Below are 47,869 nucleotides of genomic sequence, written 5' to 3'. Positions count from 1 at the left end.
GGCATAGGGCTTGCCTTCGGGGCGCGAGCTGAGCAGGTAGTTGCCGTCTGAATCAAGCAGGATGCCGGCAACGACGCGGANAAGGGGGCGGGTGTCTTGGATCATGGCATGTTGTCAATGTTTGCGACCCTGCCAAACATAAGACAACCGTCAGCAACGAAGTATTGGCGGTTGATCCTGACACCTTGACAGCTAAAACCGCCAAGCCTGCCCTGCAAAGCGGCTACGCGGTTTCAGACGGCAACAGCCCCCTGACCGAAAACACGCACTACACCATCAACACGCTGACGGGCGAAATTGTGTTCAAAACCAAACCGTCCGCCCCGGAAATCAGCTACACCTATACCGACCCGACGAAAGTGACCGAAGCCGACATTATCGGCGCGTATGTGGCGGCAACGGGAAAACGCACCGGTTTGGAACTCTTGACCGAAGGTTTCAACCGACAAGGCGCGGACGCGAAAATTATCATCGCCCCCGAGTATGACGGCAACGCCGGAGTTCGCGCGGCAATGGAAATCATTGCGGGCAAATTGAAAGCCATCGCCTATGCTGCCGCGCCGAAAGGCACAGGCTTGGGCAAGGCTTTGGAAGGACGCGGTCCGTTGGGCAGCATCAATTTCCAAACTTCGTCCGACCGCTGTCAGCTCTTTTACCCTTACGTCGTCGGGCTCTTGGGTTTGGAGAGCCTCGCTGTCCACGCCGCCGGCCTGCGTATGAAAACCGATGTGGAACAGGGCTACTGGTACAGCATCTCCAACCGCGAACTCTTGGGCGTAACCGGCGTGGAAATCGGACTGACCGCCCGCGCGGACGATCCTCAGTCCGAAACCAACCGGCTGAACGAAAAAGGCATTACCACCGTATTCAACAGCTACGGCACAGGCTATCGGATGTGGGGCAACCGCCTTGCCTGTTTCCCGACGGTTTCGCATATTAAAAACTTTGAAGTGGCGCAACGCACCGGCGACATCATCGACGAGTCCATCCGCCGCGCCGAACTGCAATACGTCGACCGCCCGATTGACGATGCCTTAATCGACAGCCTGATTGAAACGGTACGCACCTATTTGGGCACGCTGCGCTCCATCACGGGCTTCTCGGTCGGTTTGGACTATGACTACGACCTGCCGGATGCGTTCAGTAAAGGTCAAGTGCCGATTGTGTACGACTACACGCCCAAGCTGCCTGGCGAACGTCTGACCAATACCAGCGTGATGACCCGTAAATACCTGGCCAATCTGGTTTCTGCGTCCTAATGCCGTCTGAAACGGACGACATCGTCCGTTTTGAAAGGGCGCGGCAAGCTAAAATGGACGACATCGTCCATTTTGAAACGATGGAAAAAGAAAAGGAAAAAACATGAGCGCAATCAATGCAATCTACAATGCCAACGTCTATATCGACGGTAACAGCCTGTTGGGTAATGCTTCGGAATTCAAACTGCCCGAGTTTGAGTTTGGGCAGGACGACTTTACCGGTTTGGGTATGATCGGTACCATCAAACTGCCCAACGGCGTAGAAGCCCTGGAAGGCGAAGTTACTTGGAACAGCTTTTATCCCGAGGTGGCCAAGAAGGCATCCAACCCCTTTAAAGCTGTGCAACTGATGGTGCGCGGCAACCTGCAGACCTTCAATGCGTCAGGTTTGGCAGAAGAAGTCCCCATCGTAACCACGGTAACGGCAGTGTTTTCCAAAAACGCCCTGGGCGGCTACAAGCCGAAGGAAAAGGCGGAATTTAGCTCAACCTACCAGGCAACAGAAGTCCGCCAAGTCGTCGGCGGGCGCGAAGTGCTGTACTACAACGCGTTCAAAAATATCTACCGCGTGGACGGTCAGGACGTTTTAAACCAAATGCGTAAAAACATTGGTGCTTAATCTTTAAATCGGATTAAAAGCCGTTTCAGACGACCTTTGACACAATCACCGTATGGGGACTGATGACAATTTGGCAATGGTGGTTTTTGCCCCATAAAGCAGCATCTTCCGCGTTAAAAATACTCGCAAGGTGTTCAACCTTGCTGCGTTTTTCGCCTTGAATCCGCTGCTTTCTGAAGCAAAACCCTGCCCATGCCAAACTGCCGTCAGTCCCCATACGGTGATTTTTTTATTTTTGGAGATGGAAAATGAATGAAGCCAAAAAATTGCAAGAAGATTTGGGTGTAAATACCGTTGTGAAACTGAAATATCCGGTACGGCTGGCGACGGGTCAGATGTTGGAACAGGTAACGCTCCGTCGTTTGCGCGTGGGCGATTTGCGCGCCGTGTCGCACCTGACGAATGAGGCGGAGCAAGAACTGGCCCTGTTTGCCCGTATGGCAGGCATGATTCCCGAAGACTTGGATTGTTTGGATTTGGCGGATTGGAAACAGATGCAGGAAACGTTTCGCCGCCTCACAGAAACCGACCAAGACAAATAGTCCTCCTCTTTCAAAGGCTGAAACGCAGCGGCAGCTGCTGTCTGCCGCCGCCGATTTGGCTTGGTGGTTCGGTTGGAGCGTGGATGAGGTTTACGCGCTGCCGCTGGACGAATTTGAAGACTGGCAGAAAGAAGCAACCCGCCAAATGAAGGCGGGTTATCGGAGGGGGATGTGATTCAGATTTGGTGTCGGCGTTCTTCTTCGATTTCGCGCTGCAAATCGCGACACCAACCATTGTCAGGCTCAGCTTTTTCAAAAAACGCCTGCCATAACTCGACTGCTACCAGCCAAACAGCGGAAGCAGCAAGGACGACGCAATAAAAAATACCAGCTAAAACTGCGAGCATACCGACAACAAACATACAAACAACCCATCCTTTAATAGGTGCATATTAGCATATGGCAAGCGATTTAGGTATATCAATCAGCGTTTCCGCCGTTGTCGGCGGAGCTTTGTCTGGGTTGACCCATATCGGCAAGGCGATGAATACGCTGAAAACGACGACCAATACCCTGTCCGAACGTCAGAAGGAACTGGGCAGGGTATTGGAGCGGAACAAAGACCGTTTGGGCGTATCGTCTGCCAAACAGCTATGGCAGGAATACGACAAAATCGGCAATTCCGTCGCCAAACTGACCCGCCAATATGAAAAGCTCAATGCCGTCCGCGCCCAAAGGGCAGCCGTCAGCAGCCAATGGACAGACATCAAAGGGCAATGGCAGGGTGCGCTTGCCGCCGCAGGTACATTAATTTTGCCTGTCAAAGCCTCGATTGAATTTGAATCGGCAATGGCTGATGTCAAAAAGGTGGTTAATTTCGATACGCCGCAGCAATTTAAGGAAATGGAACGGGACATTTTGAAAATGACCCGCAAGATTCCGATGGCGGGCAAGGACATTGCCGCCATCGTTGCCGCAGGCGGACAGTCAGGAGTCGCCCGCGAAAACCTGACGGGTTTTGCCGAAAATGCCGCCAAGATGGGCGTGGCATTCGATATGGCGGCAGGACAGGCGGGCGAATCTATGGCGACGCTGTCCAACGTCTTGCAGATACCCATTCCCAAAATCGGCATATTGGGCGATGCCGTCAACCATCTTTCGGACAATGCGAACTCGAAGGCGGCGGATATTGTCAACGTCCTGACCCGCGTCGGCAGCGACATCAAGCAGTTGGGCATGACGGAAAACCAAGGTGCTGCATGGGGCAGCACCTTTTTGAGTATGGGCAAAGCCCCCGAACTGGCGGCGCAGGCAATGAAGGGCATGATTACTTCGATGTCGGTCATGAAGGCTGGCGGTGCGAAAAAAGAGCTGGCAGAGCTAGGATTGACAACCAAGGAATTTGCCGCCGCTATGGATAAAGATGCCAACGGTGCGATGCTCAACCTGTTGGCTCGGGTCAAGCAGTTGCCGAAGGCGGAGCAGTTCCCCATGCTGCTGGAGATGTTCGGCAGGAACTATGCCGACGATGCCATGATGCTCGCCAACAATGTCGGTGAGTACAACCGCCAACTGGCATTGCTGGAAGAACGCGATGCTTCAGGCAATTTGAAATATCTCGGGTCGATGCAGCGTGAGTTTGCCAACCGTTCGGCAACAACGGCGAACCAAATCCAAATTTTCAAAAACGGGATTTCGGAACTCGGCATACGCATGGGCTCGATAGTCCTGCCTGCCTTGAATGATTTTTTGGCTAAGGGCAGCAAACTTGCCAACATCGTCTCGGACTGGTCGGAAAAACATCCCATATTGACGAAAGGCATTATCGGTACGACCGCTTCTTTGCTGGCTTTTAAAGTCGGTATGTTTGGTGTGATGGTCATTGCTAACCGGTCGCGTGCGGCTTATTTGGCTTTAAAAAGCGGCCTGCTCTCTTTGAAGGCGACGGCAGTTTTGACCCGGACGGTAATGCAAAGCGGCTTGGGGTTGGGCGTATTGCCTGGTCGGTTGGGAGTCGTCATGCGTGCATTGGGGGCGGCAAGAACCGCCATGCTAGGTTTTAACCTGTCTTCGCTGGTAGCAATGTGGCCGCTGGTTTTGGCCGTCGGTGCACTTGCCCTGGTTGGATGGACAATTTACAAGGCTTGGAACCCGATTAAGGCTTTTTTTGCCGGACTGTGGGACGGGCTGTTGAAAGGCTTGGAACCGTTAAAACCTGCTTTTGATGCTCTGGTTTCTGCACTGTCAGATGCTTGGGACGGCATTTATAACGCTATTTCTCCGGTTGTAGATACCGTTTTTTCTGTCTTAGGTGGCTTGTGGGATACGGTTCGACCTTTTGTCCGGCCGCTATTGGATTTCTTTAGGGATTTCTTCAGCACGACACAAGTTGCTGCAGGCGGGGCGCGCAGCTTCGGCGAATCGGCAGGCTTGTGGATAGGTGAAAAAATCACAGCGGTCGCCAGTTGGGTCGGCGGCAAAATCGCCGAAATGAAAACTGCCTTTGACGGCGGACTGCTCGGCATCCTCGGCCTGATTCTCAACTGGTCGCCCATTGGCGCGTTCTATTCGGCCTTTGCCGCCGTACTGTCTTGGTTCGGCGTGCAGTTGCCGTCCAGTTTCACGCAGTTTGGCGCAAACATCATCCAAGGGCTGTGGAACGGGTTGCAGTCCAAATTCGAGTCGGTCAAGGCATGGTTTGCCGAAAAGGCGGCATCGCTCAAACAAACATTTGCCGGTGTGATGGGCATTCACTCGCCCAGCCGCGTGTTCCGCCGCTTTGGCGGATGGATGATGGATGGCCTGCAAATCGGTTTGGACGGGAGTGCGGCTCGTCCGATTGCCTCTATAGCCAATACGGCAGGCCGTCTGAAAAGCGGTTTTACCGACCATATGGGCGCGCTGGCGGCACGGTTGTCTGCGGGCGGCGAGGCATTTGCGTCTGCACGCAATACTCAGGCGGCTGGCGGAATGACCATCAATTACAACCCGACCATCAACGCGCCGGGCGGTAATCCTCAGCAGATTGAGACTGCGCTGCAGATGGGCTTGCGTGAATTCGAAGCAATGTTCCGCCGCATGATGGACGACAAAGCACGGAGGGCTTATTGATGTATGCGATGTTGGGTGATGTGCGATTTGAGCTTTTAAACAGCTTCACATCGCTTGAGGCGGAACATTCGGCGAACTTTGCCAAGCATGAGGTCTTAAAAGGCCGTCCGCGACTGCAGGCCTTGCAAAACGAACTGACGACGTTGCGTTTCTCTCTCAAGTTGCATTGGCGGCTGGGTAATCCCGACACGGCTTATAAGGGTCTGCTGTCGGCTTTGGAGGCGCAGCAGGCAGTGTCTTTGGTTTACGGCAGCGGCCGTTTTGTCGGATGGTTTGTGCTTGAGCGGCTGACGGAGCGCACGTTGATTCAGGACGCGCAAGGTCGGACGGCGGCGCGGGAATTGGATGTGGAGCTGACCCAGTTTGTCGGCGACCCGAATAATCCCCTGCCTACGCCCGCAGTCAAGTCGGGCAGGCAAAATCCACTCCTGTCCTTATTACCGGAGAGCGTTCGGGCTCAGGCATCGGATGTAGTGAGGGCGGTCGAAAAAGGTATCAAGGTCTACCGCGCTGCGGAATCGGGCATAGCCGATATGCAGAACCTGATACGCGCGGCTAAAGATTTGAAAAACGACCCGTCAGGGACATTAAACCTGTTGGGGGACGCACTCAATGTCGGTGGCAGCACTTTAGGAAGGCTCAATACCTTGCCGGAAGTAACGGCGGTTTTCGGCGACCTGAAAGGCGCGGCAGAATTTGCGGCACAGGCCGGACAAGCGGCCAACCGGCTGGGCGGAGCCGTCGGCGCATTACGGGCAGGTTATGAGGGCGGTTCGGTAGGAAGTTGGTTGGATGCGGTGGAAAACGGCGTAGCCGAAGCATCGGATGCGCTGGCAAACGGCTCTGCCGCCGCCCAGGCTTTGACCGGCTATCTTGCGGCAAGAAAGGATAAATGATGAGTGCGGTCATACGCTACACCACCCAAGACGGCGACCGATGGGATTTGATTGCGCACAAGCATTACGGCAATGCGCTGTTGATTGACAGTCTGATTGCCGCCAATCCGCATCTGCCATTGGCGGAAGAGTTCGTGAGCGGGCTGACGGTATTTGTCCCCGTTTTGGAAAGCAAACCGAAAAATAACCAAGAGGAGCTGCCGCCGTGGATGCGTTAAGTGCGTTTTTGAAGCTGAAGGGCTTGGATGGCGGCAATACCCATCCGGTTACCATGCCCGATTTTATCCTGTCTTACGAAGACAAAGATATAACGGCAGATGTTGCGCCTTATCTGATTTCGTTCAGCTATACCGATTATCTTGAGGGGCAGTCGGACGAATTGCAGGTCAATTTTGAGGATACGGACGGCCGCTGGCTGAGTAATTGGTATCCCGAACAGGGCGATGCTTTGTCTTTGAGCCTGGGTGACCAATTTACCGGGCTGGTTTCTCTCGGCAAATTTGAGATTGCCGAAATCGAATACAACCGCCCGCCGTCGACGGTCAGCCTGAAGGCTTTATCGACGGGCATTACCAAGTCGAACCGCACCCTGCGCGGCAAGGCGTACGAAAATACGACTTTGGCCGCCATCGTCCGTCAGGTGGCAGGCCGTCTGAAGCTGGAGGTAACGGGTACGGTCAAAAACATCCCCATCAAACGGGTGACGCAGTACCAAGAGCGTGATATTGAGTTTTTGGCACGTTTGGCGAAGGAGTACGGCCACAGTTTTAAAATCGTCGGCAAGAAACTGGTATTTACCGACAACGACGCACTCAAACAGCGTCCTGCCGTTGCCGTCCTGAAACCCGAGGACATCATCCGTGTCCGCCTGCGCGATTTGATTAAGGGCGTGCCGTCCAAAGTAGATGTCAAAGGCTACGACCCGAAAAACAAGAAAACGGTCTCGGCAAGCCGAAAAAGCAAGCCCAAGCGAGGCAAAGCCAAACACGGCAGCACGGGCGATACATTGCGTATCGTGCCGAATAAGGGTGAAAGTACCGCCCAATTAAATGCCAGGGCAGATGCCAAATTGGCAGATGCGCAGGACGACCAATGCGCGGGCACGGTTACACTGGTCGGCAATGCGCTGTTGGCGGCAGGCCAAATGGTACGGCTGAAAGGATTCGGCAAGTTTTCGGGCAAATATCTGGTCAAGCAGTCGCGGCATGACTTTTCGCGCAGCGGCGGCTATACGACGGAAATCGAAATCAAGATGACGGAATATGTTTCTGAAGAGGAGCAAGGCAGTGCAAACCCATGATTTTACGGCAACGATGCAATTTGGTACGGTATCGGCAGTCGATGCGGCGGCACACAGTTTGCGGGTAAAAATCCCCGTACTCGACGACATGGAAACCGATTGGCTGCCGATGGCGACGCCGGCGGCGGGCGGCAACTGTTTTTACAGCCTGCCCGATGTGGGCGAACTGGTGGTCTGCCTGCTGGACGCGCGCGGCGAAAACGGCTGCGTCATCGGCGCGATTTACAATGCCGCCGACAAGCCGCCGGTATCCGACCAAAACAAATGGGTCAAACGGTTTGCCAACGGCACGGTCATCTCGCACGACCGGCGCAGCGGCGAAGTCGTTGTGGAAACGCCGGGCAAGGTCGAAATCAAAGCGGCGCAGAAAGTGGACATCCAATCGCCTCAGACAGAAATTACGGGCAATGCGACGGTAAACGGGCTGTTGACCTATACCGCAGGTTTGGCGGCAGGCAATGCCGGCGGCGGCGAGGCGGCGAAGATTACGGGTAACGTCATCATTGACGGCGAACTTATCGTCAACGGTATCAATGTCGGCAGGCACATCCATGACGGCGATTCCGGAGGGCAAACCGGAGAGCCGAAAAATCATTAAGCCGCATTAAAAGCCGTTTCAGACGGCATTTCCTACAATCCCTGTATCTATCAGCGATACAGGGATTTTTATGTTTTACGCCGCACCGATTTCCAAGCACTGGCAGCTCGCGCCCGAAGGCTCGGGCGTGGTTCAGGGCGCGGACGACATCGACCAATGTATCCGCACTATTTTATCGACCCGCAAGGGTTCGGACGTTACCCGCCCTGATTTCGGCTCCGACCATTACAAATGGCTGGATACGCCCGAAGACGTGTTTGTCCCCAATATCGTTCGCGAAACCGTGCTGGCCATACAGACGTGGGAGAAGCGGGCAGTGGTTGAGGACATTATTTTCGACGGTGTCGCACCGCATCTGACGATGACGGTTTACTGGCGCATAGCGGATGAAGTGGCAGGCGAGGTTTATACGACAGACATCAGATTGGAGCGGGCGGCATGGATTTGAGCAAACTCAAGCGTGAAGAAGTCAAGGCGGTTTCAGACGACCTTGCCGAGATTTTGGCGCAGACCATTGCCGACTATGAGGCAAAAAGCGGCAAAACCCTGCAACCCGCCCACATCGAGCGTCTGATTATCAACACCTATGCCTACCGCGAAATGCTGGTCCGCAAAGCCTTGAACGAAGCCTACCGCCAGCAGCACCCGCGTTTTGCAACGGGGTTGATGTTGGATTTGTGCGGCGACGATGTGAACACGCCGCGCCTTGAGGCATCGGCCGCCCGCTGCACTGTCCGCTTTACCCTTGCAGCTTCCCACAGCGAACCCGTCGTCATCCCGCAAAGTACGCAGATTGCCGCAGGTGCGACCGTGTTTCAGACGGCATCGGAAGGCACGCTCTTACCGGCCGGCCGAACTTTGGATTTGGAGGCTGTCTGCACGCAGACAGGTGTGTCCGGCAATGGTTTTGCCGCAGGACAAATCAATACCTTGGTCAGTCCTATTGACGGCGTATCTGCCGCCAATATCGAAGTATCGGCAGGCGGTGCGGACGAAGAGTCGGACGATGCTTATCGGCAACGCATCCTGCTCGCCCCGGAAAGTTTCAGCGTGGCGGGGCCTGTCGGCGCATACGAATACTTCGCACGACGTGTCAATCCTGTCATTTGCGACGTTCATGTCGGCAACCTGAAAACGGCAGGCGGCGAGCCGGTCGGCGGCCGGGTACGGGTAACGGTGCTAACTAAAAACGGACTGCCGTCTCCCGAACTCATCGGCGAAGTGCAGAGGGCTTTGTCTGACGAGCGTGTCCGCCCGCTTTGCGACACGGTAAGCGTTGCCGCCCCTTCTGTTATCGATTACACGCTGGATGCGGAACTCACGCTGTTTACAGGCGCGGATGCCGCCGAAGTTTTGGCGGCGGCAAAACAGGCTTGGGCGGATTACGAAGCATCACGCCGCGAAAAACTGGGCGCGGACATCGTGCCGCTGGACATTCAGACGGCATTGAAGACGGCCGGCGTATACAACGTCGTTTTAAAGTCGCCCGCGCTGACCGTCGTCCAACCCGACCAATGGGCAAGATGCACTTCCGTCAATATCCGCATCTCGCCTGAAACGGCGGAGGGTTAGCAATGGCAAAACTCTCCTACGCATCCGTTATCGAACACGACCGACGTTACAAAATGTTGGCGGATTTAGGCTTGAGGATGGATGAGGCCGATGCTGTCAGACTACTGCCGAGGCTGGTAGATTTGGTTGCTCCAGAACACTTGGCACTGCTGGCGGAGGGCCGCAGCATTTTAGGTGCGGACGGCTACTGGTTAGCTGAAAGCGACCAGACGCGCCGCAAACTGATTAAGGGCGCGTATCGGCTGCACCGTATGAAAGGCACACCGTGGGCGATACGCGAAATCGTGCGGCGGCTCGGCTTCGGAGAAGTCGAAATCACCGAAGGCTTGGGCAATAAGGAACACAACGGCGAAATCAGGCGGGACGGAACCTACGCGCACGGACGGTCCGACCACTGGGCGCATTACCGTATCACCATGAACGGCGCGCTAACCAACGATCAGGCGGCTTTGCTGCGGCATACCCTGCAAGCCTTCGCGCCTGCCCGATGCGTATTGGCGGCATTGGATTACCGGCACGCCGCCGTCCGGCATAACGGACGGGTATCGAGAGACGGAACATTTAACCGAGGAACTGCATAATGGCAAATTTGAACGAAACAGCACAATGGGAACCAGGCATTTACCAATTAGAAACCTCCGACCCCGTGATGGGCGGGCCGGACGGCATCGACAACCGTCAGGCAAAACAATTGGCCAACCGCACCCTTTGGCTCAAAAACCAAACCGAAGCCGCCGCCCGCACCATTGAAGAGCTAGGCAACAACGCCGTCGCCCTCACCAGCGACCAGACCATCCCTGGCGCGAAAACCTTCCAAGCCGACATCAAAGCCAGTGCAAGCACCGCCCACGCCGCCGCCGACCGCTACATCAGGCTGGGCGCGGACGCCACCGGCGCATATGTCGTGAATACAAAGAGCGGAAGGATTTTATATTTGAAACACGACGGCAACCTCACCTATGACCACAACCGCGTCCTCACTGAAGCCGATGCCCCAAGCCTCATCACCAGCGGCGCGGTGATGTACTTCGCCGGGCAAACCGCCCCCGCAGGCTGGCTCAAAGCCAACGGCGCGGCCGTATCGCGCACCCTCTACGCCGCCCTTTTCCAATCCATCGGTACCACCTACGGCACAGGTGACGGCCGCACCACCTTCAATCTGCCCGACCTTCGCGGCGAATTCGTGCGCGGCTGGGACGACGGCCGCGGCATCGACAGCGGGCGTGCACTGGGCAGTGCGCAAGGCGATGCCATTCGTAATATCACGGGCAAATTAGACAGCGGCCAAAATCAAGCGGAGCAACTCTTCGACAACGTCATCACGTCGGGCGCGTTCGAAAAAGAGCAAGCAACCAAACAATGGACCTTTGACTCAAACGCAAGAGGGGCCGCCGTTACGGCTGTTACTTTCGACGCATCTCGCGTCGTCCCCACGGCCAACGAAAACCGCCCGCGCAACATCGCATTGTTGGCCTGCATCAAAATTTGATGCGCGTTGAAACAAAATGCCGTCTGAAAGGACAAACCTCATGACCCAGAAAACCGTTTACCAACTCGACACCCAAAACCTCTATATCGGCAGCACCGGCGCCGACCCCGATCCCTTAAATCCTGAAAACTGGCTCATCCCGGCAGGCTGCATTGAGACCGCGCCGCCAGAAATCCCCGAACACCACACCGCGCGTTGGACGGGCGAAGAGTGGGAAATCTTAGAAGACCACCGCGGCCAAACCGCCTACCGGACGAGCGACGGCGGCAAAACCGACATCGAAGAAGCCGGCGCGTTACCTAAAGGCCTGACCCTGATTCCGCGCCCGTCGGAATACCACAAATGGGACGGAAGCGACTGGGTGCTGACACCTGCCGCCAAAAAGAAAATGCTGCAACAGGCGAAGTCTGAAAAACTGGCTGAAGTCAACCGCGCCGCGCAATCCTATATTGACCGTGCGGCGGGCTTGGATAAAGTGCCCGAATTTGAGGTGGCAACTTGGACAACGCAGGCATTTGAGGCGAAGGCATGGCATGCCGACCCTAATGCTGCAACGCCGACGCTTGACGCCATTGCCACTTCTCGAGGCGTGCCGCCCGCTGCTTTAAGGCAAAAAGCTTATGAAAAAACACTCAAATTCGAACTTTTGACCGCGCATGTTGCAGGCTTGAGGCAGGCGGCGGAAGACAAAATCAACGCCGCGGCAAATCTTGATGAATTGGCTGATATATCGCTCGTCATCGACCTGAAAGCCGAGGCTGAATGATGGCGGAGGTTTATCTGGCACTTTACAAAGGAAAGGCGGACGGAATACGTGCGAGGTTTGAGGATTGGCTGATACGTACTGTAACTCGCAGTCAGTACAGTCACTGCGAAATCGCCGTGCGGCTCCCTACATACTGCGCCTCTTCTTATGCCTGTTATTCCGCCAGTGGGCGCGACGGCGGTGTACGTATGAAAGTGATGCCGCTGCCGTCTGACAAGTGGGATTTGATTCCGCTGCCGCCATCCGCGCACAGTTCGGTCGTCTGCCTATATGCTCAGACACGCGGTTGCCGTTACGACTGGATGGGAGCAGTTGGGACGGTATTCCGTCTGACTCAGAGTAAAAACCGTTGGTTCTGTAGCGAGTTTTGTGCGACGGTAATGGGAATAACCGAAGGTTGGCGGTTCTCGCCCGGGGATTTGGCAGCAATATTCCGGAGGGAGGCTGTATGACACCCTTTCAATTTTGTCAGACCCAAATCGACGAATGGATGAGGGTCAGCAGATACGCATCGGAAACCGGCGATATTGCCCTGTTCGAGCGAGCGGAAAAAGAAATTGCCAATTATCAAATGATACAGAGCAACTGATGGAAATAACATCAATAAAGGAGGATAAAAAATATTAAAGTGGGACGGCGACGTACCGGTGCGGGAACACCGGTACGCCAGCCAAGCAGAGTGAGCTGCATTGACTTCAAGGCCGCCTTAGTCTCTAGAGACTTGGGCATTCTATCCAAAATTGGAGTGGGTGCAAATGCAAAACTACCGCGAACTGCGCTGTAAATATTGCAGCAGGCTGCTTGCAAAAGGCAGCGGCCGCGTGCAAATAAAATGTATGCGCTGCAAAAATATCAATACCTTCAACTAATTAAAAATCATCAGAATGCCACCGAGCATCATATCTACAACCCTAATGAGAGCGTTCGGAATGCCAAAGAACAGGCTGTATGCATGCTCAAAATACAACATGGCGGCCACATCGATAGCCGTCAAACAAACATTATGATTCATTATATGGATAAGAGTACCGCGAGTACCCGTTATATAGGAGTAACTCATGGACTATACCAAACCACAACCTATCGTCCCTTGGATGGGCGGTAAACGCCGACTGGCAAAACACCTGTTCCCCATGTTCCCCGAACATTCCTGTTATGTCGAACTGTTTGCAGGTGGAGCGGCACTCTTTTTCCTTCGTCCGAAACCTGCCAAAGTAGAGGTACTTAACGATATCGACGGACAGCTTATCAACCTCTACCGCATCGTTCAGCATCATTTTGATGAGTTTGTCAGACAGTTCGAGTGGACGTTGACCAGTCGCGAGGTATTTGCCCGTCTGCAAAGCACCCCACCGGATTGCATGACCGACATCCAACGTGCCGCACGGTTCTTCTATCTCCAGCACAATGCCTTCGGCGGCAAAACCGTCCAACAGCATTTCGGTACCGCAACCACATCTAAAGCATGGGACGCCTCTCAAATCAAAGCAAAACTGACCGCTGCCAAAACCAGACTGAACGGTGTATTCGTTGAAAACGAACCGTGGGAACGGTGCTTTAAACGCTACGACCGCGAACATACCTTCTTCTATGCCGATCCACCGTATTGGCAAACAGCAGGCTATGACCGTTCTTTTGATTGGATGCAGTACGAACTATTGGCAAAATCGATGGCTGAGAGCAAAGGCAAAGTAATGATGTCTATTAACGACCATCCCGATATTAGAGAGTTGTTCAAAGATTTCCGAACTACCCGCCTTGAGCTTACCTATTCCGTTGGTCGGGACAAAACGCAAAAAACCAGCGGCGAACTGGTTATCTGCAACTGGTAAAACAAAAGCGACGGTTATCGTCGCTTTTATAAAAGTGCAAGGGAGTTGCAAATAATGCAATAAACTGCCAAAGTTTTTTCTCAGAAAATGCCGAGATTTTTCTCGGTGCGCTTCACATTCCGGTTTGGAATAGCCATATAAAAAAGTATTCTTTGTATTTGCCGCAATTTCACTTAGAATGCCGCACTTGCACACTTTTTACAGGAGAGGATGATGTTGAAAAAATTCATACTCGGCGGTATGACCGCATTGGTTTTGGCGGCCTGCGGCGGTTCGGAAGGCGGCAGCGGAGCATCTTCCGCGCCTGCACAATCGGCAGTTTCCGGTTCTTTAATCGAGCGCATCAACAATAAAGGCACGGTTACCGTCGGTACAGAAGGCACTTACGCACCGTTTACCTACCACGACAAAGACGGCAAATTGACCGGCTATGATGTGGAAGTTACCCGCGCCGTGGCGGAAAAACTGGGCGTGAAAGTCGAATTTAAAGAAACGCAATGGGATTCGATGATGGCGGGTTTGAAGGCGGGGCGTTTCGACGTGGTGGCAAACCAAGTCGGCCTGACCAGCCCCGAACGCCAAGCGACATTCGACAAATCCGAGCCTTACAGCTGGAGCGGTGCGGTTTTGGTCGCGCGTAAAGACAGTAACATCAAATCCCTAGCCGACATCAAAGGCGTGAAAACCGCGCAATCCCTGACCAGCAACTACGGCGAAAAAGCCAAAGCTGCAGGCGCAGATTTGGTGGCTGTTGATGGTTTGGCGCAATCGCTGACCCTGATTGAACAAAAACGTGCCGATGCAACCCTGAACGACGAATTGGCGGTATTGGATTACCTGAAGAAAAACCCAAATGCCGGCGTGAAAATCGTTTGGTCCGCGCCTGCTGATGAAAAAGTCGGTTCCGGCCTGATTGTCAACAAGGGCAATGACGAAGCCGTGGCGAAATTCAGTACGGCAATCAACGAGCTGAAAGCCGACGGCACGTTGAAAAAACTGGGCGAACAATTCTTCGGAAAAGACATCAGTGTTCAATAATTTCCTTGCTTCGCTGCCGTTTATGACGGAAACACGCGCCGATATGATTGTCAGCGCGTTTTTGCCTATGGTCAAAGCCGGCTTCGCAGTATCTTTGCCTTTAGCGATCGCTTCTTTCGTTATCGGCATGATTATTGCCGTAGCCGTGGCTTTGGTGCGGATTATGCCCGCCGGCGGCATTGCGCGGAAAATCCTGCTGAAATTGGTGGAATTTTATATTTCCGTCATTCGAGGTACGCCGCTGTTGGTGCAGCTTGTGATTGTGTTTTACGGGCTGCCGTCCGTCGGCATCTATATTGACCCGATTCCTGCAGCCATCATCGGCTTTTCGCTCAATGTCGGCGCATACGCTTCCGAAACCATACGCGCGGCAATTTTGTCCGTGCCGAAAGGGCAGTGGGAAGCAGGTTTCTCCATCGGTATGACCTATATGCAGACGTTCCGCCGCATCGTCGCACCGCAGGCATTTCGCGTTGCCGTGCCGCCTTTGAGCAACGAGTTTATCGGCTTGTTCAAAAACACCTCGCTTGCCGCAGTGGGAACGGTAACGGAGCTTTTCCGTGTCGCTCAGGAAACGGCAAACCGTACCTACGACTTCCTGCCCGTCTATATCGAAGCCGCGTTGGTTTATTGGTGCTTCTGCAAAGTGCTGTTCCTGATTCAGGCACGCTTGGAAAAACGCTTCGACCGCTATGTCGCCAAATAAGGGAAAGCCATGATTAAAATCCGCAATATCCGCAAAACCTTCGGAGAAAACACTATTTTGCGCGGCATCGATTTGGATGTGGGCAAAGGGCAGGTGGTCGTCATCCTTGGGCCTTCCGGCTCGGGTAAGACGACGTTTCTGCGCTGTTTAAACGCGCTGGAAATGCCCGAAGACGGACAAATTGAGTTCGACAACGTGCGACCGCTGAAAATCGATTTTTCCAAAAAACCAAGCAAACACGATATTTTGGCACTGCGCCGCAAGTCCGGCATGGTGTTCCAACAATACAACCTTTTCCCGCACAAAACCGCATTGGAAAACGTGATGGAAGGGCCGGTTGCCGTACAAGGCAAGCCTGTCGCTAAAGCGCGTGAAGAGGCTGTCAAATTGCTTGAAAAAGTCGGTTTGGGCGATAAGGTTGACCTCTACCCCTACCAGCTTTCCGGCGGTCAACAGCAGCGTGTCGGCATTGCCCGCGCATTGGCGATTCAGCCTGAGCTGATGTTGTTTGACGAACCCACTTCCGCGCTGGATCCGGAATTGGTGCAAGACGTGCTGAACGCCATGAAGGAATTGGCGCAAGAAGGCTGGACGATGGTCGTCGTTACGCATGAAATCAAATTCGCCTTAGAAGTGGCAACTACCGTCGTCGTCATGGACGGCGGTGTTATTGTAGAGCAGGGCAGCCCGAAAGAATTGTTCGACCACCCCAAACACGAACGGACGCGGAGATTTCTAAGCCAAATCCAATCTGCCAAGATTTGATTAACCATGTGTGAAAAATGCCGTCTGAAACTTTCAGACGGCATTTTTTCTATTTTTACAGAGGCCAGATTAAATTTGGATTGCTTTCAATGACGGCTTTGAATTGGTTCTGAATACGCTCAATCGCTTCTTGCGTGTCCGCTTCAAAACGCAACACCAGAATCGGCGTGGTATTGGAAGCACGCATCAGACCGAAGCCGTCGGGGAATTCAACGCGCAAGCCGTCGATGGTGATGATTTCGGTCGCACCTTCAAACTTGGCATTGGCAGCCAGCTCTTCAATCACTTTGTGGCCGTTGCTGCCTTCAGGCAGGTCGATGTTAAGTTCCGGAGTGGAAATGCTTTGCGGCAGGTTGTGCAATACTTCGGACGGATTGTCGAAGGCAGACAGGATTTCCAAGAGGCGTGCACCGGCATACATACCGTCGTCGAAGCCGAACCAGCGTTCTTTAAAGAAAACGTGACCGCTCATTTCGCCGGCAACCAGCGCGCCGGTTTTTTTCATGGCGGATTTGATAAAGCTGTGGCCGGTTTTTTCCATCACAGGTTCGCCGCCGTGTTCTTTAATCCAAGGTGCAAGCAGACGGGTGGATTTGACATCGAAAATGACTTTCGCGCGGGGATTGCGGCTCAACGCATCTTGCGCGAAAAGCATTAATTGGCGGTCTGGATAGATGATGTTGCCGTCTTTGGTAACCACGCCCAAGCGGTCGGCATCGCCGTCAAACGCCAGGCCGATTTCGGCATCGCCGTTTTTCAGCGCGGCAATCAAATCTTGCAGGTTTTTGGGTTTGGATGGGTCGGGATGGTGGTTGGGGAAATTGCCGTCCACTTCGCAGAAAAGTTCGGTTACTTCGTTGCCCAAGCCTTTATAGAGTTTGCCGGCAAACGCGCCGCCCACGCCGTTGCCCGCGTCAATGGCGATGTTCATCGGGCGTTTGAGCCTGATGTGTCCGGTAATGTATTTGAGGTATTCGCCGGAGATGTCTTTTTCGGTGACGCTGCCTTGTTTGCCGGCGGCAGCAAAACCGTCTTTTTCAATGATGGACAAAAGTTCTTGGATGGCTTCGCCGGCAAGCGTGTCGCCGCCGAGCATCATTTTAAAGCCGTTGTAATCGGGCGGATTGTGGCTGCCGGTAATCATCACGCCGCTGCCGCCGCATTCGTTAATGGCTGCGAAGTAGAGCATAGGGGTGGCAACCATGCCGACGTTGAGAACGTCGATGCCGCTGTCGGTAAAGCCGCGTTGGATGTGCTCCATCAGTTCGGGACCGCTCAAGCGTCCGTCGCGGCCGAGTGCGATGCGGGTAATGCCTTTTTCGGTGGCTCTGGTGGCGATGGCTTTGCCGATAAGGTAGGCGGCTTCGTTGGTCAGGGTTTTGCCGACAATGCCTCGGATATCGTAGGCTTTGAAGATGTCGCGGGCAATATTTGCCATGATGGTTTCCTTGTTGTGGTTTCAGGAAAGGAGGCTATTTTAACACGTTGCAATATTGTCCGAAGGTCTGCGGGAGGTGTTCAGACGGCATATGTGCTTGGATTTTATGCCGCCTGAAACAAAAAAAGCAGCCTTTTATGCAGGCTGCTTCCGAATTATCGGTTTATACGGCTTCGGCTTTGATAATGATGACAGGTTCGGTCGGCACATCATCATGGTAGCCGTGGCGTTTGGTGGATACGCCTTCGATGGCGTCGCCAGCGTCAAAACCGTCGATTACCTTGCCGAATACGGCATAACCCCAGTCTTGTACGACGGTTCTGCCGTACATTTCTTTGGAGCGTTGGTTGAGGAAGGCATTGTCGGCAGTGTTGATGAAGAATTGCGCACTGGCGGAATGGGGGTCAGAAGTGCGTGCCATGGCGATGGTGTATTTATCGTTGGGCAGGCCGTTGGACGCTTCATTTTGAATCGGATCGCGCGTTTCTTTTTCGTTCATGTTTTCATCCATGCCGCCGCCTTGAATCATGAAGCCTTTGATGACGCGGTGGAAGATTACGCCGTCGTAGAAGCCGTCTTTGACGTATTGTTCAAAGTTTTTGGCGGTAACGGGGGCTTTGTCGAAATCGAGTTCAATTTTGATGTCGCCTTTGTTGGTGTGCAGGATAATCATGGGTTTTCCTTTCGTTAAGAATTTTTTTGCAAATGGTGGCTGGAGGAAAAACTTCAAGGCTGTATGAAAAATATTCTTTATTTGGGAAGAGTCATCCCGGGCGATTGGCGGAACGTGCGGCAAAGAGTGCGAGCAATGCACCCGTCAGGTCGGCAAAGATGTCGCCCAGACTGCCGGTTCGGGTTTCGGTCAGCCACTCCTGCGCGCATTCGCTGACTACGGCGAAACAGAGGGCAAAGACCATCAGGCTACGATAGGGGATGGGGCGGTTGTCGGTTCTGAATGCTTTGGTCAGAAGCCAGATTTGTGCGAAAAACAGGGCGAGGTGTGCTGCTTTGTCGAAATGCGGAAAAGGCGGCGGCGCGGTTTCGGCAGCTTTGAAAAGCAGTGAGTAAATGCTGCCTGCAAACCACAATGCCGAGAGCAGGATAAAGCGGTTGCGTGGCAGATTCATGCTTGTTCCTCTTCAAGCCATGTCCGGCATAGTTTGGATAGGCGCAGGAATTTTCCGCCGCGTGCGGCCAGCATATCGCGCCAAACGGCAATTTCTTCGGCGGAGGGGGCATCGTCTATGCTGCATTCGTAGAGCAGAAAATTTAAAGTTTCTTCAATGACGGGGATGGATTCGGTTTGGATAAGCTGCTTGAGTTTGGTCATGACTGTTCGGATATGGAAATCGGGAAATGCCGTCTGAAAGGGCTTCAGACGGCATAGTGTCATTTGCTGTGCAGGAAGCGCGTTGCTTCTTCCCATTTGCCGGAAATGATGTCGGGTATGGCTTGCAGGGATTTGGCAATGGCATCGTCAATCTGTTGGCGGTGTTCCGCACTGGGTTTGTTCAGGACATAGCCGACGACGAGGTTGCGGTCGCCCGGGTGGTCGATGCCGAGGCGCAGGCGGTAATAGTCGGCCGTGCCGAGCCGTGCCTGAATGTCTTTCAAGCCGTTGTGTCCGCCGTTTCCACCGCCGAGTTTGAACTTAATCCTGCCGCAAGGAATGTCGAGTTCGTCGTGGACGACGAGGATTTCTTCGGGTTTGATTTTATAAAACTGCGCAAGGGCGGCAACTGCCTGTCCGGAACGGTTCATGAACGTGGTCGGCTTGAGCAGCCAGACATCGCCGTTGGGCAGGGTAGCACGGGCGACTTCGCCGAAGAATTTTTTTTCTTCTTTAAACGAAGCCTTCCACTTCCAAGCCAGTTCGTCGAGGAACCAAAAGCCTGCATTGTGTCGGGTTTGGTCGTATTCTTTGCCGGGGTTGCCCAATCCGACAACCATTTTGATTTTGTTTGACATGATATTTTCCGTGTTTCTGTCGAATGCAGTCTGAAGGCTTCAGACGGCATGGTTATTCTTCTTGATTTTGAACGCGTTTGCGGCGCGCTTCTTTGGGATCGATCAACAGCGGGCGGTACACTTCGATACGGTCTCCGTCGCGTAACAGCGTATCGTCTTTGACGGCTTTGCCGAAAATGCCCAAGGGGGCGGAATGCAGGTTTAAATCTTCAAATATGCCGTCCAAACCGCTTTGCAGTGCGGCGGCGCGGACGGTTGTTCCCTCGGCAAGCTGCATGGTTTTCAAAACCTGTCGGTCGGGCAGACCGTACACAATCTCAATTTCAAGCATAACGGCGGTCTGCCTCTTTGACGAACGCTTCGACCAATGTGGAGGAAAGGTGGCTGAATACGGGGGAAATTAAGGCGGATAAGACGGCATTGGAAAAATCGTATTCAAGGTTGAATTCAATTTTGCACATATCGTCGCCCAAATCGATAAATTTCCACGTTCCACGTAAGGTTTTGAACGGGCCGTCAAGCAAATCCATACGGATTTCCTTGCCGGGGATGTTGCGGTTGTGCGTGGCAAACGATTGGCGAACGTGCATATAATCCATAAACAGCCGCGCCTTCAGTTCGTTGCCGCTACGCCCGATGACCTCGGTCTTGCTGTACCACGGTAGAAAGTTCGGGTAATCCTCAACCTTGTCGACCAGCTCGAACATTTTGTCCGCGCCGTGCAGCACCAAGATGTTTTTTTCAACTTTTTTCACAGGCATCACCAATGCGGGCGTGTATTTGAAGGGCGGTATTATAGCGGTTTAATTTTAAACCGGTACAGCCTTGCCCGTTCTGATTTCAATTTAAACCGCCATATCGCAGATTCGCAAAAACCGATACGGCTTTTGCGTTTCAGACGGCATTGAGTGGAAAATGCCGTCTGAAAACAGGATGGGAAAACGGCAGCTTGCGGGCTGCCGTTTGTTCGGGAAGTTAAGCCTTGTTTTCAGGCTGCTGCCCGGACTCTGTCGAGGCGGTGTCTGCCGGGGCAGGTGCTTCGGTTTTTTCCCGAGTCGGAGCGTGCGGCGCGTTATCTTCCGCCGCGTCCGCATTCTCGTGCAGGTTGTGGCTGTAATCCTTGGGCGGGCTGGGTTGTTTGCCCGCCATAATTTCCAATACCTGATCGCGGTCTATGGTCTCCCACTCCATCAGAGCTTTGCACATGGTTTCCATTTTGTCGCGGTTTTCATCCAGGATTTTGTAGGCGATTTGATATTGCTCGTCCAAAATACGGCGGATTTCCGCATCGATATCCTGTTGCGTTTTTTCGGAAATGTTTTGAGAACGGGTTACGCTGCGACCCAAGAACACTTCACCTTCGTTTTCCGCATAAACCATCACGCCCATTTTATCGCTCATACCGTAGCGCGTTACCATTTCGCGCGCCATTTGGGTTGCGCGTTCGAAATCGTTGGATGCGCCGGTGGAGATGCGTCCGACGAAGATGTCTTCGGCAATCCGTCCGCCGAACAGGATGGAGAGCTGGCTCAACAACTGGTCTTTATACATGCTGATACGGTCGCGTTCAGGAAGCTGCCAGGTCAGACCCAATGCGCGTCCGCGCGGCATAATGGTTACTTTGTGGACGGGGTCGGTAAAGGGCAGGCTTTCGGCAACAATCGCGTGTCCGGACTCATGATACGCCGTTGCGCGTTTTTCGTCTTCGTGCATGACCATGCTGCGTCGTTCGGGACCCATATAGATTTTGTCTTTGGCGTCTTCAAAATCGCTTTGATCGACTTTGACTTTGTTGCGGCGGCCGGCAAACAGGGCGGCTTCGTTAACCAGGTTTGCCAAATCCGCGCCGGAAAAACCGGGTGTGCCGCGTGCCAGGGACATCAAATCTACGGATTCGTCCAAAGGCACTTTTTGGGCATGGACTTTCAAAATCTGTTCGCGCCCGCGGATATCGGGTAAGGGGACGACCACTTGGCGGTCGAAACGGCCGGGGCGTTGCAGCGCAGGGTCGAGTACGTCGGGACGGTTGGTTGCCGCAATGACGATGACGGTTTGGTTGCTCTCAAAACCGTCCATTTCAACCAATAATTGATTTAATGTTTGCTCGCGCTCATCATTGCCGCCGCCCAAACCTGCGCCGCGTTGGCGGCCTACCGCGTCAATTTCGTCGATAAAGATGATACAGGGCGCATTTTTCTTTGCCTGTTCGAACATGTCGCGGACGCGGCTTGCGCCGACACCAACAAACATTTCGACAAAGTCAGAACCTGAAATACTGAAGAACGGTACGCCGGCTTCGCCTGCAATGGCTTTTGCCAGCAGGGTTTTACCCGTACCCGGGCTGCCCGCCAGCAGGATGCCACGCGGCACGCGACCGCCGAGGCTTTGATAGCGGTTCGGCGCTTTGAGGTAATCGACGATTTCCTGCACTTCTTCTTTGGCTTCGTCGCAGCCGGCGACATCGGCAAAGGTCACTTTGTTGGCATCTTTATCCAGCAGGCGCGCACGGCTTTTGCCGAATGAGAATGCGCCGCCTTTTCCGCCGCCGCCCGTCTGCATACGCATAAAGTAGAACCATGCGCCGATGAGCAGCAGGACGGGCAGCAGGCTGTAAAACAGGGCAGCCAGCGCGCTCGGTTTTTCTTCCGGCGTTACTTTTACGCGGACGTTTTTGTCGAGCAGTGTTTTAATTAGGTTGTCGTCCAAAGGCGCGTTGGTGAAGAAGGTGCTTTTGTCGGTGCGCTCGCCTTTAATCAGGTAGCCGCTGACGACGGATCCTTCGATGTTAACGCCGGATACTTCGCCGTTGTTGACCTGTTGGATGAACTGAGAATATTCGATTTGCCCGTTGTCTTCTTTTTTACCGTCTAAAGCGTTGAACGCAGCCATCAGACCGATACCCAAGGCGACCCAGACAAGGATTGATTTAAAGGTATTCCCCACTTAGCAAGGCTCCATAATTGAGGTGTAAAACGGAAATGATTGTAAAACACGCCGTCTGTATTGTCAGCGTTTATTTTTGCCCAATAAATAAATCTCACTGGAGCGATTGCGCGAGGCTTCGGGTTTGCGCGTCTGCACCGTGCCGAAAATTTCGCGCATGGCTGCCATGTATTCCTGATAGCCTGCTCCCTGAAAGACTTTGACTAAAAAGCTGCCGCCTGTTTTCAGGTGTTGCGAGGCAAAGTCAAGGGCCAATTCGCACAGATAGAGGCTGCGTGCCTGATCGCTTACGGCGTTTCCCGACATATTGGGTGCCATATCGCAAATTACAAGATCCAGGGGGCGGTTGTTTAATAAGGTTTCAAATTGTGCCAAGACGCCGTTTTCCCTGAAGTCGCCTTGAATAAAGGATACGCCGTTTACGGCTTCCATGGGCAGGATGTCCAAAGCGAATACCGCGCCGGAAGGGCCGGCCAGCTTGGCAGCGACCTGCGACCAGCTTCCCGGTGCGCTGCCTAAATCCGCCAATATGGTTCCGGGTTTGATTAGTTTGTCTTTTTCGTTAATTTCCAATAGTTTGTATGCGGCACGGGCGCGGTAGCCGTCTTTTTGCGCCATGTGGACATAGTGATCGTTGACGTGTTCGTGCAGCCACGCTTTTGAGGATTTGGAACGTGAGGCCATAATGGTCGGGGTTAGAATGGAAACGACCTATTGTACGTTAATTTTGCCCCTGCTGCGCCAAATCGCGTACAATGGGTCATTATTCTTTATGGTTCAAGCACTAGGAAAATGACTGATACAAAATTAAATACCAAAGAAATTTTGGAATTGAAAGCGCGCGCGCATCATTTGAATCCTGTCGTGATGGTCGGACAACAGGGCCTGACGGATTCCGTCATCAGGGAAACCGATGCCGCGCTGACGGCGCATGAGCTGATTAAAGTGCGCGTATTCGGCGACGACCGTGCCGAGCGTATCGAAATCTGCAATGCCTTATGTGAGGCGGTTGATGCGCAACTGGTTCAGCATATCGGAAAACTTTTGGTATTGTGGCGTAAGAATATCGAAGCCTGACAGCCTGAAGCGGTTGTTTTGCTATTGTTCTTTAACGGGCGGGACGCTGTCCTCCGGCGCGGCATTCCGGCGTGCCGAAACCCTTTCCGGTGAAAACGGATTTTGATTGCCGCCCGATGCCGTCTGCAAGTTGCGGCGGCTTCCGTATGATTTGAATTGTTGACAGGATGATTGGAGGGCTTATGCAGTTTCCTTACCGCAATGTTCCGGCTTCGCGTATGCGCCGTATGCGCAGGGATGATTTTTCACGCCGCCTGATGCGCGAACACACGCTGACCGCCGATGATTTGATTTATCCGGTGTTCGTACTGGAGGGCGCGGCTCGTGAGGAGGATGTGCCTTCTATGCCGGGTGTGAAGCGTCAAAGTTTGGACAGGTTGCTGTTTACGGCGGAGGAAGCGTCAAATTTGGGAATACCCATGCTGGCACTATTCCCTGTCGTTACGGCAAATAAGACGGAATGTGCGCAGGAGGCGTATAACCCTGAAGGACTGGTGCCGACGGCCGTCCGCGCCTTGCGCGAGAGGTTTCCCGAACTGGGCATTATGACGGATGTCGCGCTCGATCCTTATACGGTTCACGGTCAGGACGGACTGACGGACAAAAACGGTTATGTGATGAACGATGAAACCGTAGAAGTCTTGGTGAAACAGGCTTTATGTCATGCAGAGGCGGGCGCACAGGTCGTTGCTCCTTCCGATATGATGGACGGGCGTATCGGCGCCATCCGCGAGGCTTTGGAGGATGCCGGACATATCCATACGCGGATTATGGCATATTCCGCCAAATATGCTTCTGCATTCTACGGTCCGTTCCGCGATGCGGTGGGCAGTTCGGGCAATTTGGGCAAGGCAGATAAAAAGACCTACCAGATGGATCCGGCAAATACCGATGAGGCGTTGCACGAAGTGGCGTTGGACATTCAGGAAGGTGCGGATATGGTGATGGTCAAGCCCGGTTTGCCGTATTTGGACGTTGTCCGCCGCGTGAAGGACGAGTTCGGTGTGCCGACTTATGTCTATCAGGTTTCGGGTGAATATGCGATGTTGCAGGCAGCGATTGCCAACGGCTGGCTGGACGGCGATAAGGTGGTTTTGGAAAGCCTGCTGGCATTCAAACGCGCGGGCGCGGACGGGATTTTGACCTATTACGCCATTGAGGCGGCAAAGATGCTGAAGCGTTGATATTTGATTCGCAATATTGAAATGCCGTCTGAAACTATGGTTTCAGACGGCATTTTGCGTGGATTATACAGTCGTATCCAGTGCGGCAGAAATATCGTTCCAAATATCATCTACGTCTTCAATGCCGATAGAGAAACGCAGCAGGCCGAGTTTGATGCCCATTTCCATTTTCACATCATGCGGCACGCCGCTGTGGGATTGGGAATAGCAATGGTTGACCAAACTTTCCACGCCGCCGAGGCTGGAAGCCATTTTGACCAGTTTCATGTTTTTAATCACACTATTTGCCGCTTCACGCGTGTCGTTTTTGAGATAAACCGTAACCACGCCGCCGATGCCTTTGGGCATTTGTGTTTTCGCCAGTTCGTAATGCTCGTGCGACGGCAGGCCGGGATAGAACACTTTTTCAATGGCAGGATGGGCTTCCAAACGGCGCGCGATTTCGAGTGCGTTTTGGCAATGGGCATTCATGCGCAAGGCCAATGTTTTGATACCGCGTAACACCAGCCAGCAGTCCATTGGGCCTGCAATCGCGCCGGTATGCACCATCATGTCGTGTAAAGGCTGCGCCAGCTCTTTGGTTTTGGCAACGACGATGCCCATCAATACGTCGGAATGGCCGCACAAATATTTGGTAGCAGAGTGGAACACAAAATCGCAACCCATATCCAAGGGCTGTTGCAGATACGGCGTGGCAAAGGTGTTGTCGATGCCGACCAGCGCACCGGCTGTTTTGGCTTTCGCGGCAAGGGCTTTGATGTCTACCAAGCGTAAAAGCGGATTGGACGGCGTTTCCAGCCAAACCAGTTTGACCTTGTGTGCTTTGAGCAATTCGTCCAAATTATCCGGATTGCCCAAATCGGCAAAAACAACGTTCACCCCCCATTTTTGATAAACATCGACCAATAAGTCATACGCGCCACCGTAAATATCGGCGACGGCGACAATGGTATCGCCAGGGCGCAGGAAAGTACGCCACACGGCATCAATCCCCGCCATACCGCTGGAAAACGCAAAACCTGCCACACCGTGTTCCAAATCGGCAACGGTGTCTTCTAAAATCTGACGGGTCGGGTTGCTCAGGCGCGAATAACGGTAAGGCACATTTTCGCCGATTTCGTGCAGCGCAAACATACTGTTTTGATAAATCGGCGGCATCAGCGCGCGGTTGTGTTCATCGCAATCGTAGCCGGAATGAATGGCTTTCGTGGCGAATTTCATCTGTTTCTGCCTTGTAAGATATGAATAAGTCGGGATTTTATCACTATCCCGAAAATAGAAACAATCAATGCAGCCGCCAAAAGCAAGTGATATAATCTCGCATTTGCAGGCAGGCGGCCAACAGCGTTTTTTCAGACGGCATCTGCCTGCCATACAATACACACATCTCAATAATTATCTGAATATTAAGGAAAAACAACGCATGAGTGCCATTGCAGACGTGCAATCCAGCAGAGATTTACGCAACCTGCCGATCAATCAGGTCGGCATTAAAGACCTGCGCTTCCCGATTACCCTGCAAACCGCCGAAGGAACGCAATCCACGGTTGCCCGCCTGACCATGACGGTCTACCTGCCCGCCGAGCAGAAGGGTACGCATATGTCGCGCTTTGTCGCATTGATGGAGCAACATACCGAAGCTTTGGATTTTGCACAATTGCATAGGCTGACCGCCGAAATGGTCGCGCTTTTGGATTCCCGCGCCGGCAAAATCAGCGTTTCTTTTCCGTTTTTCCGCAAGAAAACCGCCCCGGTTTCCGGTATTCAGTCTTTACTGGATTATGATGTCAGCCTCACGGGCGAAATTAAAGACGGGGCATACGGCCACAGTATGAAGGTTATGATTCCCGTAACCTCGCTTTGCCCGTGTTCCAAAGAAATTTCCCAATACGGCGCGCACAATCAGCGTTCGCACGTTACCGTCAGCCTGACTGCCGATGCCGAAGTCGGTATCGAGGAAGTCATCGATTATGTGGAGGCGCAGGCGAGCTGCCAACTCTACGGCCTGCTCAAACGCCCCGATGAAAAATACGTTACCGAAAAGGCCTACGAAAATCCGAAATTCGTGGAAGATATGGTGCGCGATGTCGCTACTTCGCTGATTGCCGACAAACGCATTAAGAGCTTTGTCGTCGAGAGTGAGAATTTCGAATCTATCCACAACCATTCGGCTTATGCCTATATCGCGTATCCGTAGGCGTGTTTGCGATGAACCAAATGCCGTCGGAAAGGCGTTTGGGCGTTATTGTCGAATCTGCCGCCGTATCGGTTTGAAATCAATTTGCAATACAAATAATAAAAGGATGCCACTATGACGGTATTAGACAGAGAGCAGGTTCTATCCGCATTTAAAAACCGCAAATCGTGCCGGTATTACGATGCGGCACGCAAAATCAGTGCCGAGGATTTTCAGTTTATTTTAGAACTCGGGCGTTTGTCGCCCAGTTCGGTCGGTTCGGAGCCTTGGCAGTTTGTTGTGGTTCAAAACCCTGAAATCCGACAGGCCATCAAGCTGTTTTCTTGGGGTATGGCGGATGCTTTGGATACCGCCAGTCATTTGGTGGTGTTTTTGGCGAAGAAAAATGCCCGCTTCGACAGCCCGTTTATGTTGGAGAGCCTCAAACGGCGTGGCGTTACCGAACCGGATGCCGTGGCGAAATCTTTGGCAAGGTATCAGGCGTTTCAAGCTGACGACATCAAGATTTTGGACGATTCTCGCGCCTTGTTTGACTGGTGTTGCCGCCAGACCTATATCGCGTTAGCCAACATGATGACGGGTGCGGCGATGACAGGTATCGATTCCTGTCCGGTGGAAGGTTTCAACTATGCCGATATGGAACGCGTATTGTCCGGGCAGTTCGGTTTGTTCGATGCGGCAGAATGGGGCGTGTCCGTTGCCGCGATATTCGGCTACCGGGTTCAGGAAATCGCCACGAAAGCGCGCAGGCCCTTGGAAGAAACCGTTATTTGGGCATAAGGCAATGCCGTCTGAAAACGCAAGGATTTTCAGACGGCATTTTTTAATGCTTATTCAAAACGATTCGCCGGGAGCGAGATAACGCCATTTGCCGGGCGGCAGCCTGCCGAGTTTGACCTTGCCCATACGGATGCGTTTCAGCCCGACGACGCGCAGTCCGACCAGTTCGCACATACGGCGGATTTGCCGCTTTTTACCTTGTTTCAATACGAAACGCAGTTGGTCTTCGTTTTGCCATTCTACTTTGGCGGGACGCAGTTTCTCACCGTCCAAACTCAATCCGTGATTCAGTAAGGCAAGTCCTTTTTCGTCCAATTTGCCGCGCACGCGCACTAAATATTCTTTTTCACTGCCGCTGTTTTCGCCGATAAGCTGCTTGGCGATACGGCCGTCTTGCGTCAATACCAGTAATCCGACCGAGTCGATGTCCAGCCTGCCGGCGGGGGCGAGGCCGATTTTGTGTTTCGGATCGAAACGGATGCGGCTGGTGTCGCCTTCCCAGCGATTTTCAGAGGTAATCAGTTCGGCGGCGGATTTATAGCCTTTTTCCGCTTGTGCGCTGACATAGCCGACGGGTTTGTTCAACAGGATGGTAATGCGTGCCGCCTGCTGTTCGTGGGCTTTCTTGTTCAGTTCGATACGGTCTGCCGGTGAAACTTTCTGACCGAGTACGGCGGTTTTGCCGTTGACCGTTACCCAGCCCTGTTCGATATAGCCGTCGGCTTCGCGGCGCGAACAAAGCCCCAGTTGCGCCATACGTTTGGACAGGCGCATGACATCTTCTGTATGGTCGGAGGAAATTTTGGAATTCATGGGTACTTTCGGGTAAAGGCCGGCTTAGACTAATTGCTCGCCCCAGTGCAGTTTTTGGCGCAGGGTTTTGAAATATTGGTAATCGGTCGGGTGTAGGATGCGTAAGGGATTGTGGTAGCGGCGGATGATGATGCGGTCGAGGTTTTGCACGTCGATGAAGGATTGTCCGTCGAAATGAACGCGGGCGTCGCCGCTTTGGGTAACGAGGATTTCGATTTCAGATGCGTCGGAAATGGCGATGGGGCGGTTGGTCATGGATTGCGGACAGATGGGTACGAGTGTGAAGGCGTGTAATCCTGCCTGCATGATAGGACCGCCGGCGGCAAGCGAATAGGCGGTCGATCCGGTGGGGGTGGAGACAATCAGCCCGTCCGAACGTTGTGTATAGACGAATTCCTGATTGACGAAGACTTCAAATTCAATCATCTGTCCGGCACCGCCACGGGAGAGGACGGCATCGTTGAGGGCGAGGGCGCGTTCGGCGGTTTTGCCTTCGCGGATCAGTGCGGCTTCAATCAGGATTCGCTCTTCGGCAAGGTATTTTCCTTCTAAAACGGGCAATAGCTTGTCCGTCATATATTCGCGGGGAATTTGGGTAAGAAAGCCCAAATGACCTTGGTTGATACCGATAATCGGAACGGCGCGCGGGGCGATTTCGCGGGCGGCAGAGAGAAAGGTGCCGTCTCCGCCTAAGACGGCGACCAGGTCGCAGTATTGCCCCAGTTCGGTCTTGTTGACGATATGGCAGCCGTCGGTGTCTTGGGTATAGATGCAGCATTCCCTTATGCCGACTTCGTCGAGATAGACGGTAAAGCCATGCTGCTTCAAAAAGGTAATCAGTGTGTGTGCAGTATCTTGGATGTCGGGCGTGTTGGGGCGGGTTACGATGCCGATGTTGTGAAAAGGGCTGGTCATGTCGGATGCCGTCTTAAGGTTAGTCTATCCAAATGTCGCGTTCGAGCCTGTCGAGGCGTTCGTTGAGGCGGGCGACGTCGTCGCGCAGTTTGTCCACTTCTTCCATCCAGGCGGACAGGGTGGCGGCGTCGATAACGGGGGATTCGAGTTCGCGGGAAAATTCGCCGATTTGTTCGGCTATGCTTCTGCCGATTTGTTTGATGCCGTGTCCGATATCGGCGGCACGGCTGCCGATGCTGTTGCCGAGCTGCGTGCCGAAAATCCGTGCCAAGTCGTCTGATGCACGGTAACGCAGGCTGCCGAGCAGGGGCAGTACCGCCATGCCGAGGATGAGGTCTCCTTCAAGGCTGATGTCTCCCACCCCCGGCTCGCCTCCTTGCAGGATTTTTTGTACCGCGCTGTTGCGGAAGGTGATTTCTGTATCTGCAAAACCGTTGCTTGCCGATAGAAATCCTTCTTCCGTGATACGTCCGGTCAGTTTCAATCCGGCAATGTTCAGTGCCAGTGTTTTGTCGGCAAATGCGGCAAGCTCCGAGCGGCTGTCGGGGTTTTGCTGAATCAGGTGGTTGATGATGGGGAATAGGGCGGACATGTTTATTTCCTGACTGCGGGCAGAATGCCGGTTTGTTGCTGTTGCCGGTTATTTTACAGGCTTAACCCGTTATCGCAAACGGTAATGATGATTTTGCCCCTGCTGTCGTCGGGTGCGAAATCGGGAGCCGGCAAGCCGAGTTTGGCAGCTTCTTCCGTATAGAATTCGCGGCGTGTCGGGTGGCGCGGTTCAATAATGTTTTTCAGTCTTTTGCCGTTGGGTTTTAATGCCGTCTGAAACAGGGTTTCGACGGCGATGTCGCGGTGGACGATATTGACGGGCTGGTTGCCACCCGGGATGTTTTGCTTTTGAACGAGGCGGCTGACGGGATGACGTTCGGCGCAATAAAGCCCGCCCAACCGCAGGATGTCGATGTTCGGAACGCCGCTGTCGAGCAGGTATTGCTCGGCGGCGAGGATTTGTCGGGCGGACTCGGTTTGCGGATCGGGTAGGGCAGTTTCGTCGCATTCGCGCGCTTTATTGCCGTAAATACTGGTGCTGCTCGTGAAAATCAGATGTTGCACGTTGCACGCTCGGGCAAGTTCTGCCCATTGTTTGACGGTGTCGGCGTAATGCGCCAAAAAGGAGGGCGGCAGCAGGAAGAACCAAACGGGTTTGTCGGCGTGGTGCCGCCAAAAGCTTGTATCTCGGGCAAGGTTCGCGCTTTGAAACACGCTATCTTGATTGAGATCGATGGTATCGAGGTGTATGGGCAGATTGATATCGTCCGAAGTCAGGCTGCGTTTGACGGCGGCAACGCGGCTGCCGTGTTGGTAAAGTTTCTGCGCCAAAGGACGACCGAGGTAGCCTAAGCCTAAGATGGATGCGTCGGGGGAGGCGGAAGGAGGGTTATGTATCATGTTTATAGATGAATGCCGTCTGAAAATAAGCTCAGACGGCATGGAAATTATGAATGCGTACTGCCGATTTTCCGGTCGTATTCCTCGCGGTGTTCCGGCAAGAGGTAGGGGCGCAGGAGGCTTAAGGTGCGGCGGATGCCGCGTGCTTTGGAGTCTTTAGTCAGCTTGGTGCGACCCCGCAGGGAGCTGTCGAAGTCGAACCAGTATTTCGTTACCATCCACATATTGACGGCGAGGTCGTTCATGGCGGTTTGGTCGGCTTGGATGATGTTCAGGCCGTTGAGCTGGGTGAGCAGGTTGACCAAGAGCGGAGAGACTTTGGCTTGGGTGAAGGTATTGTGTTCGCCCAACAATTCGGCACTGCGTGCAAGTAGGGTGTTTACATCGCTAAAGAGGAAGCGGTATTCCCACATGACGTCGTAAATGCCCGCCATATAGTTGATGGAGTCTTCCACATCAGACGGCAACACGGCTTCATTCAGGTATGCCAGCAGGGCTTCGCTGTAACGTTTGAAGAGCTGGACGATGATTTCGTCTTTATTGCGGAAGTGGTAATAGAGGTTGCCCGGACTGATGCCCAAATGCGCCGCGATATGGTTGGTACTGATGTTGCGCTCGCCTTCCTCGTTGAAGAGCGCAAGGCTGGCATCGATGATGCGGGTGTAAGTATTGGTTTTTGCAATGCGGGTCACGGGCATACTCCTTGGATTTATAGGCTGAACGAAGCGGGCAGCCAATTGGGTTCGGCGTGTAATTCTACCTGAAATTGAGTAAATACTGTATTGCAGACGTGTTGCGCCAGTTTCCAGATGTCGTCTGAAGAAGCATTGTTTTTGTTCACCAAAACCAGAGCCTGCCGGTCGTGTACCGCCGCGCCGCCGATTTGGAAGCCTTTCAGACGGCATTGGTCGATCAGCCAGCCGGCGGCGAGTTTGACCGAACCGTCGGGCTGCGGATAGCGCGGCATATCGGGATGCTGCTGCAACAGGGTGGCGGCTTTTTCTGCGTTGACGACGGGGTTTTTAAAGAAACTGCCGACATTGCCCAAAACTTTCGGGTCGGGTAATTTGCTGTTGCGGATGGCGGATACCGCATCGGAAACGTCTTTTGCCGTCGCCTCCCTGCCTGCACTCAATTCGGCAACCTTCGCCGCCAAATCGCCGTAGCCCAAGTTCGGCACAAAATGCGTTTTTAATGCAAATACGACCGAAACAATCACATAACGCCCTTTACCTTCCTGCTTGAACAGGCTTTCGCGGTAGGCGAAGCGGCAGTCGGCATTGGAAAGGGTTACAAAGGTTTCCGTATCCAAATTGAAGCAGCGCACGCTGTGAATCACGTCTTTCGCTTCCACGCCGTACGCACCGATGTTCTGCACGGGCGACGCGCCGACCGTGCCCGGAATCAGGCTCAGATTTTCCAAACCGCTCAAACCCAGCGCGACGGTGTGCAACACGAAATCGTGCCAAATTTCGCCCGCCTGCGCTTCAATCAGAACCATGCCGTCTGAACGCGCAATCTCGCGTATGCCTTTGTTTTCCATATGGACGACCAGTCCGGCGTAATCCTGCATCAAAAGGATGTTGCTGCCGCCGCCCAGCCATAAAACGGTATCGCGGTCGAACTCGGGCAGTCGGACGATGTCGCGCAACTCGTCGGCATGTTCGATCGTGACAAAGGCTTGGGCTTGGGCGCGAAGACCGAAAGTGTTGTAAGGGGTGAGGTCGGTTTGGTATTGGATGGGTTGCATGATGATTTGTGATTTTGTGGATTCAGGTCGTCTGAAAACTTACTATTTAACAATTACGATAGGTAATGGGGTTTTGGGGGGCTTTATAGTTTTCTTGGGAAGAATAGGTCAGCTTATTCACGATTTCTTGATAAATGTCGGAGCCTTCTGGCAACGGCTTGCCTTCAAACATCCAACGGCCTTGAATAATATCGTCGGCAGAAATCCATCTTTCGATTTCATATACTGCCAATGTCCAGCCGCGATAGACTGCAACTGCATATTTTGCTTTTTCACGCCTGCTTCCGATTTTCCAATATTTCCGTGTGCGTTCGTAAATTTCCTTATCCTTATCGGCTTCAGGAATATTCCCTGATCTAATACTTTTTTTCAGTTTCTCGTATTCATTATTAATCGTAATTAAAACAATGGGCTTATCAGTTTTTAATTCTTGAGCATCATACTTTCGTTTTAATTCGGACAAGCTCATCAATCCTACTTCAGAAGAATGCGTGCCGCCTTGAATATTAGTCAGCGGCTGCTGGCTCGGTTTGACTAGGGAGAGTAGGTCTATTGCCATCGCTTCATATTCAAAAGCCTGTTTGTCTGTTTGGATGTTGTGCCGCAGAATGTAATACACGGGCTGGTGTCCGCTTTTATGTATTTCCCTAATCAAAGCAATTTTATCACTTGGCGTTTCTGTTTCTTGTAATGAACCTAGGGCATGATGGAAAACGCGATTGCCCACGCCTTTACCTACATAGAAAATATTGCCGTCTCTAGGGTCAATCAAGCAATAAACATAGTAAGCAAGTTTTTCTATAATGGAAGTTGAAAACATTTTTTTCCTTAAAAGTGAATAAGCCGTAAATGAAATATCAATGGAGGCCGTCTGAAAGAAATTTCAGACGGCCTTATGCGATCTGACCATCTCCCTGCTGCACAATTCCAAGCACCACACCAAGGCGACGGCTGCGATGGTGAGCGAGGCAATCAATGCTGTCCAGAAGCCGTAAATGCCCATACCGAAACGGTAGGCGAGTAGGTAGCCCGGCAGCAGGCCGCAGCCCCAGAAGGCGGCGGCGTGGATGAACATCGGCACTTTTGTGATTTTGTAGCCGCGCAGGGCATAGGACGCGATACATTGGGTGAAGTCTGCCGGTTGGAACAAGCCGGCAAACAGCAGGACGGTGGCGGCGATGCTTAAAACCGCCGGATCATTGCTGTACATACTTACCAGCGGCGAACGGAATAATACCAAAGAAAGCACGGTAATCACGGCGAGCATCCAACCCAACGCCAGCGACACGCCCGAAATATAACGCGCCCGCGAAAATTCGCGCCGTCCTAATGAAAAGCCGATGCGCACCGTCCCTGCCGAGCCGACGCTTTGCGGAATCATATAGAGAATCCCCGACAAACTGATGCCGACCTGCTGCGCCGCCACATAATCTTCGCCGAAGGGCGCGATCAAGAACACGATAAACGAAAACGCGCTGGCTTCCAAAAAATAAGACAGTCCGATGGGCGCGCCAATTTTCCAAATCTGTTTGAACACCGCCCAATCCGGTTTGCCGAATTTTGCCGTCAGTCCGAACGGGCGGAAGAATTTTTCCTTGGCGATATAAATCCACAATGCCAGCGCGCTGAACCAAAACACCGCCATCGTCGCCAGTCCGCAGCCTGCGCCACCCAAAGCGGGCATACCGAATTTGCCGTAAACGAAAATATAGTTCAGCGGCACGTTCAACACAAACGCCGCAAAGCTGACCAACATAATCAGGCGCGGGCGGTTCAGGCTGGAAGCGTAGGCGTGCAGTGCGCGGTGTACCATTGCCGCCGGCATCGCCAAGCTGGTGAACAACATGTATTGCGCCATCGTGCCTTCCACATAATCGCTCAAGGTCAGCCAGTTGCGGAACGGTGTAATCGCCGCCCACATCAATGCCATGCCGAAAATCCCCAAGATCAGCCCGAACCAAATCCCCTGCCGCCCCGTTTCGCCCACTTCGTCGGTTTTACCCGCACCGTAAAGCTGGGCAATCATCGGGTTCAGAGCCGCCATAATGCCCATAAAGGTAATATAAACCGTGGCAAACGCGCTGCTGCCCAAGGCCACCGCCGCCAAATCCTCCTTACCCGCACCGCCCGCCATCACGGTGTCGACAAAACCGATGCCCACCTGAGCGACCTGCGCCAATAACATGGGCAGGGCAAGGGCGACCAGCAGGCGGACTTCTTTCAGGAAGACGGAAAAGGAAAAGCGGTTGAGGTCGAGCAGCATAGGATAAGCATCCAATCAACAAAGATGCCGTCTGAAGAAAAAACCGGCAGTCTGGAATTATGGAAAATCACATCAATTATATAGTAAAAGGGTGCAGAGTCGTCAGGAGGACATGAGGTGCAAAAGTGTATTCAGGTTATGCGTATTTTATGGTAAAGTCTGATTTTAATAACTTGGCAGTAACAAGCTGCCGGACAGGGGCTGTTCAGATTCAGAATCGCAAAGGGGCTTTACCGCTTTGAAAACCGCATGATGCGGTGCGGCAGATACGCCGTATGATTTTGAGTCGGGCAGCCTTTTGTGTTTGCAGGACAAAATAGAGAGAAGACGGATTTTCATGTAAACGCGAGATTTTGAATGGCTGGTTTTGCTGGAGGAATGCCTGTTGCCGCCAGTGGCGGGCGGTTGTTCCGTAATCGGTTACGGCGTTGTACGCAACGGTGCAGAAAAAATGATATGCCGTCTGAAAAGGCTGGAAAGGGTAAGTAATCCCGATAGCCGCAATTTGCAATTTGATTGTAACTTATCAATTTAAAACAAGGTTGTCATAATGGCTAAAAATGTTGTAGTAATCGGCGCCCAATGGGGCGATGAAGGCAAAGGTAAAATCGTTGACTGGCTGGCGGAAGAAACCAGCGGCGTCGTGCGTTTCCAAGGCGGCCACAATGCGGGTCATACTTTGGTCGTCGGCGGTAAAAAAACCATTTTGCGCCTGATTCCGAGCGGCATTCTGCATGAAAGTTTGGACTGCTTCATCGGTTCCGGCGTTGTCGTTTCTCCCGAAGCATTGTTAGGCGAAATCGACGAGTTGAACGCGGCAGGCGTGAAAAACGTCGAAGGCCGTCTGAAAATCGCGCCGACCTGTCCGCTGATCCTGCCTTACCACATTGCGCTTGACCAAGCTCGCGAAGCATCCCGCGGGAAGGGCAAAATCGGTACAACCGGCCGCGGCATCGGCCCTGCCTACGAAGACAAAGTGGCACGCCGCGCCATCCGCGCCGTCGATTTGCTGCATCCTGAAAAATTGCGTGAAAAACTGGATGCCATCCTCGCTTATTACAACGTTCAATTGCAACATCTGCATAATGCCGAGCCGGTGAAAGCGGAAGACGTGATGGCGGTTATCGAAAAAGTTGCGCCGCGCATTACGCCGATGATTACCGACGTATCCCGTGTGTTGAACGAGAAAAACAAAAACGGCGAAAAACTGCTGTTTGAAGGCGCGCAAGGCACGCTGTTGGACATCGACTACGGCACTTACCCCTTCGTTACCTCTTCCAACTGCCTGGCGGGAGCAGCTTCCGCAGGCGCAGGCGTAGGTCCGCAAATGCTGGATTATGTTTTGGGCATCGTCAAAGCCTATACCACGCGCGTCGGTTCAGGCCCGTTCCCGACCGAATTGTTCGACGAAGTCGGCGCAGGTTTGGCAGAACGCGGACACGAATTCGGTTCCGTAACCGGTCGCGCACGCCGCTGCGGATGGTTTGATGCCGCCGCGTTGAAACGCTCCATCCAAGTCAACGGTATTTCCGGTATGTGCATCACCAAGCTGGACGTGATGGACGGTATTGAGAACATCAATATCTGTGTCGGCTACGAATTGCCCGACGGCAGCAAAACCGACATTCTGCCTTGCGGTTCCGATGCGGTAGAAGCCTGCAAGCCGATTTACGAAACCATGCCCGGCTGGAGCGAATCCACTTTCGGCGTGAAAAGCTACGACGCATTGCCTGCCAATGCCAAAGCATATTTGAAACGGATTGAAGAAGTGTGTGGTGCGCCGGTCGCTATCGTCTCCACCGGCCCCGACCGCGAAGAAACGATTGTGCTGCATCATCCGTTCGCATAAGGTTTTGCAGTAAAAATGCTGTCTGAAGCCCTAATTGGTTTCAGACGGCATTTTTGCTGCCGTTTTATCTGATATTTTCTGTCCGGACACGGTTTGTCGGGGTATATCAATGCGGCGTATCCGGTGCGGAAATGGACGCGGTTTATGCCGATATGGCGAACCCGATGTTTTCAGACGGCATTAGTTTACTATGGAAAAATCGTACTGCTTGTGCGTACGGTTTTTTTGTCGTTTCAAATCGGCTCAGAGCGATTTGAGACGGGCAATGCGGTTGTCCAGCGAAGGGTGGGTGCTGAGCAGGGAGTCGCGCGTATCTCCGGCGATGCCCATTGCGTTCATTTCTTCGGGCAGGTCGACAGGATTGCCTTTAAGCCTTTGCAGGGCGGAAATCATTTTCGGTGCGCCGACCAGTTTTGCCGCGCCCGCATCGGCGCGGTATTCGCGTTGTCGGCTGAACCACATGACAATCAGGCTGGCAAGGAAGCCGAACAAGATTTGAAATACGGTGCTGACGAGGAAGTAAGTCCCTTGGGACTGGCTGCCGTCGTTGTTTCGGGCAATCAGGTTGGCAATAATGCGCGACAGGAACACGACAAAGGTATTAACCACCCCTTGAATCAGCGTCAGTGTAACCATGTCGCCGTTTCCGACGTGCGCCATTTCGTGCGCCAACACCGCTTCCACTTCGTCGCGCGTCATATGGTCGAGCAAACCGGTGCTGACGGCGATCAGGGAGCTGTTTCTCGATGCGCCCGTGGCAAAGGCATTGGGTTCGGGAGAGTGGTAGATGGCGACTTCGGGCATTTTCAGGTTCCATTGCCGCGCTTGGGCTTCGACAGTGTTCAAAAGCCAGGCTTCTTCTTCGGTGCGCGGCGTGTCGATAACTTCCGCGCCGACCGATTGTTTGGCGATGAATTTGGACATCAGCAGCGAAATAATCGAACCAGTGAAGCCGACGACGGCGGAATACGCCAACAGGCTGCCCGTGCCGCCCCGGCTGTTGATGCCCAGAACCGCCAAAACAATACTGATTACGACCAAAATAGCGATATTGGTAGCCAAAAACAGAAAAATGCGTTTCACGGATGTTCCTTTTTGGTAGGGTGTGATGTTTTAAAGTTTTGGGGATTGTCCCAAAAAGTTGCAGCCTTGTGAATATTAAGCTCGGCAAAGGTATGCAAAACATTTGCTTGCAAATGGCAGTTTGTACAGTTGGTTTTTGAACTATTGTGCCAAGCCGTGTAGAATCGTAAACCATCTGTTTGATTCCAATAAACACATTTAAAAGGATCACTTCATGAAAGCATTACTTTTAGGCGCGCCAGGCGCGGGCAAAGGCACTCAGGCGCAATTCATCACCGCTGCTTTTGATATTCCGCAAATCTCTACTGGCGATATGCTCCGCGCCGCAATTAAAGCAGGTACGCCGCTGGGTTTGGAAGCGAAAAAAATCATCGATGAAGGCGGCTTGGTGCGCGACGACATCATTATCGGTATGGTCAAAGAACGTATCGCGCAAGACGATTGCAAAAACGGTTTCTTGTTTGACGGTTTCCCGCGCACGCTGGCACAAGCCGAAGCGATGGTTGAAGCCGGTGTGGATTTGGACGCGGTTGTTGAAATCGACGTACCCGACAGCGTGATTATCGACCGAATGAGCGGCCGCCGCGTGCATTTGGCTTCCGGCCGTACTTACCACGTTACCTACAATCCGCCCAAAGTCGAAGGCAAAGACGACGTAACCAGAGAAGATTTGATTCAGCGCGACGATGACAAAGAAGAAACCGTGAAAAAACGCCTTGCTGTTTACCACGAGCAAACCGAAGTGCTGGTCGATTTTTACAGCAAGCTGGAAGGCGAACACGCGCCTAAATACATCAAAGTTGATGGTACCCAAGCAGTAGAAGCCGTGAAAGCCGAAGTATTGAAAGGTTTGGGCAAATAAGTTTTGCCGAGTCGGAAATGCCGTCTGAAAAAATATTTTCAGACGGCATTTTGTGTATGAAAGCTGTTAAAATCGAAGTTGTAACCGTTTATCCGCAGGCATCTTATGAACCCCTTAATCTCCGACTTCCAAACCCAGCAACAACGCACCCCCGTCATCGTCGCCCTTGATTTTGCCAACGAAAAAGACACGCTCGGATTCGTCCGCAACCTTGATCCGACGTTGTGCCAAATCAAAATCGGCAAAGAGCTGTTTACCGCGACGGGGCGCAGTTTGGCGGAAAGCTTAATCAATCAAGGTTTCAAGCTTTTCCTCGATTTGAAATACCACGATATTCCCCACACCGTCGCGCAAGCCTGCAAAGTCGCTGCCGATATGGGCGTTTGGATGGTCGATATGCATGCCTCAGGCGGCCGCCGTATGATGGAAGCCGCCGCCGAAGCCGTTGCCGGATACGGCACAAAGCCGCTCTTAATCGGCGTAACCGTGTTGACCAGCATGGAACAAAGCGATTTGGCGGAAATCGGTTTGAACATCGCCCCTGAAGAACAAGTCATCCGCTTGGCGAAACTAGCGCAAAGTTCGGGCTTGGACGGCGTGGTCTGTTCCGCTCAAGAAGCCGCACCGTTGCGTTGCGAGTTGGGACAAGATTTTGTCTTGGTAACGCCTGGTATCCGCTTGGACGTTGCCGGCAATAACGACGACCAACGCCGTATTATGACGCCCGCCGAAGCCTTGGCGGCAGGTTCAACCTATTTGGTAATGGGCCGCCCTATAACCCAAGCCGCCGATCCGGTCGCCGTATTGCGCGAAGTGAACCGCGTGGCAAACGCTTAAGCATCAACAATTTTGATGCTGTTCAAAGAAACTGCCTCACTTTGATACGGTAGATAAATAACCAGAAAATTTCAGCTTAGAAAGGAATTTATCCGATGTCTCAATGTGGTTCAGATGTGAGCAATATTTTTGATTATGATGCATTTCCGGAAGATGATTTGCTTGTAAAGGATACCCCTGTTGGATGGTATGCGATTGTGTCGCATAAAATTGTCGAAGAGGGGCTTCCTATTAAATTTATGTATCGGGAACATCAAGGGGATTTACCATTTGATAGCGGATGGCGGGTATTTTCCGGAACAGAAGATGATGAATACTCGAATAACCCTGATAACTTCTCCTTTCATAGTTTGACGCGGCTTACTCATTATCAAGCAGATGTTGGGGAGCTGTTTTGGGCAGATATAGGTAGCGTTTTTGAAAAAAAAGAAGGAGAGGATTGCTTTTCACCTATTACCGATTGGTCTCCTTTTGACTTTGAAGAATAATAAAAAGCCGGATTTTATTATTAATCAGTAAATTTGCCAGATAATTACTGAGAATACAGTGAAGTTTTCACACAAAAAAAATAACTTATTTTGGAGTGCATAAAATGCCCGCCAAGTTTCAACAAGAAACCCTCAAATCCCGTTTCGCGCAAGCCAAAGTCCTGGTTGTCGGCGACGTGATGCTCGACCGCTATTGGTTTGGCGACGTGTCCCGAATTTCGCCCGAAGCCCCCGTGCCGGTAGCAAAAATCGGACGTATCGACCAACGCGCGGGCGGTGCGGCGAACGTTGCGCGCAATATCGCTTCGCTGGGCGGCAAAGCAGGGCTGTTGTCGGTAACCGGCGACGACGAAGCCGCCAACGCGCTCGACGCGCTGATGGTGCAGGACGGCGTCGCCTCCTATCTGATGCGCGACAAACAAATCGCCACCACCGTCAAACTGCGCGTCGTCGCCCGCAACCAGCAGCTTATCCGCCTTGATTTTGAAGAACATCCCAACCGAGAAGTATTGGAACAAATCAAGCGGAAATACCGTGAAATCTTGCCCGAATACGACGCAATTATTTTTTCAGACTATGGCAAAGGTGGCCTGTCGCACATCTCCGATATGATTGATTGGGCGAAACACGAAGGCAAAACCGTATTAATCGACCCCAAAGGCGACGATTACGAAAAATACGCCGGTGCAACCCTGATTACGCCCAACCGTGCCGAATTGAAAGAAGTGGTCGGCAGTTGGAAAAACGAAGGCGAGTTGACCGAAAAAGCACAAAACCTGCGCCGCCACCTCGACTTGACCGCGATTTTGCTGACCCGAAGCGAAGAGGGTATGACCCTGTTCAATGAGGGCGAGCCGATTTATCAGCCTACACGGGCCCAAGAAGTCTATGATGTATCCGGTGCAGGCGATACCGTCATTGCCGGAGTGGGCTTGGGTTTGGCTGCTGGTTATACCATGCCTGAAGCCATGCACCTTGCCAATACTGCGGCTGGGGTTGTCGTGGCGAAACTTGGTACGGCGGTTTGCTCGTTTGCAGAGTTGGTTGAAGCACTGGACGGGCAATAAATCTTTTCAGACGGCATGACCATCCAATGCCGTCTGAAACCCTCAAAACAAAGGAAACCCAATATGACCATCATCGTAACAGGCGCGGCCGGTTTTATCGGCAGCAACATCGTCAAAGCCCTCAACCAACGCGGCATTACCGACATCGTTGCCGTCGATAATTTGAGCAAAGGCGAAAAATTCAAAAACCTTGCCGAGTGTGAAATCGCCCATTATCTCGATAAACACGAATTTATCCGCCAAGTGAGGGAACACATTTTACCTTATCAAAACATCGAAGCCGTGTTCCACCAAGGCGCGTGTTCCGATACGATGAACCACGACGGTTTGTATATGATGGAAAACAACTACCAGTACACGCTGGATTTGTTGGACTGGTGTCAGGACGAACGCATTCCCTTCCTTTATGCCTCCAGTGCGGCGGTTTACGGCAAAGGCGAAATCTTCCGCGAAGAGCGCGAACTCGAAAAACCGCTTAATGTGTACGGCTACTCCAAATTCCTGTTCGACCAAGTATTGCGCCGCCGCATGAAAGAAGGCCTGACCGCCCAAGTCGTCGGCTTCCGCTACTTCAACGTTTACGGACAACACGAACAACACAAAGGCCGCATGGCATCCGTCGCTTTCCACCATTTCCACCAATACCGCGAACACGGTTACGTTAACCTGTTCGGTTCAAACGACGGCTACGGCAACGGCGAACAAACCCGCGACTTCGTCAGCGTCGAAGACGTCGCCAAAGTCAACCTCTACTTCTTCGACCATCCCGAACTTTCCGGCATCTACAACCTCGGAACAGGCCGCAGCCAACAGTTCAACGAACTCGCCGCCGCCACCGTCAACGCCTGCCGCGCCGCCGAAGGCAAACCTGAAATGAGCTTGAAAGAGCTGGTAGAAGAAGAATTTATCCGCTACATCCCATTTCCCGACGCGCTCAAAGGCAAATACCAAAGCTTCACCCAAGCCGACATCACCAAATTGCGCGAAGCCGGATATAAGGAAGAATTTTTGGATGTCAAAGCAGGTGTCAACCGCTACGTCAAATGGATGCTGGAAAATTTGGCTTAAACACGATTGGTCATTTTGTTTGAAAGAAAATGCCGTCTGAACCTTTCAGACGGCATTTTTGATTTTATGCGGAGGCGGTTTTTATTTTGACCTTGCTTTTCTTAAACTTCAATACGGCTTCTTCTTTCGCCGCATCCCAGTCTATCCGCACAAAGCCGCCGTCGGATAGTTTGCCGAACAGGAGTTCGTCGGCGAGCGGTTTGCGGATTTTTTCCTGAATCAGGCGGTGCATCGGGCGCGCGCCCATTTGCGGGTCGAAACCTTTTTCCGCCAGATATTTGCGCAATGCCGGTGTGAATTCGGCTTCGACTTTTTTGTCGAGGAGCTGGTGTTCGAGCTGAAGCAGGAATTTATCCACGACTTTGGCGATAATGGGTTCGGACAGGGGCGCAAACGGGATAATCGCGTCCAAGCGGTTGCGGAACTCGGGCGTGAAGAGCTTGTTGATAGCCTGCATTTCGTCGCCGCGCTCGCGTTTGGCGGTAAAGCCTAGGCTGGGTCGGCTGAGGCTTTCTGCGCCTGCGTTGGTGGTCATGATCAGGATGACGTTGCGGAAATCGGCACTCTTGCCGTTGTTGTCGGTCAGTTTGCCTGCGTCCATGACTTGCAGGAGGACGTTGAAAATGTCGGGGTGGGCTTTTTCGATTTCGTCCAAGAGCAATACGCAGTGCGGATGTTTGTTGGCGGCTTCGGTCAAAAGGCCGCCTTGTTCGAAGCCGACGTAGCCCGGTGGTGCGCCGATGAGGCGCGATACGGCATGGCGTTCCATGTATTCAGACATATCAAAGCGTTGCAGCGGTACGCCCATCGAGTAGGCAAGCTGTTTGGCGACTTCGGTTTTGCCGACGCCGGTCGGACCGGAGAAGAGGAAACTGCCTATCGGTTTGTCGGGCAGGGCGAGGCCGGAGCGCGACATTTTGACGGCGGCAACCAACGCATCGATGGCATTTTCTTGACCGTAAACCATGTTTTTCAAATCGCGGCCGAGGAATTGCAGGACTTGTTTGTCGTCGTGCGACACGGTTTTTTCGGGAATCCGCGCGACTTTGGCAATGACGGTTTCGATTTGCGCTTTACCGATGACTTTTTTCTGTTTGGATTTAGGCAGAATTCGTTGCGCCGCGCCTGCTTCATCCATTACGTCGATGGCTTTGTCGGGCAGGAAGCGTTCGTTGATGTAGCGTGCGGAAAGTTCGGCGGCAGCTTCGAGTGCGCCTTGCGTATAGCGCACTTGGTGGAAATCTTCAAACATCGGTTTCAAGCCGCGCAGGATTTGTACGGTTTCGGCGACGGTGGGTTCGACCACATCGATTTTTTGGAAACGGCGGCTTAAGGCGTGGTCTTTGTCGAAAATGGTGCGGTATTCGTCGTAAGTGGTTGCACCGATGCAGCGCAGCGAGCCTTTCGCCAGCGCAGGTTTGAGTAGGTTGGACGCGTCCATCGTGCCGCCGCTGGTGCTGCCTGCGCCGATGATGGTATGGATTTCGTCGATAAACAAAATGGCGTGCGGGATTTTTTCGAGCTGTTTCAAGACGGATTTGACCCGCGCTTCAAAGTCGCCGCGGTATTTTGTGCCCGCCAAAAGCGAACCCATATCCAGCGCGTACACTTCGGCTTCCTTAAGCGCGTCGGGAATGTCGCCGTTGACGATTTGATGTGCCAAGCCTTCCGCCAGTGCGGTTTTGCCCACGCCGGCTTCGCCGACCAAAAGCGGATTGTTTTTGCGGCGGCGGCATAGGATTTGCACCAGCCGTTCCATTTCGTGTTTTCTGCCGATTAAGGGGTCGATGCGGCCGGCTTTGACTTCGGCGTTGAGGTTGACGGTGTACTCCGATAAAGGGTTTTTGCTCGGTTTGGTGCGGTTCTCATTATCGTCGTCCATGCCGTCTGAAGAATAGTTGCCATCGTCTTCATCTTCATCGGGAGAGCCATGGGCAATACAGCGCAAAACTTCAAAACGCGTAACCGATTGCAGCTTGAGGAAATAGACGGCGTGGCTGTCGGTTTCGCTCATCAGCGCGACCAAAACGTCTAAAGGCTCGACCAAGCCCTTGCCTGCCGATTGGGTATGCACCATCGCCCGTTGGATGACGCGTTGGAAGCCGAGCGTGGGCTGGGTTTCGACCGTGTCCAAAAGGTGGTCGGGAATCAGGGGGGTGTTTTCGGCAACGCTGGCGGCGAGTTGTTCGGACACCACTTTCAAATCTGCGCCGCAGAGCTTGAGGACGTTGGGGACGGCGGCATCTTCTTCGATGAGTACCAAAAGCAGATGCTCGAGGCTGATAAATTCATAATGGGCGTTGCGCGCCTCGCGGTAAAGCTGCTGCAAAATCTGTTCTAATTCAGGGGCAAGCATATTAAATCTCCTCGACAATACATTGCAGCGGATGCCCTTCGGCTTTTGCCCGCTGCATGACTTGTTGCTGTTTGGTTTGGGCAATATCGCGCGTGTAAGTGCCGCACAGGCCTTTGCCTTCGTGATGAACCAAGAGCATTACCGCTACCGCCTGTTCTTGTCCGAGCATGAAGATTTCGGTCAGGATTTCAACGACAAATTCCATCGTGGTGTAATCGTCGTTCAATAGGAAAACGCCGTAACGTTTTGGCGGCAGGGTGTTAAGGTTGCTTAAAAGCGTATCGGATTGGCAGTGTGTCGTCATAAGTTGTTTTCTATCGGGAAGAAGCCGTTTTCAGACGGCATTTCTGTTGTATTTTCGGTCTTTCCGCTTATTTTCTCACTTTTTTGGAAACATAGCTTGACGTTTCGGCTTAACAAATGTAAAAAGACGGTTAAGCAGAAGCCGGCACTCGACCAAGTATATAAAGCTGGGGAGAAACGCTGAACGTTTAAGTTTGCTGTATGCCTTATTTTGCTGATTTTGTTAATTTTTAAGTATAGGAAGTTTCTAATGGCAACCGGTATCGTAAAATGGTTTAACGACGCTAAAGGTTTTGGTTTCATCACTCCTGACGAAGGTGGCGAAGATTTGTTCGCTCACTTCTCAGCGATCAATATGGAAGGTTTCAAAACCCTGAAAGAAGGCCAACGCGTGTCTTTCGACGTAACCACCGGCCCTAAAGGCAAACAAGCTGCTAACATTCAGGCTGCTTAATCCCGAGTGTACGGGAAACCGTATATGTGAAACGGCAGGACAGACGATGTCCTGCCGTTTTGTTTTGCCGTTTGCAGAAACAGGGAATGCCGTCTGAAAAGAACAGGTGTCTTTTTATCTGCTTTATCCTTAGCCTGTGTGAATCCTGTTGTGGATATGTTTGATAGTATGCTGAGGAATAAGGGAAAATCCTATATGATTAAAAAATGTGCAGATTGTTTGTCAGGGATTTTTGCGGAAATCTAAAAGAAATTATGTATAGTGGATTAACAAAAATCAGGACAAGGCGACGAAGCCGCAGACAGTACAAATAGTACGGAACCGATTCACTTGGTGCTTCAGCACCTTAGAGAATCGTTCTCTTTGAGCTAAGGCGAGGCAACGCCGTACTGGTTTTTGTTAATCCACTATATCAACAAAGGGCCGAACCGTTGTAGGTTCAGCCCTTTGCTTTCAGACGGCATCCGGTTGGGGTTTCAGTTGCCTGCAACCGTCATGCTTCCTATCAGGATAGAACCGATTTGGTTGGACGAACGGCGTAAGGCATCATCGGACACGCCGACGATGTTGCGGTACATATCTTGAAGGCGGCCGGCAACGGTAATTTCATGGACGGGGTAGGCAATGATGCCGTTTTCCACCCAAAAACCCGCCGCACCGCGCGAGTAGTCGCCGGTAATGGCGTTTACGCCTTGCCCCATGAGCTCGGTTACCAACAATCCTGTGCCCATTTCTTTCAGCAGGTCTGATTGCGTTTCGTGCGTATGGTTCAAATAAAGGTTGTGCGCGCCGCCGGCGTTGCCCGTGGTCTGCATACCGAGTTTCCTCGCACTGTAACTGCTGAGGAAATAGCTTTCGACGATGCCGTCGCGGATGATGAAACGCGGCCGCGTGGCGACGCCTTCGGAATCGAAATAGGTGCTGCCGAAGGCACGGGGAATATGCGGCTCTTCGCGCAGGCTGAGGAAATCGGGCAGAATTTGCTTGCGTATGCTGTTAATCAGGAAGCTGCTTTGGCGGTAGAGCGAGCCGCCGGACAGTGCGCCGACTAGGTGTCCGATCAGACCTCCCGAAACGGTCGCATCGAATAGGACGGGGTAGCTTCCAGTCGGAATGCTGCGGCTGTTCAAACGACGCAAGGTACGTTCGGCGGCGGTTTGACCGATTTGCGTCGGGCTGTCCATGTCTTGATGTCGGCAGGAGGAATCGTACCAGTAGTCGCGCTGCATGCCGTTTTCGTCGGCGGCAACGACGCTGCATGAAATGCTGTGGCGCGTGCCTTGCTGGTGTGCGGCAAAACCGTGGGTGTTGCCGTAAACGTATTGGTAATGTCCGGTTTGCACCGCCGCCCCTTCGGAGTTTTCGATGCGCTCATCCTCGTTCAGGGCGGCTTGTTCGCATTGTTTTGCCAACTCGACGGCGGCTTCCGTGCTTAAATCCCATTCGTGGTAACGGTCGAGGTCGCCGATGTGTTGCGCCATAAGCGAAGCGTCTGCCAAACCTGCGCAATCGTCTTCGGCAGTGTAGCGGGCGATGTCGATGGCGGCTTTGACGGTGTCTTGCAGGGCTTTTTCGGAGAAGTCGGCAGTGCTGGCGCGGCCTTTGCGTTTGCCGACGTAAACGGTAATGTCCAGCGACTTGTCCTGCTGGAACTCGATTTGTTCGATTTCGCCCAGCCGCACGCTGACGCTTTGTCCCAATGATTCGCTGAAATCGGCTTCGGCGGCGGTTGCGCCCGTCGCTTTTGCCAAGTCGAGCGTGCGGCGGCAGAGGTCGAGGAGTTCGGAAGCGGTGTGGTTGAACAGCATAGAAATCTTTCTTGGTGGAGCGTTGCGGCATTTTAACCGTTTCGGACGACAGGGGCAAAAGTACCGGTTAACAGGCATATGGGGAAAAATGCCGTCTGAACGCGGAATCATTCTGTTAAAATGCGCCTATCGGATAAAATTTGAGAACCAAGATGTTTGAACAAGAAGATGAATGGGTCAGCAAAACCCAAATGAAAAAGCAAATGAACGATTTGCAGGATTTGGGCATGGCGTTGACCAAGCTCTCAAACGATACGCTGAAAAAAATCGGTTTGGATGCGGATTTGTACGAGGCGGTAACCGCCTATAAAAAAATCACATCCAACGGCGCGCTCAAACGCCAGGCACAATTTATCGGCAGGCTGATGCGCGATTTGCCGGCAAAGTGGCAAAAGCGTTTTTTTGCCACTAAAATCTACACCCTATACTTTTCGGACAGGGGCGCGGAAATGGAAATATGGAATATGTTGAACACTTGGCC

General features: G+C 52.8%; 55 protein-coding genes and 2 pseudogenes. 33 read left to right on the top strand and 24 right to left on the bottom strand.

Going from position 1 to position 47,869, the window contains the following annotated elements; translation table 11 throughout:
- A pseudogene (locus ACRPFF_RS06440) lies at positions 1–105 on the bottom strand (NTP pyrophosphohydrolase); the annotation flags it as partial.
- Here ACRPFF_RS06440 and ACRPFF_RS06435 point away from each other — a divergent pair.
- From ACRPFF_RS06435 to ACRPFF_RS06420, 4 genes and pseudogenes are all read left to right on the top strand, one after another.
- Positions 99–1,259, top strand: a pseudogene (locus ACRPFF_RS06435) (phage tail sheath family protein); the annotation flags it as partial. The pseudogenes ACRPFF_RS06440 and ACRPFF_RS06435 sit on opposite strands and share 7 nt — an antisense overlap.
- Positions 1,260–1,362: 103 nt before the next feature.
- Positions 1,363–1,878, top strand: a complete 516-nt coding sequence (locus ACRPFF_RS06430) for a phage major tail tube protein (protein WP_304676820.1) — start codon at positions 1,363–1,365, stop codon at positions 1,876–1,878.
- 248 nt (positions 1,879–2,126) lie between these two features.
- Positions 2,127–2,420, top strand: a complete 294-nt coding sequence (locus ACRPFF_RS06425) for a phage tail assembly protein (RefSeq protein ID WP_314169250.1) — start codon at positions 2,127–2,129, stop codon at positions 2,418–2,420.
- A 55-nt stretch (positions 2,421–2,475) separates the two neighbouring features.
- Positions 2,476–2,595 carry a GpE family phage tail protein gene (locus ACRPFF_RS06420; protein WP_228777354.1) on the top strand — a complete coding sequence of 40 codons (120 nt, stop codon included), beginning with the start codon at positions 2,476–2,478 and terminating at the stop codon, positions 2,593–2,595.
- 1 nt (position 2,596) lies between these two features.
- Here the strand turns inward: ACRPFF_RS06420 and ACRPFF_RS06415 are convergent, their stop codons facing one another.
- Positions 2,597–2,782, bottom strand: coding sequence for a hypothetical protein (locus ACRPFF_RS06415; RefSeq protein WP_107818796.1), 186 nt, complete (start codon positions 2,780–2,782; stop codon positions 2,597–2,599).
- A gap of 37 nt (positions 2,783–2,819) precedes the next feature.
- Between ACRPFF_RS06415 and ACRPFF_RS06410 the strand changes: the two genes are divergently transcribed.
- From ACRPFF_RS06410 to ACRPFF_RS06330, 17 genes are all read left to right on the top strand, one after another.
- On the top strand, positions 2,820–5,471 hold the full coding sequence (locus ACRPFF_RS06410; RefSeq protein WP_432674140.1) for a phage tail tape measure protein: 2,652 nt from the start codon (positions 2,820–2,822) through the stop codon (positions 5,469–5,471).
- Entirely contained in the window at positions 5,471–6,367 is an 897-nt protein-coding gene (locus tag ACRPFF_RS06405) for a phage tail protein (protein WP_013448387.1), read from the top strand. Before ACRPFF_RS06410 ends, ACRPFF_RS06405 begins: the two co-directional genes overlap by 1 nt.
- Positions 6,364–6,585 (top strand): tail protein X, encoded by a 222-nt coding sequence (locus tag ACRPFF_RS06400; RefSeq protein WP_118780119.1) that lies wholly within the window; start codon positions 6,364–6,366, stop codon positions 6,583–6,585. The genes ACRPFF_RS06405 and ACRPFF_RS06400 overlap by 4 nt, the downstream gene beginning before the upstream one ends.
- Positions 6,573–7,667 carry a phage late control D family protein gene (locus ACRPFF_RS06395; RefSeq protein ID WP_314169248.1) on the top strand — a complete coding sequence of 365 codons (1,095 nt, stop codon included), beginning with the start codon at positions 6,573–6,575 and terminating at the stop codon, positions 7,665–7,667. The genes ACRPFF_RS06400 and ACRPFF_RS06395 overlap by 13 nt, the downstream gene beginning before the upstream one ends.
- Entirely contained in the window at positions 7,630–8,265 is a 636-nt protein-coding gene (locus ACRPFF_RS06390) for a phage baseplate assembly protein V (RefSeq protein WP_411712947.1), read from the top strand. Before ACRPFF_RS06395 ends, ACRPFF_RS06390 begins: the two co-directional genes overlap by 38 nt.
- Before the next feature lie 70 nt (positions 8,266–8,335).
- The gene (locus tag ACRPFF_RS06385) at positions 8,336–8,713 is read left to right on the top strand and encodes a GPW/gp25 family protein (protein WP_118780116.1); all 378 of its coding nucleotides are present in this window, start codon (positions 8,336–8,338) and stop codon (positions 8,711–8,713) included.
- Positions 8,704–9,837: a baseplate assembly protein gene (locus ACRPFF_RS06380; RefSeq protein ID WP_432674139.1), complete on the top strand. Its 1,134-nt coding sequence runs from the start codon at positions 8,704–8,706 to the stop codon at positions 9,835–9,837. The genes ACRPFF_RS06385 and ACRPFF_RS06380 overlap by 10 nt, the downstream gene beginning before the upstream one ends.
- A gap of 2 nt (positions 9,838–9,839) precedes the next feature.
- Positions 9,840–10,418 carry a phage tail protein gene (locus ACRPFF_RS06375; protein ID WP_301883448.1) on the top strand — a complete coding sequence of 193 codons (579 nt, stop codon included), beginning with the start codon at positions 9,840–9,842 and terminating at the stop codon, positions 10,416–10,418.
- On the top strand, positions 10,418–11,326 hold the full coding sequence (locus ACRPFF_RS06370; protein WP_432674138.1) for a phage tail protein: 909 nt from the start codon (positions 10,418–10,420) through the stop codon (positions 11,324–11,326). The genes ACRPFF_RS06375 and ACRPFF_RS06370 overlap by 1 nt, the downstream gene beginning before the upstream one ends.
- Positions 11,327–11,366: 40 nt before the next feature.
- The gene (locus tag ACRPFF_RS06365; RefSeq protein ID WP_301883443.1) at positions 11,367–12,092 is read left to right on the top strand and encodes a tail fiber assembly protein; all 726 of its coding nucleotides are present in this window, start codon (positions 11,367–11,369) and stop codon (positions 12,090–12,092) included.
- Complete coding sequence (locus ACRPFF_RS06360; RefSeq protein ID WP_432674143.1) at positions 12,092–12,544, top strand: hypothetical protein; 453 nt, start codon at positions 12,092–12,094, stop codon at positions 12,542–12,544. The genes ACRPFF_RS06365 and ACRPFF_RS06360 overlap by 1 nt, the downstream gene beginning before the upstream one ends.
- A complete protein-coding gene (locus ACRPFF_RS06355) occupies positions 12,541–12,681 on the top strand; it encodes a hypothetical protein (RefSeq protein ID WP_301667567.1) in 141 nt (46 codons plus the stop codon). Before ACRPFF_RS06360 ends, ACRPFF_RS06355 begins: the two co-directional genes overlap by 4 nt.
- Before the next feature lie 166 nt (positions 12,682–12,847).
- Entirely contained in the window at positions 12,848–12,961 is a 114-nt protein-coding gene (locus tag ACRPFF_RS06350; RefSeq protein WP_314169242.1) for a Com family DNA-binding transcriptional regulator, read from the top strand.
- A gap of 189 nt (positions 12,962–13,150) precedes the next feature.
- Complete coding sequence (locus ACRPFF_RS06345) at positions 13,151–13,924, top strand: DNA adenine methylase (protein ID WP_314169241.1); 774 nt, start codon at positions 13,151–13,153, stop codon at positions 13,922–13,924.
- 210 nt (positions 13,925–14,134) lie between these two features.
- Positions 14,135–14,962 carry an amino acid ABC transporter substrate-binding protein gene (locus ACRPFF_RS06340; RefSeq protein ID WP_432674137.1) on the top strand — a complete coding sequence of 276 codons (828 nt, stop codon included), beginning with the start codon at positions 14,135–14,137 and terminating at the stop codon, positions 14,960–14,962.
- Entirely contained in the window at positions 14,952–15,668 is a 717-nt protein-coding gene (locus tag ACRPFF_RS06335; RefSeq protein ID WP_432674136.1) for an amino acid ABC transporter permease, read from the top strand. The genes ACRPFF_RS06340 and ACRPFF_RS06335 overlap by 11 nt, the downstream gene beginning before the upstream one ends.
- Before the next feature lie 9 nt (positions 15,669–15,677).
- A complete protein-coding gene (locus ACRPFF_RS06330; RefSeq protein ID WP_432674135.1) occupies positions 15,678–16,433 on the top strand; it encodes an amino acid ABC transporter ATP-binding protein in 756 nt (251 codons plus the stop codon).
- 55 nt (positions 16,434–16,488) lie between these two features.
- On the opposite strand, the gene ACRPFF_RS06325 is transcribed toward ACRPFF_RS06330, so the two are convergent.
- The 9 genes from ACRPFF_RS06325 to ACRPFF_RS06285 all read right to left on the bottom strand — a co-directional run bounded on the left by ACRPFF_RS06325 (position 16,489) and on the right by ACRPFF_RS06285 (position 23,466).
- Complete coding sequence (locus tag ACRPFF_RS06325) at positions 16,489–17,871, bottom strand: phosphomannomutase/phosphoglucomutase (RefSeq protein WP_432674134.1); 1,383 nt, start codon at positions 17,869–17,871, stop codon at positions 16,489–16,491.
- Positions 17,872–18,034: 163 nt separating this feature from the next.
- Complete coding sequence (locus tag ACRPFF_RS06320) at positions 18,035–18,544, bottom strand: peptidylprolyl isomerase (protein WP_432674133.1); 510 nt, start codon at positions 18,542–18,544, stop codon at positions 18,035–18,037.
- A gap of 91 nt (positions 18,545–18,635) precedes the next feature.
- On the bottom strand, positions 18,636–18,998 hold the full coding sequence (locus ACRPFF_RS06315; protein ID WP_432674132.1) for a VanZ family protein: 363 nt from the start codon (positions 18,996–18,998) through the stop codon (positions 18,636–18,638).
- Complete coding sequence (locus ACRPFF_RS06310) at positions 18,995–19,201, bottom strand: dioxygenase (protein WP_432674142.1); 207 nt, start codon at positions 19,199–19,201, stop codon at positions 18,995–18,997. The genes ACRPFF_RS06315 and ACRPFF_RS06310 overlap by 4 nt, the downstream gene beginning before the upstream one ends.
- A 59-nt stretch (positions 19,202–19,260) precedes the next feature.
- Positions 19,261–19,839: an aminoacyl-tRNA hydrolase gene (gene pth / locus ACRPFF_RS06305; protein ID WP_432674131.1), complete on the bottom strand. Its 579-nt coding sequence runs from the start codon at positions 19,837–19,839 to the stop codon at positions 19,261–19,263.
- A gap of 52 nt (positions 19,840–19,891) precedes the next feature.
- Entirely contained in the window at positions 19,892–20,170 is a 279-nt protein-coding gene (locus ACRPFF_RS06300) for an RnfH family protein (RefSeq protein ID WP_432674130.1), read from the bottom strand.
- Entirely contained in the window at positions 20,163–20,594 is a 432-nt protein-coding gene (locus ACRPFF_RS06295) for a type II toxin-antitoxin system RatA family toxin (RefSeq protein WP_432674129.1), read from the bottom strand. The genes ACRPFF_RS06300 and ACRPFF_RS06295 overlap by 8 nt, the downstream gene beginning before the upstream one ends.
- Before the next feature lie 220 nt (positions 20,595–20,814).
- A complete protein-coding gene (gene ftsH, locus ACRPFF_RS06290) occupies positions 20,815–22,782 on the bottom strand; it encodes an ATP-dependent zinc metalloprotease FtsH (protein WP_432674128.1) in 1,968 nt (655 codons plus the stop codon).
- A gap of 63 nt (positions 22,783–22,845) precedes the next feature.
- Positions 22,846–23,466 (bottom strand): RlmE family RNA methyltransferase, encoded by a 621-nt coding sequence (locus tag ACRPFF_RS06285; RefSeq protein ID WP_411712395.1) that lies wholly within the window; start codon positions 23,464–23,466, stop codon positions 22,846–22,848.
- 108 nt (positions 23,467–23,574) lie between these two features.
- Here ACRPFF_RS06285 and yhbY point away from each other — a divergent pair, with 108 nt between their 5' ends.
- A complete protein-coding gene (yhbY, locus tag ACRPFF_RS06280) occupies positions 23,575–23,859 on the top strand; it encodes a ribosome assembly RNA-binding protein YhbY (RefSeq protein ID WP_003677631.1) in 285 nt (94 codons plus the stop codon).
- A 182-nt stretch (positions 23,860–24,041) separates the two neighbouring features.
- On the top strand, positions 24,042–25,043 hold the full coding sequence (gene hemB / locus ACRPFF_RS06275) for a porphobilinogen synthase (RefSeq protein WP_432674127.1): 1,002 nt from the start codon (positions 24,042–24,044) through the stop codon (positions 25,041–25,043).
- 63 nt (positions 25,044–25,106) lie between these two features.
- Here the strand turns inward: hemB and ACRPFF_RS06270 are convergent, their stop codons facing one another.
- The gene (locus tag ACRPFF_RS06270) at positions 25,107–26,264 is read right to left on the bottom strand and encodes a trans-sulfuration enzyme family protein (protein WP_411712392.1); all 1,158 of its coding nucleotides are present in this window, start codon (positions 26,262–26,264) and stop codon (positions 25,107–25,109) included.
- Positions 26,265–26,466: 202 nt separating this feature from the next.
- Between ACRPFF_RS06270 and folE2 the strand changes: the two genes are divergently transcribed.
- Both folE2 and ACRPFF_RS06260 read left to right on the top strand, forming a co-directional pair.
- Positions 26,467–27,240, top strand: coding sequence for a GTP cyclohydrolase FolE2 (gene folE2, locus ACRPFF_RS06265; RefSeq protein ID WP_411712463.1), 774 nt, complete (start codon positions 26,467–26,469; stop codon positions 27,238–27,240).
- A 114-nt stretch (positions 27,241–27,354) separates the two neighbouring features.
- The gene (locus ACRPFF_RS06260) at positions 27,355–28,020 is read left to right on the top strand and encodes an NAD(P)H-dependent oxidoreductase (protein ID WP_411712391.1); all 666 of its coding nucleotides are present in this window, start codon (positions 27,355–27,357) and stop codon (positions 28,018–28,020) included.
- Positions 28,021–28,074: 54 nt separating this feature from the next.
- Here ACRPFF_RS06260 and ACRPFF_RS06255 read toward each other — a convergent pair whose 3' ends face one another.
- From ACRPFF_RS06255 to norM, 8 genes are all read right to left on the bottom strand, one after another.
- Positions 28,075–28,833, bottom strand: coding sequence for a pseudouridine synthase (locus ACRPFF_RS06255; protein WP_219208086.1), 759 nt, complete (start codon positions 28,831–28,833; stop codon positions 28,075–28,077).
- A gap of 24 nt (positions 28,834–28,857) precedes the next feature.
- Complete coding sequence (locus tag ACRPFF_RS06250; RefSeq protein WP_432674126.1) at positions 28,858–29,748, bottom strand: NAD(+) kinase; 891 nt, start codon at positions 29,746–29,748, stop codon at positions 28,858–28,860.
- A 19-nt stretch (positions 29,749–29,767) separates the two neighbouring features.
- Complete coding sequence (locus ACRPFF_RS06245) at positions 29,768–30,340, bottom strand: ubiquinone biosynthesis accessory factor UbiJ (RefSeq protein WP_411712390.1); 573 nt, start codon at positions 30,338–30,340, stop codon at positions 29,768–29,770.
- Positions 30,341–30,393: 53 nt separating this feature from the next.
- Entirely contained in the window at positions 30,394–31,200 is an 807-nt protein-coding gene (locus ACRPFF_RS06240) for an SDR family oxidoreductase (protein ID WP_411712462.1), read from the bottom strand.
- Positions 31,201–31,247: 47 nt separating this feature from the next.
- A complete protein-coding gene (locus tag ACRPFF_RS06235; protein WP_411712389.1) occupies positions 31,248–31,898 on the bottom strand; it encodes a TetR/AcrR family transcriptional regulator in 651 nt (216 codons plus the stop codon).
- An 11-nt stretch (positions 31,899–31,909) separates the two neighbouring features.
- Positions 31,910–32,950 carry a UDP-N-acetylmuramate dehydrogenase gene (gene murB / locus ACRPFF_RS06230; protein ID WP_432674125.1) on the bottom strand — a complete coding sequence of 347 codons (1,041 nt, stop codon included), beginning with the start codon at positions 32,948–32,950 and terminating at the stop codon, positions 31,910–31,912.
- A gap of 46 nt (positions 32,951–32,996) precedes the next feature.
- Positions 32,997–33,770 carry an LEM-3-like GIY-YIG domain-containing protein gene (locus ACRPFF_RS06225; protein WP_314169290.1) on the bottom strand — a complete coding sequence of 258 codons (774 nt, stop codon included), beginning with the start codon at positions 33,768–33,770 and terminating at the stop codon, positions 32,997–32,999.
- A gap of 63 nt (positions 33,771–33,833) precedes the next feature.
- Positions 33,834–35,213, bottom strand: coding sequence for a multidrug efflux MATE transporter NorM (norM, locus tag ACRPFF_RS06220; RefSeq protein WP_432674141.1), 1,380 nt, complete (start codon positions 35,211–35,213; stop codon positions 33,834–33,836).
- 550 nt (positions 35,214–35,763) lie between these two features.
- Between norM and ACRPFF_RS06215 the strand changes: the two genes are divergently transcribed.
- Entirely contained in the window at positions 35,764–37,062 is a 1,299-nt protein-coding gene (locus ACRPFF_RS06215; RefSeq protein ID WP_003677673.1) for an adenylosuccinate synthase, read from the top strand.
- A 243-nt stretch (positions 37,063–37,305) separates the two neighbouring features.
- On the opposite strand, the gene htpX is transcribed toward ACRPFF_RS06215, so the two are convergent.
- Positions 37,306–38,145 (bottom strand): protease HtpX, encoded by an 840-nt coding sequence (gene htpX, locus ACRPFF_RS06210; RefSeq protein WP_304667999.1) that lies wholly within the window; start codon positions 38,143–38,145, stop codon positions 37,306–37,308.
- A 214-nt stretch (positions 38,146–38,359) separates the two neighbouring features.
- Here htpX and adk point away from each other — a divergent pair, with 214 nt between their 5' ends.
- The 5 genes from adk to rfaD all read left to right on the top strand — a co-directional run bounded on the left by adk (position 38,360) and on the right by rfaD (position 42,467).
- On the top strand, positions 38,360–39,007 hold the full coding sequence (gene adk, locus ACRPFF_RS06205) for an adenylate kinase (RefSeq protein WP_432674124.1): 648 nt from the start codon (positions 38,360–38,362) through the stop codon (positions 39,005–39,007).
- A 105-nt stretch (positions 39,008–39,112) separates the two neighbouring features.
- Positions 39,113–39,844: an orotidine-5'-phosphate decarboxylase gene (gene pyrF, locus ACRPFF_RS06200; protein WP_432674123.1), complete on the top strand. Its 732-nt coding sequence runs from the start codon at positions 39,113–39,115 to the stop codon at positions 39,842–39,844.
- 95 nt (positions 39,845–39,939) lie between these two features.
- Positions 39,940–40,332, top strand: a complete 393-nt coding sequence (locus ACRPFF_RS06195) for a DUF2185 domain-containing protein (RefSeq protein WP_101129543.1) — start codon at positions 39,940–39,942, stop codon at positions 40,330–40,332.
- Between the two features lie 104 nt (positions 40,333–40,436).
- Positions 40,437–41,399 (top strand): ADP-heptose synthase, encoded by a 963-nt coding sequence (gene hldA, locus ACRPFF_RS06190; RefSeq protein WP_432674122.1) that lies wholly within the window; start codon positions 40,437–40,439, stop codon positions 41,397–41,399.
- Between the two features lie 63 nt (positions 41,400–41,462).
- The gene (rfaD, locus tag ACRPFF_RS06185) at positions 41,463–42,467 is read left to right on the top strand and encodes an ADP-glyceromanno-heptose 6-epimerase (protein WP_432674121.1); all 1,005 of its coding nucleotides are present in this window, start codon (positions 41,463–41,465) and stop codon (positions 42,465–42,467) included.
- A gap of 64 nt (positions 42,468–42,531) precedes the next feature.
- On the opposite strand, the gene clpA is transcribed toward rfaD, so the two are convergent.
- Complete coding sequence (gene clpA / locus ACRPFF_RS06180) at positions 42,532–44,823, bottom strand: ATP-dependent Clp protease ATP-binding subunit ClpA (protein ID WP_432674120.1); 2,292 nt, start codon at positions 44,821–44,823, stop codon at positions 42,532–42,534.
- 1 nt (position 44,824) lies between these two features.
- Entirely contained in the window at positions 44,825–45,127 is a 303-nt protein-coding gene (clpS, locus tag ACRPFF_RS06175; protein ID WP_025457204.1) for an ATP-dependent Clp protease adapter ClpS, read from the bottom strand.
- Between the two features lie 249 nt (positions 45,128–45,376).
- Between clpS and ACRPFF_RS06170 the strand changes: the two genes are divergently transcribed.
- Entirely contained in the window at positions 45,377–45,580 is a 204-nt protein-coding gene (locus tag ACRPFF_RS06170) for a cold-shock protein (protein ID WP_002217533.1), read from the top strand.
- 476 nt (positions 45,581–46,056) lie between these two features.
- Here ACRPFF_RS06170 and pmbA read toward each other — a convergent pair whose 3' ends face one another.
- Complete coding sequence (gene pmbA / locus ACRPFF_RS06165) at positions 46,057–47,388, bottom strand: metalloprotease PmbA (RefSeq protein ID WP_432674119.1); 1,332 nt, start codon at positions 47,386–47,388, stop codon at positions 46,057–46,059.
- Between the two features lie 152 nt (positions 47,389–47,540).
- On the opposite strand from pmbA, the gene yjgA reads away from it, so the two are divergent.
- The coding region (gene yjgA / locus ACRPFF_RS06160; protein WP_432674118.1) for a ribosome biogenesis factor YjgA at positions 47,541–47,869 on the top strand (329 nt) is incomplete at its 3' end.

The sequence above is a fragment of the Neisseria sp. SLRRB23 genome, assembly GCF_050896295.1.
GTDB lineage: Bacteria > Pseudomonadota > Gammaproteobacteria > Burkholderiales > Neisseriaceae > Neisseria.
The sequence above is the reverse complement of the archived record's forward strand: the minus strand, read 5'-3'. Positions and strand labels throughout refer to the sequence as shown.

Coding starts and splice junctions, on each gene's coding strand:
- ACRPFF_RS06430 (WP_304676820.1), top strand. CDS start 1,363: ATGAGCGCAATCAATGCAATCTACAATGCCAACGTCTATATCGACGGT.
- ACRPFF_RS06425 (WP_314169250.1), top strand. CDS start 2,127: ATGAATGAAGCCAAAAAATTGCAAGAAGATTTGGGTGTAAATACCGTT.
- ACRPFF_RS06415 (WP_107818796.1), bottom strand. CDS start 2,782: ATGTTTGTTGTCGGTATGCTCGCAGTTTTAGCTGGTATTTTTTATTGC.
- ACRPFF_RS06410 (WP_432674140.1), top strand. CDS start 2,820: ATGGCAAGCGATTTAGGTATATCAATCAGCGTTTCCGCCGTTGTCGGC.
- ACRPFF_RS06405 (WP_013448387.1), top strand. CDS start 5,471: ATGTATGCGATGTTGGGTGATGTGCGATTTGAGCTTTTAAACAGCTTC.
- ACRPFF_RS06400 (WP_118780119.1), top strand. CDS start 6,364: ATGATGAGTGCGGTCATACGCTACACCACCCAAGACGGCGACCGATGG.
- ACRPFF_RS06390 (WP_411712947.1), top strand. CDS start 7,630: ATGTTTCTGAAGAGGAGCAAGGCAGTGCAAACCCATGATTTTACGGCA.
- ACRPFF_RS06385 (WP_118780116.1), top strand. CDS start 8,336: ATGTTTTACGCCGCACCGATTTCCAAGCACTGGCAGCTCGCGCCCGAA.
- ACRPFF_RS06380 (WP_432674139.1), top strand. CDS start 8,704: ATGGATTTGAGCAAACTCAAGCGTGAAGAAGTCAAGGCGGTTTCAGAC.
- ACRPFF_RS06375 (WP_301883448.1), top strand. CDS start 9,840: ATGGCAAAACTCTCCTACGCATCCGTTATCGAACACGACCGACGTTAC.
- ACRPFF_RS06370 (WP_432674138.1), top strand. CDS start 10,418: ATGGCAAATTTGAACGAAACAGCACAATGGGAACCAGGCATTTACCAA.
- ACRPFF_RS06365 (WP_301883443.1), top strand. CDS start 11,367: ATGACCCAGAAAACCGTTTACCAACTCGACACCCAAAACCTCTATATC.
- ACRPFF_RS06360 (WP_432674143.1), top strand. CDS start 12,092: ATGGCGGAGGTTTATCTGGCACTTTACAAAGGAAAGGCGGACGGAATA.
- ACRPFF_RS06355 (WP_301667567.1), top strand. CDS start 12,541: ATGACACCCTTTCAATTTTGTCAGACCCAAATCGACGAATGGATGAGG.
- ACRPFF_RS06350 (WP_314169242.1), top strand. CDS start 12,848: ATGCAAAACTACCGCGAACTGCGCTGTAAATATTGCAGCAGGCTGCTT.
- ACRPFF_RS06345 (WP_314169241.1), top strand. CDS start 13,151: ATGGACTATACCAAACCACAACCTATCGTCCCTTGGATGGGCGGTAAA.
- ACRPFF_RS06340 (WP_432674137.1), top strand. CDS start 14,135: ATGATGTTGAAAAAATTCATACTCGGCGGTATGACCGCATTGGTTTTG.
- ACRPFF_RS06330 (WP_432674135.1), top strand. CDS start 15,678: ATGATTAAAATCCGCAATATCCGCAAAACCTTCGGAGAAAACACTATT.
- ACRPFF_RS06325 (WP_432674134.1), bottom strand. CDS start 17,871: ATGGCAAATATTGCCCGCGACATCTTCAAAGCCTACGATATCCGAGGC.
- ACRPFF_RS06320 (WP_432674133.1), bottom strand. CDS start 18,544: ATGATTATCCTGCACACCAACAAAGGCGACATCAAAATTGAACTCGAT.
- ACRPFF_RS06315 (WP_432674132.1), bottom strand. CDS start 18,998: ATGAATCTGCCACGCAACCGCTTTATCCTGCTCTCGGCATTGTGGTTT.
- ACRPFF_RS06310 (WP_432674142.1), bottom strand. CDS start 19,201: ATGACCAAACTCAAGCAGCTTATCCAAACCGAATCCATCCCCGTCATT.
- pth (WP_432674131.1), bottom strand. CDS start 19,839: ATGTCAAACAAAATCAAAATGGTTGTCGGATTGGGCAACCCCGGCAAA.
- ACRPFF_RS06300 (WP_432674130.1), bottom strand. CDS start 20,170: ATGCTTGAAATTGAGATTGTGTACGGTCTGCCCGACCGACAGGTTTTG.
- ACRPFF_RS06285 (WP_411712395.1), bottom strand. CDS start 23,466: ATGGCCTCACGTTCCAAATCCTCAAAAGCGTGGCTGCACGAACACGTC.
- yhbY (WP_003677631.1), top strand. CDS start 23,575: ATGACTGATACAAAATTAAATACCAAAGAAATTTTGGAATTGAAAGCG.
- hemB (WP_432674127.1), top strand. CDS start 24,042: ATGCAGTTTCCTTACCGCAATGTTCCGGCTTCGCGTATGCGCCGTATG.
- ACRPFF_RS06270 (WP_411712392.1), bottom strand. CDS start 26,264: ATGAAATTCGCCACGAAAGCCATTCATTCCGGCTACGATTGCGATGAA.
- folE2 (WP_411712463.1), top strand. CDS start 26,467: ATGAGTGCCATTGCAGACGTGCAATCCAGCAGAGATTTACGCAACCTG.
- ACRPFF_RS06260 (WP_411712391.1), top strand. CDS start 27,355: ATGACGGTATTAGACAGAGAGCAGGTTCTATCCGCATTTAAAAACCGC.
- ACRPFF_RS06255 (WP_219208086.1), bottom strand. CDS start 28,833: ATGAATTCCAAAATTTCCTCCGACCATACAGAAGATGTCATGCGCCTG.
- ACRPFF_RS06250 (WP_432674126.1), bottom strand. CDS start 29,748: ATGACCAGCCCTTTTCACAACATCGGCATCGTAACCCGCCCCAACACG.
- ACRPFF_RS06245 (WP_411712390.1), bottom strand. CDS start 30,340: ATGTCCGCCCTATTCCCCATCATCAACCACCTGATTCAGCAAAACCCC.
- ACRPFF_RS06240 (WP_411712462.1), bottom strand. CDS start 31,200: ATGATACATAACCCTCCTTCCGCCTCCCCCGACGCATCCATCTTAGGC.
- ACRPFF_RS06235 (WP_411712389.1), bottom strand. CDS start 31,898: ATGCCCGTGACCCGCATTGCAAAAACCAATACTTACACCCGCATCATC.
- murB (WP_432674125.1), bottom strand. CDS start 32,950: ATGCAACCCATCCAATACCAAACCGACCTCACCCCTTACAACACTTTC.
- ACRPFF_RS06225 (WP_314169290.1), bottom strand. CDS start 33,770: ATGTTTTCAACTTCCATTATAGAAAAACTTGCTTACTATGTTTATTGC.
- norM (WP_432674141.1), bottom strand. CDS start 35,213: ATGCTGCTCGACCTCAACCGCTTTTCCTTTTCCGTCTTCCTGAAAGAA.
- ACRPFF_RS06215 (WP_003677673.1), top strand. CDS start 35,764: ATGGCTAAAAATGTTGTAGTAATCGGCGCCCAATGGGGCGATGAAGGC.
- adk (WP_432674124.1), top strand. CDS start 38,360: ATGAAAGCATTACTTTTAGGCGCGCCAGGCGCGGGCAAAGGCACTCAG.
- pyrF (WP_432674123.1), top strand. CDS start 39,113: ATGAACCCCTTAATCTCCGACTTCCAAACCCAGCAACAACGCACCCCC.
- ACRPFF_RS06195 (WP_101129543.1), top strand. CDS start 39,940: ATGTCTCAATGTGGTTCAGATGTGAGCAATATTTTTGATTATGATGCA.
- hldA (WP_432674122.1), top strand. CDS start 40,437: ATGCCCGCCAAGTTTCAACAAGAAACCCTCAAATCCCGTTTCGCGCAA.
- rfaD (WP_432674121.1), top strand. CDS start 41,463: ATGACCATCATCGTAACAGGCGCGGCCGGTTTTATCGGCAGCAACATC.
- clpA (WP_432674120.1), bottom strand. CDS start 44,823: ATGCTTGCCCCTGAATTAGAACAGATTTTGCAGCAGCTTTACCGCGAG.
- clpS (WP_025457204.1), bottom strand. CDS start 45,127: ATGACGACACACTGCCAATCCGATACGCTTTTAAGCAACCTTAACACC.
- ACRPFF_RS06170 (WP_002217533.1), top strand. CDS start 45,377: ATGGCAACCGGTATCGTAAAATGGTTTAACGACGCTAAAGGTTTTGGT.
- pmbA (WP_432674119.1), bottom strand. CDS start 47,388: ATGCTGTTCAACCACACCGCTTCCGAACTCCTCGACCTCTGCCGCCGC.